The organism is Mesorhizobium sp. M0833 (assembly GCF_040319905.1).
Lineage (GTDB): Bacteria > Pseudomonadota > Alphaproteobacteria > Rhizobiales > Rhizobiaceae > Mesorhizobium.
In genome coordinates, this window is the sequence record NZ_JAMYOQ010000038.1 from 1 (window position 1) to 54,097 (window position 54,097).

The window sequence follows — 54,097 nt, forward strand, 5'->3', positions numbered from 1 at the left end:
GCGTCTCCCCAAAGAAAGCTTGACCCCAGCACTCCGGTGCTCAGGTTCTCCTGGCTGCCGGATGCGCACGTCTGCGGTCTTCACCGGATGCGTACCGTGAACACGGCAGCGTAAGAGGTGAATCATGATCGTCAGGGATTTCAATAAGGAGAATCTGACAGCCCGGCGGGTTCAGACGACGAGCTGGGAAAGCGTGCAGTTGGGGGGCGCGAGGTGCCCAGCATGATCTGCTTGCTGCGCGCCAGCAGGCGACGTGATCGCGTCGACCGGCGACCTGTCGCGCTGGGGTGTTTTTGTTTCGCTGCGTCTTACGGGCGCAGTGCGGCCGTGTTCTGGTGTCCGCGCCGGTGCGCAAACGTATTGCAGTTTTTGCGGAACAGCAGTCAGCATCGTCGACGATATCGCCGTTCGAGCTGGCGGCATTGCCATGTCGTGCTGCAGTCCTGCTGATGCCGGAGAAGAGCGAGCATGTTCTTCTTCGCCATGCGGAGCGCAGCTTCCAACTCGCCGTCTCGGGAGCGGATATCCTGCAACTGTTTACCTGCGTGCCTAGGCGATCTGGCGCAGCACTTTCGATGCATCGCCTGTGGGCGACATGCAGTTCGTCAGCAAATTCGTCGTAGCAGTCAGGCGCAATAAGCTGGATCATCAAGGGCCTCCTCGCCGGGAAAATTTCCCCGCCATTGGAGGCGAACATTCACGCAATGGCAGCCTGTGCAGTTGCACAGGTGAGCTGACTTGTTAGTGAACCGAAAGACTTGAAGCGGCGAGACGCGCAATTGCCTGTTTGGTGGTGCTGACGCCGAGCTTCTTGCGGGCATTGCCGAGATGAAACGTGGCCGTGCGCCGCGTGATCCGCACGATGCAGCCGATCTCCCATTCGGACTTGCTCTTGCTGCTCATTGCAGGCACTCGTATTCGCGCGGCGTCAGCGAGATACCGTCCACCATTCGCGCGCCCGAAAGTTTGCGGCGCACGAACATATGAAAACCGGACGCGATGAACGGAAGACCTTGTTGTAGCGTTCCGCCACGCGGATAAATACAGGATCGGGCTTGTCGGCGGCAAAGTCATCGCCGCAAAATTTCCTCGAAGATCGATAATCGGGATCGTTACGTTACGCCGCAGCAGATGCCAAACTGGGCTGCTTCCTCGAAAAACCTAAGCTGAGGCCCCGATAGATCAAAAACTCTTTAGGTCAAATCCCCATCGAAATGGGGGTTTGCGATAGCTTGCACGTACAATGACCGGGTCGACATTCTGATACCGGTTCTCAAGATAGCGCGCTGTCCAGAGCGCCGGATAATTGGAGATCAGCATGGGCTTGCCATCAGACCCCGGCGGCAAGGAGAGGTAGGCAAAGGCGAGTAGATCGAGACCTGTGGCGACATCGGCCATGGCTTCCCGGAAATCGCCCTCATCGACACTTACCGACAGCCTTTGCAGAAATGTCTCGAAGAGAAGCGGCATGTTCTTCGTCATTATCCTGACTCAATCCCTCCATCCGTCTGCTGCGCGCCAGGCTTACCTGGAGACCCCGCCATAAGCCGGCCGCATAACTGCGGCCGGGTTTTGCAGGCAGTGGCCGGCTTGCATGATCTTGCACCGGTCGTCGCCTACCGCAGCTGCGCTGGACTGTTCGAACGGCCATCTCCGAGAAGCTACAGCATCTTCCCAACGCAATAGTGCAATCAGAGAGTCTTCTTGGGGCGAAATGAAATCATCGCCGCCCCCGCATCATGCAATCATGAGAAGTCATCCTGCGCCACCATGGTCGGGGCGGCATCAAAGCCGTCATCAATCCAATGATTGCCGCTGTCGACGAAGAGAACAACGGATAAGCGCATCTCGCCGCTTTGAGCGCTATGATCCGGACGTATCGTTGCGCTGCTTTCCGATTGTTGGTGGGCAGATCGACTCCAAACATTGGCATGGATAGGGGTGCCGCTATTCTCCGCTAAATTCAATACCAAGCTATCATCTTAAGCCGGACCCAACCCAGGCCGGCACTATCGCTCGACACTGCTGCGGCGACATTCCATTGAAGGCTCTGAAGCACTTCGCGAAGTGCGAGGCAGACGTAAACCCGCAGGCCATGGCAATGTCGATGATGGGCATCCGCGTGCCTTCGATCAGGCGCTTCGCATGGTCTGTGCGGATCCGGAGATAGTGGCGCACCGGCGGAAGTCGGACATGGGAAGCGAACAAGCGTTCCAGCTGGCGCCGCGATACTCCGGCCCGTTGCGCAACCTCTTCCATTGTCAGCGGGAACTCCACATTTTCTTCCATGATCCGCATTGCCATCAGGAGCTTGTCACTCACACCGGCAAAGGCTAGACCTGACGGCCCGGTCTGGCGGTTTGATCCTGAGCGCTGACCTTGGATAGTCGCGTGGCGGCAGACCTCCTGTGCAATATACCCGCCGGCATGGCTGCCGATCAGATCGACCGCCAGGTCAAAAGCTGCCAGTTCTCCTGCGCAGGTTGAATACTGGCCGTCCTTGACAAACAAGGAATCGCTTATGCGCGGTTGATTGAACACTTCGGCGAAAGCAGCGAGCCGTGACCAGTGTATCGTGCAGCGTGTGCCTGCCAGAAGGCCCGTCCGAGCAAGCAGCCATGTCGCTGTCCCAACCGCAGATATCGGCACCGCGCGACGCGCCATCGTTCGCAGAAATCCGTTGAGTTCAGGCGTCAGTTGCTGTTCTACCGGCTCGCCCGTCACGATAGCGAGCTGGTTCGGTCTGCGATCGTCCGAGCCGGAAGCCAGCTCGTCTATCGCGACATCAACGGCAACCGAAAGGCCGCTGGCGCCCTCGATTGGCCGAGCGTCAAGCCCCGCGATTCGCCACCGGAACAGCGGCAGCCTGGATACCGTGTTTGCGATGCGAAAAGGTTCAATATAGGCGTGAAGCGCCAGGTGCGAGAACCCGGGTAACAAAAGAACCACTAGGTCAAACGGTCGATTGGCCGCCGCCGAAATTTTCGGCGTGGCCAACGGCGTCATTGCGATGATGTTGGCGGGCGCGTTCACTAGGATCCGTGCGTGGCTACCGGCTCACCGAACATGCCGGGTTCCGGTTTGACACCGAGTCCTGGCAGTTGCGGTACGGCGATGTGACCATTTTCGATGACAATTGGATTCTTCGCGTCGAAATGTCCTTCGATATATTCCTGCGCGATCCAGGCGCCCTCGAAACGGCGCGGCTCCACAGTGGAAGCTAAATGCACGCAAGCCGCCGCGATTATGTCGCCACCCCATGCGTCATCACAGCTGTGCGGCAACGAGCGGATGGCGCAAAGGTCGCGCATTGTCGCCATTTTGGTGAGGCCGCCGAGACGGGTGACCTTGAAGCCGAAGCCATCCGCGATGCCGAGGGAGATCGCCCGAAGCACTGCATTCTGATCTTCGGTGTTCTCATCCAGATAGATCGGATGCGTGACCCTGCCCTTCAGAGTGGCGACCTCATCCATAGTGTTGCAGGGTTGCTCGAAAACGAATGGGATCGCCTGGCAAAGCCGGTCCAGATGGATCGCTGCAGCGACAGTGAGGCCCCTATTGCCATCCACTGCGATACGCGCTTTGTAGCCGACCGCCTCCCAAACCTTGTGAACGATGGCCACATCCTCTTCGAGATTTTGCCCCGAGATTTTGACCTGCAGCCGTGGATAACCTGCCTTCACCTTGTCGGTGGCAATCCTGGCCGTTTCGTCCGGTGAGCCAACAATCAGCGAATAGTAGGACGGGACGCGATCGGCCAGGGCGCCGCCCAAAAGCGTTGAAACCGGCACGCCCAGCCGTTGGCTGAGGAGATCTAGAAAGGCGATATCGAACACGGCCTTGGCATAGCCATGCCCGTTCAAGCGCTCGTCCATGCGTTTGGCGAGAAGCCTGATCGAGGCAATCTCGGCGCCCATAAGACCTGGCGCGATTTCGGCAATCGCCGCGCGTGCGCCGAGTGCATGATGCGGCTGATAAACCGGTCCGACCGGGCAGGTTTCGCCCCAGCCAGTCAGCCCGTCATCGGTCACAACCTCGACAAGGGTGCTGTCAAGCGCGTCAACGTCGGTGCTTGCCATTCGATAGGTGCCACCTTTAACAGGCAGCTTGCTACTATAGACGTTGATCCGGTCAATGCGCATGATGCTCAGTATTCCTCGTTGAGTGCGTCGACGGCGGGGATTTCCCTCGAGCGACGATCGATATAAGCGCGCAATTCCTCGTCCTTCGCGACGTCGAGCTTAGGTTCTTCATATTCGGCCAGAAGGCGGCGCGCATGATCGAGGGCACGTTGCTTGATATCCTTGGAGCCATCAGCGTACCACTGCTCGATCGAGTTATTGTCGAAGAGTTTTGGGATAAAGAAGGCCTTCTCGAAGTTGGCCTGTGTATGCGGATGGCCAAAGTAATGGCCGCCCGGCCCAACGTCGCGGACCGCAGCCAAGGCTTCATCAAAATCGTCCCACTGGATGCCTTGCGTCATGCGATAGCCCATGGCGCAGACTTCGGCGTCGACAACGAACTTTGCGATCGAGCAGTGCATGCCGGCTTCATTCCAGCCAGCCGAATGCCAAATGTAGTTTGCGCCTGACATCAGCACTGCCATCATCGTCATCGCACTTTCATAGCCAGCTTGCGCATCGAAGACCTTGGCCCCGCCAAGTAAGTTCGAAGTGCGCCAGGGCACGTTATAGCGACGAGCCATCTGGCCGATCATGAAATTCATGAGCGATATCTCTGGCGTTCCCGCCATCGGCGCTCCCGATTGCATCGACACGGTCGACAGATAATGCCCATAAATGGCAGGGCAGCCCTTGCGCACCACCTGCGTGTAGGCGAGTGCCGAAAGCGCCTCCGCATTTAGCTGCGCCACTGCCGCCGCGGTGGAGGCTGGCGTGTTCGCGCCGCCGAGAACGAAGGGCGAGCACAAGACGGGCTGGTTGCGCCGGCAGAAAGCACGCATGCCGCCCAGCATGACCTGGTCCCACACCAGCGGCGAATTGCCATTGCAGTTTCCGGTAGTGACTGCATGCTTCTCGAGGAAGCCTTCGCCGAAAAGGATCTCGCACATGTCGAGCACGTCCTCGGCATTCTTGGGCGAGGTGGTCATGCCCATGAAAATCTTGTCGGAGTGCTTTATTGACGAATAGGTGATGTGCAGGTGCCGATGCGCGACGACAATATCCATTGGCTCGACGATGTGGTGAGCCGACGAATGTAGTGCCGGCATCATGTGGGCGAGTTTATGAAACGTCCCCAGGTCCGCAATTGTCGGGCCACGCCTCACATCATCGAGATCCCGCATGTACGGTGCGCCTGTCATCGGCACGAAGATTGATTTATCGCCTCCGAGCTCGACATTCTTCGCTGGGTCGCGCGCGAAATATTCGACGTTGGGGGGGATGGTCTTGATGAGCTCCATGACCAGGCCGCGGTCGAGATGAACGCGGTCATCCGCGCGCAAGTCCGCTCCGGCTCTCTTCCAGTCCTCAATCGCGATCGGATCGCGAAACACCACGCCTACTTCTTCCAGGATGGCGAGAGAAGCCTCGTGAATGCGTTCAACCTGCTCGGCATCCATCGGCTCGACCACGGGCAGGCCGCGCTTGAGCGTCGGCAACATGTCGACCTTTGGCGCGGTGCGGATCGTCCGCCGCGCTTCCCGCCCTCCTCTACGAGAGAGCTGTAGTTGAGCAGTCATGCCGGCCTCCAGGCAAATAAGTCGCGACACCGAAACCGGACCGCGCTCAACTATTGCCGGAGCTTTGAGCTTTAACCTACTGCAAAAGTCTCACGAGCGTGTTGACTAAAGGGCCGCACCGCCGGCTCGCTCACCCGCACGCTCGAGAGATGGTTCGGGTCGAGCAGCGGCGGAGCCGTTCCACGTCGCAGCCCAGCCTTTACGGATAACGCGTCGCGCTCAACAACATCAATATGACGATTGAGACTGGGAAATCTTCGTCATAATGGGTCTCTCAGGCAGCGGGAAGTCGACCCTTCTTCGCTGCATCAACCGACTTATCGACCCCACTGCCGGCCAGATCGTGGCCAATGGGCAGGACGTCACGAAAGCTGGCAAAAAGGAACTCCGCCAGATCCGCTCCAGCATGATCGGAATGGTGTTTCAGCATTTTGCGCTGCTGCCGCACATGTCGGTCATCGACAATGTTGGGTTCGGGCTCCGTGTCGCCGGGGTCGGACGCAAGGAGCGACGCGAGCGCGCAGGCAAGGCACTCAAGCTCGTAGGGCTCAGCGGATGGGACGACCGCAAGCCGTCCAACCTTAGCGGCGGCATGCGCCAGCGCGTCCGCCTGGCGCGTGCCCTGGTGATGGACACGCCGGTGCTGCTGATGGACGAGCCGTTCAGCGCGCTCGACCCGCTTATTCGCGAGGAGATGCAACAGGAGTTGCTCCGGCTTCAGAGCACCCTGAATAAGACGATTGTCTTTGTGACACACGACCCAAACGAAGCGGCAACGATCGGTGACCGCATCGCCATTCTCCTCAAGGGACAGGTCGTCCAGGAAGGCCGGCCGATCGATATCGTGCTCTCCCCCGCCAGCGGCTACGTCAGGGACTTCGTGCGGGGCATCGATGTCTTCAAGGTGCTGTCGGCTGGCCAAATCATGGATGCCGTCTGCCCGCCGGCGGAACTGGCGAACAAGCCGATCCCGGAATGGACGAAACATCTGTCGAAAGATTTCGTAAAGCTCGCGCCCGACGATCTGATCGCCCCCTATCTCGATGAACTGGCGAAAGAGCAGCGTGCTTTGATCGTGGTTCAAAACGACGGAACGCCGGTCGGGACGGTCACCACTAAGTCCGTTCTCAGAGCGCTCGCCGCCCATTCCTCGTTAGCCGGCGCGGCGCCGAGGGTCGAGAAACCGAAACCTGCCGAAACGACGAGGGCAAACGCCGCGGCAGAACGGGCGATACAATAACGAACGTCAAACTCAAACGACTCTAGCTGCGGATTCATGACGATGGATTTTTCGGAGTTTGCAGGCACGGTTGCCGCGTCAATCGACGACTTCACGACCTACCTCTCAGCGCATTTCGGATTCGTCTTCGATTTCATCTCGACGGTGATCCTGGGCATCCAACAGCCCTTGGCCAGGGTTCTGACGAGCGCGCCGGCCTGGCTGATCATCGCGATCGTTATGGTCGGTGGTGTCCTACTTGGGCGCCTCTCGCTGGCTATCCTCAGTGGATGTGGGCTGGCCTTCATCTTCGTCATGAATCTCTGGGCGCCGGCGATGGTGACACTCTCCCTGGTGCTTACGGCGGCCGTCGTCGCCCTGGCCATCGGGATACCAATCGGTACTCTCATTGCTGAATCGAAGCGCCTGAACGCGGTGGCTGAGCCGATACTCGACTTCATGCAGACGATGCCCCCCTTCGTGCTCCTCGTCCCAGCGGTGTTTTTCTTCGGTGTCGGAACCGTTCCGGGCATCGTTGCGACGATCTTCTTCGCCATGCCGCTGCCGATCAGGCTCACGGCCCATGGTCTCAACATGGTCGGGCCGGAAATGGTCGAAGCCGGAGAAGCCTTTGGCGCAAGTCGCCAAGCCGTGCTGTTCCTAATCAAATTGCCGCTGGCGTTTCGTTCGATTATGGCGGGCGTCAATCAGTGCGTGATGATGTCGTTATCGATGGTCATCATCGCATCCATGATCGGGGCCGGCGGCCTGGGCGACGAAATCATTCGGTCGATCTCTCGTCTCCAGGTTGGGAGGGGCATCGAAGCTGGCCTGGCGGTCGTTGTTCTAGCAATCCTGATCGATCGCATCACCAGGCGAATTAGCGAGAAAGTTGATCCGACGGCCTGACAAACATGAAGCCCGGTCAATGGCCGGGCTTCTCCTCTTCACGCAATCGGCAGCGGCAGCTTCTTGGTGCGTCCGCCGTCGATGACGTAGACCTGCCCGGTCACGAAGGCGCTCTCTTCCGAGGCAAGCCAAACGGCAAGGTTGCCGACATCAGTCGGCTCACCAAGACGTCCAACAGGATGCATGGCGAGCAGTTCCCTGCGGACACGCGAACGGTCATCCATGCTGTCGATGTAGATCTCACTGAGGTCAGAATTGACAGTCGCTCGACGACAGTCTTAACGGCCGAAGCGATGTTCTCGGAGTTCGCAAGGTCCGCCTTGACGTAAATGGTGCGATCGTTGAGGATCTCGTCGGGTGGCGGGTTTCTCTGTACAATGGCAACCTTGGCTCCCTCCTCCACGAAACGTTGCGTGATACCGGCACCGATGCCTCGGCCGCCGCCCGTGATGATAGCGATTTTTCCTGCAAGTCTGTCGGCCATGGGATGTCCTCAATAGACCGGTTTGGCGCCGTTCACTTCAACCGTCGTGCCGGCGATGTAGCGGGCGGCATCGGAACTCAAGAAATACACCGCATCGGCGATGTCTTCCGGCTCGGCAATGCGCCCGAGCGGAACCGTCTTGTTGAGCTCCTCTATGGCAGTGTCGGGATTGAAACCGCGCTTGGCGAAGCCGGTGCGCAGCATCGGCGTGTTGACCTCATTCGGACACACCGCGTTGACCCGTATCCCGTCACCGGCATGGTCGCGGCCGAGGCACTTCGAAAACGCCGCCACGGCCGCCTTGCTGGTGCAGTAGGCGGCATGCCCGGGTCCGGGATAGAGTCCCCAGCAGGATGCGATGTTCACGATCGCGCCGCCGCCGTGGCCCTTCATATGGCCGATAGCCCTCCGGCAAGTGTAGAATATCGACGTCAGGTTGGTGTCGAACGTCCGTTCCCAATCCTCATCGGTCGTCTCGAGGATATTGCCCCTCGTGATGATCCCGGCATTGTTGACGAGCACGTCCAGCCTGCCTGTGATCTGGATGGAAAAGTCGATCAAATCTTCGCAATAAGCCTTGTTCCTGAGGTCGCCGGCCTTGCTCCAGACATTCTGTCCGATTCGGTTGAGTTCGGCATCGAGCCGGTCCAGGCCAGCCTGGTCGGCGTCGCCGGCAATCACATGAAAGCCGTTCGCGACGAACTGCTTGGAGATCGCTTGCCCGATACCTCCCGCCGCGCCTGTTATCACCGCAGTTTTCTTTTCAATGCCAGTCATAGCTCAAGCCATCTTTGAGAGTAGGAGTTCAGCTCATAATCACTGAACAGCTATCTAAGACTAGTGGGGCAGCCCTGCAAAAGTCTCACCCCCTTGTTGAGTTGCCCGAGCGCAGACATAACCCGAGCATGCTACGCTGCAGCGGCGTCGGACATGGGATTGGGCAGCGTCGCAGATCGCGCAGCATGGTGCGTACAGTTTTCCTATGTTGTGGCCATAGTCAATCGCAACGCGGGCCATCGCGTCGTATTATAAATGGTTTCCCGATATCGTGGGCTTCGCTTGCCCAATCTGTCGCGCCGGGCGAATATCGAAGTGTTTGGAGCTTGAGATGGTTCGCCGCTATTACGACCTGCCGTCCCTGACTGCTTTGGCTGTTTTCGAGGCGTCTGCCCGGCACTTGTCATTCAAATTGGCTGCTGCGGAACTGAACGTCACTCCCGGCGCCGTGAGCCGGCAGATCAAGGCGATCGAGGACGAACTCGGGGTTCCGCTGTTTACCCGATTGGGAACCGGTGTGGCGCTGACAAGCGCCGGCGAAGACCTTTATGGCGTGTTGGCTACCGGCTTTTCGCGGGCCGCAGACATCGTCCGAAATGTGAAACGCGGCGACCGTTCCAAGAACGTCACCCTGGCGTGCACGGATGCCTTCGCGTCGACGTGGCTGATCCCGCGGATGCCGGACTTTTGGACGAGGTACCAGGATATCGCGGTTGACCACCTTATCTCGGACAATCCCCGCGATTACCGCCGCGCCGAGGTCGAATTGCGCATCCGCTACGGGTTCGGATCGTGGTCGAATGAAGATGCTGAGCTCCTTTTCAATGAGACGATCTATCCGGTATGCGGGCCAGGGTTTGCAAGCAAGCATCGCGATGCAACGGCGGAGTCGTTGGCCGACCTCCCCTTGCTGCATGTCGATTGGGTGGATCCCGACTGGGCTGGCTGGGACGAGGTCTTACGGCGCGCGGGCGTCTCGCACGGGCCGACCCGCGGTCGGCGCTTCGGCAAGTTCTTCGTGGCGCTTCAGGCCGCTCAAGCCGATCAAGGTGTTGCCGTTGGCTGGCACCGCCTTGTCAAAGCGCAGATAGACGAAGGGAAACTCGTCAGAGTGACGGATCTCGAGCTCCCAGCCCCTGGCAGCTACTATCTCACCTGGTATCAAAACCGCACGCTTTCCCCTGCCGCCCTGAGCCTCCGTAGCTGGATCCGGGAAGTGGCGGCGCAAGAACGAGAAAACTAGAGCTCTCTGCCGGCGCGCTTCTGCATCGCCCACAACTTCAGCGGCGCTCCGATCGACATCAGCGGTTCTGGATAAAGCTGAATCGGGGCTGGCTCTTTCAGGGCGTGTGCAACCATTGGCTCGTTGCTGCCAACGGCAAGATCGGCAGCCAGCATCCCGTAGAGGGTGCCCTGCACCGTTCCCAGGCCATTGCAGCATCCGGCTACGAAGACTCTGTCTTCAATTTCGCCGAATGCAGGCGCGGAATTGAGCGAGAGACACAAGTGGCCTCCCCAGCGAAATTCCATCGGTGTTTGACCCAGCATCGGGAAGCGCGCCTGGAATGATCGATCGTGCACGGCGCCGATCCGACGGATCTGCTTCTCGCTGGTGGACATGTCCGGATTATAGGTGAAGGTGTTGCGGACGACGATCCGATCGCCGATCCTCCGGATGGTTGATCCCATCGGGTCGGCCGGGATCAAGCCCCAATGCGCCTCACCTCCCACCGCTGTCTGTTCGCTCTTGGAAAGCGGCCTCGTCATGCTGGCGTAGGTGAACACGTGCAGCAGGCGTTTCTTGAAGTAACCAAAACTTTCGAGATGACCGTTGACTGTCAGTATCAACCGCGGCGCGGTGATCTCGCCCTCAGCCGTCTTGGCAGTGTGCAGTTTGCCGGTCTGCAAAGATGTGACCGGGGAATTCTCGAATAGCTGCACACGCCTCGACAAGCCTTCGGCAAGCCCACGGATGAAACCGGCCGGCTGTGCCATTACTGTTCCCGGCGTGAAGGTGCCGCTGACGAAGAAGTCGGTTCCAGTGATTTTGTTCAACTGTGGCCCGTCGAGCCGCTCGAATGGCTCGCCTAGCCCTGTCAGGTGCTTTTCGAATTCGCGCAGGACCGCAGCACCGTGATCAGTTGCAGCTCCATGGTACTTGCCGGCTCGAACGAAGTATTTCTGCAACCCGTATTCGTCCGCTGCCGAAGCAGAGAATTCGATCGCGGCCCGGTTCATGCGAATGCGCTTGCGATCGTGGTCCTGGGTTCCCCCGTAATGCTCCCCACCGAGCTCGTGCGGAAGATCGATCATGAAGCCGGAGTTGCGCCCGGCAGCACCCCAGCCGACCTGCTGAGCGTCGACCACCACTATGCGCTCGTTCGGCACCAATTGTGATAGGCGCCGCGCGGCCGCCAATCCAGCAAACCCAGCTCCTACAATGAGCCAGTCCGCCTTGTGACGGCCGCGCAGCACCTCAGGTGCCTTGGGAGGCGGCAGAATACCGTACCAGCCGGGCATGGATGTGTCTGCAGGCGTGCGGACAGCCTGAAATTCGCTCATCGGTGCGGCCAGGCTAGTCTACCGAACGCGAGACTTTAGGATCGGAGATGTCGGCCCAGATGGTCTTGAGTTCAGTATATTGGTCGTGGGCATGCAATGACTTGTCTCGTCCCCCGAAGCCCGAAAGCTTGAAGCCGCCGAAGGGAGTCGAGACGTCTCCTTCGCCGTAGCAATTGATGGTCACCGTCCCGGCGCGAATGTCCCTTGCCATGCGATGCGCCTTGCCGAGATTGGCGGTAAAGATCGACGCTGCAAGTCCGTATTGCGTATCGTTGGCGACCCGAAGAGCCTCGTCAGCGTTGGCCACCTTGATAACCGACAGCACCGGTCCGAAGATCTCCTCACGGGCGATCGTCATGCCAGGCGTGACATCGTCGAAGACAGTGGGCTCGATAAAGTAGCCCTTGCGGTGTTTGTTGGCATTACCGCCTGTCACGATCCTGGCGCCTTCCGCCAGCCCTTTCTTGATGTAGCCCATGATGCGGTCGAACTGTTCCTTCGACACGATGGCACCCAGCCGGTTGCCCGGGTCCAACGGCTCACCCAAGGGCCATTCCTTGAGCTTGTGGAGGACCGTTTCGACCAGGCGATCCTTGATCTTCTCATGCACGATTAGCCGGGAATTGGAGGAACAGTTCTCGCCCATGTTCCAGAAGACAGCCTGGGTGACATGCTGTGCGACAACGTCGAGGTTCTCGGCGTCGTCCAGGACGATGCAAGGGTTCTTTCCGCCGCATTCGAGCACGATGCGCTTGAGGTTGGACTTGGCGGAATATTCTAGGAATTTCCGGCCGACATCGGTCGAACCGGTGAAGGCGACCATGTCGACATCCGGATGCATGCCAAGCGCCTTGCCGGTGATTTCGCCGGGGCCGGTCACGATCTGCAGGACGCCTCGCGGCAACCCGGCCTCATGCGCCAGTTCGGCAATCCGCAACGTCGACATGTTGGTCTGTTCGGCCGGCTTGACGATGACCGAATTGCCGGTCGCGAGCGCCGGGCCGATCTTCCAGGCCAGCATTAGGATCGGGAAATTCCAGGGCAAAACGCAGGCGACCACGCCCAGCGGCTGGCGCACGATCAGCGACACGACGTCCTTGCCCGAGGGCGACGTCTGGCCGTAGAGCTTGTCGGTGGCTTCCGCGTGCCATTCCAGGCAATGCAGCGCCTCGGGAATGTCTATGGTTTCGACGTCGTAGATCGGCTTGCCGCTTTCGAGGGTCTCGAGTACGGCAAGCTCATGGGAATTTCGCTCAATCAGCTTGACGAGGCGCCGCAGCACGCGCTTGCGCTCACTTGGATGCGCACGCGACCAGACGCCCGATTCAAACGCCAGTCGTGCCTTCTCGACGGCGAGACCGACGTCAGCCTCGCCGCAGGATGCGATCCTGGCGATGACCTGCCCTGTCGCGGGATTGATGGTCTCGAACGTATCGCCGGACTGTGCCGCCCGCGCATTGCCGTCGATCACTGCGTTGGTTGGCAGCGGCAGACTGTCCGCCAGATTCTGGTACTCATCACGCGTTAGTAGCAACGACATTCTCGGAAGCCCTCTTCTGGGATTTTGCTGTGACTGACGCGATGACTGCCTTAAGGGTGCGGATCGTCATCTCGAGTTCCCGCTTCTGTTCGTCGTCGATCGCCCGGATTGGCCGGCGCACGGGCCCAGCCGGCAATCCAGCCAATTCGCAGCCGAATTTGATGCTCTGGACGAACTTGCCGCCCTGCTCAAGAAGCCGCATCAGAGGCAGAAGCGCCGACATGATCTGCCGGCCCTTGGTGAAGTCCTTCTCGATCACGCAGGCTTCGTACAGCGCGAGGTGCTCTGCCGGCAGGCAGTTGCCGGCGCCGCAGACCCACCCTTTTGCGCCCCACGCGAAGAATTCGAGGGCCTGATCATCCATGCCGCAAAACAGATCAATGTGCGGATAGTCACGAGCCAGTGCGTGCAGCTGGTTCATGCTGCCGCTCGACTCCTTGATGGCGCAAAAATTGGAACTGCGACCGACCCGGTTGAGGAACTCGAGGTCCATCATCGTGCCGGTGCGTCCCGGATAGTTGTAGAGCATCACTGGTAGATTGGCGGCCTTGTCGATCGCAAGCGCATGATTGGCAAGTTCGAGCTGTGTGGGAACAGCGTAGTACGGCGAGCCGATCAGAATGCCGTCGTACTTCAGGTCCTTTGCAATTAGCGCATATTCGATGCAGTCCTCGGTGCGAATGGCACCGACGCCGGCTATCAGGGGCATCTTACCCTTCACCACGCTCCTGGCAAGCTTAAGCAGACCGACACGCTCGTCGCGTGACTGGGCATAGTACTCGCCTGTCGTACCACCGACAATGATACCGTGGACGCCAGTCGCGACCAGGTGCTCGACCATGACGCAGAAGCCGTCACGGTCAATCGATCCGTCCGCGTGAAAGGGCGTTGTGACGGGCGGAATAACGCCTTTGAACGACATCTGCTTCGCTCCAATTTGGCTACAGGTCAGTTTTATATGCAAGCTGAGGAGCGGGAGCAGCCGAAATAAAATCACTTGGCAGACAACTTTTTTGCGGTTCGCACTATGATTGAGAAAATCAACTAAAATCGGCGTATCGCCGGGCCCTGACGCAAGCAAGTCGGTCATTGGACGGGCTAGTACGCGTTGCTCTCCTTGGCCAATCGGGGTCATGAAGGTACATCGCTTCAACGTCGAGACCTCTTGAGAAACTCCAAAAGGTCGCGCTGAATGGCGAGGTTCTCGAGCCTCACCGACGATCTCGTTTGCGCCATCGCGGCCCGACACCTACGGACGGTCTCCTTTGGCCGCGATCGATTCCCACCCGGGTGCGCGCTGCTAACCTGCGTCATATCCTGGTCCTGCACCCAAGTGGAGTTGGCCGGCGGAAGCGTGATGCCAGGGTCTTGAACTCCGACCAGCCCATGTGCCGGCTTTCTGGCTAACGCCTCAGACACCGTAGCTTTATCCGGCGCATTTGCCGATGGAATCCGTTGAGCGCTGGGTAGTTGTGCGGCCTGCCCTAGTAGCGTCTGTCCGAGCAGAACGGCGGCGAACCATTCGTGCTGCGTGGCCAGTGGGGCGTGCATGAGTCGCCAGGATGGCGCAGCGCCCACCTTGCGGGTCAGGCATGTCCGTTTCGCCTTGTGCTTCACGATGAACCGGCCATCCGGGGTCCGCCCGCAATAGTTGGTGAGGCCCAGAAAGGCGAAGGTCTCGGGTCGCCGCTCGCCATGCCGCTGTCATGAGAGGGCCGCGAACCGCCCAAACTCAATCAACCGCGTCTTGCCCTCATGGAGCATCAGGCCGAAGCCGGCCAGCCGCACTTTGAGGGGCCAACAGCATCTCCTCTGCATCAGCCTTGTTCTCAAAGCCCATGACGAAGTCGTCAGCGTAACGCACGACCAACGCAACCATGTGCACGCGACGACGCCATTGGTAGGCCCAGAGATCGAGGATGCAGTGCAGGAAATATTGGCGAGGAGCGGGCTGATAGCGCAGCATGCGCGGCATCAACCACATCGACGCGAACGCATCGCTGGAGGTATCGTGACGTTCCGGGAACGATCGCGTTTGATGGTCCTGACGACATCAGACGCCTTGGAAAGGCTGCTTGCCAGCACGCTGTAGATGTCTTTGCCAGCGCTGGTAAGCATCACGCCGGTTCCTCGCTTCACAAACAGCGGAACACCAAGGTCCTCCTCAATGGCTTTGATCTGCCGACTGATTTCTCCCGATGTCACGCCCAGCTCGGAAGCCGCAAGCTTGAATGAGAGATGGCGTGCCGAGGCCTCGAATGCCGTGAGGGCAGTCAATGACGGGAGATCGTAATACTGAGCAACCATTGAAGAATCCGATCAGATCTGGAGTCGCGAACCAAAAAACAGGTTCTCCGCTCGTCCTCTGGCCCATAAAGGACCGCCATTTTGATCAAACATACCAGCCTCCTTAACGGAGTGCGGCCGTCCGCCGTGACCCGAGCAAGTTGCGTGCCGTTTCAGTTGCACGACTTCCCCATACCGACGGCCCGCCCTGGCGACCCTTGGGTCAGGTTTCCGACATTGTTGTCTAGCTCCCGACACAAGGTTTGTGGATAGACAGGCGCGGGACTGTCACATTGAAGATCCGATCCCGCCACCGTGTGAGGAGTATGAAGAAGCCCGTACGGTCGTTTCCCTGCGGAGGTGGTGCAGCGTGGGGGCAGCCACGACGCGGTTCCCCGTATCGCGAAGTTCGGATATAGGCCTAGCTGAGGCCGGCATCGACCCTGCCGCTCGCCAGAATCGGCACGGTGGTGCCCGTCAGCGTGCAGATGCTTGGCAGCAAGCACATGCACCTCGATCAGCGCGTGCACCGGCTTCAGCACCGCGGCACAGGCGCCGATCTAGTTCGCCAGCCTGGAGAGGCTCAGATCGGTGGCCCCTGCGGTGACAGCGCGCTCCGCCGGTTCAACGGCTAATGCTGGGGAACCTCTCAAACAGGATCATCGCCAACAGGTTCGGCCCGGCAAAGCCGCGCGAGGCCCCATGGAGGGGTGCAGCCGGCTGCGTGACGCATCGCATTCTTGACAGCTGAACTTCTCGCGCTTGGTCTGGATCACTTTCCACTGACCCGGGATGACCTTCATTCTGGGTGACGTCCTTGCCAAGCTCCGCCAGTCTGGCCCTCAAAGTGCGGCAGGCAGTGTCACGTGAGTAATTGCCTCATCACGCTTTGGCCAAGTGAGCGTAACTTGCTGCGAAACGCGCGAATTTGTGCTCGCCGCACATCACCGGGTTGTAGCGAGGCGGGTTGCTGTCCGTGACACATGAGGGCAGTGGTTCGATAATCGCGTTGAAATCAGCGTCGATAAAGAAGGGGATTGAGTATCGCTCGCGTCCCGAGGTATTCACCACGCGGTGCATGTTCGCCAGGTAGACATCATTGGTGAGCCGCTGAATCAGATCGCCAATGTTGATTACGAATGTGCCGTGGATGGGAATGCCCTCGATCCAATCGCCATCTCGGTTCATGACCTGAAGACCACCAACGTCGTCCTGCGCCAGGATGGTCAGATTGCCGTAATCCGTGTGGGCGCCAATACCGATAATCTCTTCGTCAATATTGCCACTCTGTGGCGGGTAGTGAAGCAGGCGCTGAATGCTGATCGGTTGCCGCATGAGGCTCTCGAAATAGCTTTCAGACAGGTCCAGACTGAGCGCAATACCCTGCAAGAGTTTTTTCGCGAGCTCCACCATTTTTTGATGATACCCGTACGTCAGTTTCCGAAACCCGGTCAGGTTTGAGGGCCATTGGTTGGGGCCAAAAAACGGACCTTGCAACGTGGAGCGTTCAGGACCGATGTCAAAGCACTCCTTGAGGTCTCTCGTCTTGCCCGGATCTGTGTTCTCCCCGAACGGCTCGATATACCCGCGGAGGGCTACATCCGCTTTGCTTACATGCAATTTCATCTTCTGCGACATGGGCAAATCAAAGAACCGCCGGCTCACGTCGAATACCGAATCCACAAAATCCTGCGGAATCCCGTGGTTCTTCACATACATGAACCCAGTGTTGGACAATGCCCAACGTATCTCCTTGGCCACCAACTGCTTATTGCTGCCATCGAGAAGCGGCGCGATGTCAATCACCGGGATCTTGTCGAATCTTTCGCGTTTCGCGCGCAGCTTGTCGTCCAGTTTGGCAACGATATCCTTGGACATGAGTACACCTTTGTTTGGCAACGGGAGCAGGCGCGACGATTGGCGCATTTTCTCATCGAACTCGTTGCGTGAAGAACCGTCGGGAAGCGTTGGATAGCTTGTGCGGTGCTTCTTTGGGGGAGCCGTGCTCAACAAGCAAGAGCCCGAACTCCTGGCAGGCATACGCAGGGGGCTCGCTTGTCTTGTCGCGTTGCATCGGCTGCCAGCTTTTGGTAGCGAGCTTTGCGGCAACGCTGTCATGACCGGTTCTCCGTTGGCGCACTGGCGTTCTCGGGTACCTCGAAAACCCAATAGTGTGCGCCCTCCTCCGCAACGTATCTGCCGTCCTTTAGACGCTGTGTCGGCGCAAGTATGCCCTCATGCTGCAGACGCCGCACCTCCTCGCCGAAGCATGCTGTCTCGGCATAGCTCTTGCGAGTGCTTGCGATGACGAAACCGTTCGGGCGCGTGACGCGAGCCAGTTCGCGCAGTGCATCCGGTCGGACATGCCCGAGCGTGAAGACGCCGCAGCAGACCGTGATGTCATAGCTCGCGCTGGAGTAATCGGAGAGCGGCGCGTTAAGGTCGACATCGCCTCGGACGTGGCGGTAGACGTGGGTTTGCCGGGCCTTTTCGGCCATCTCCTCGGAGAGATCGAACCCGTCGATCAACCGGAACCCGAGGCGTTCCAGTTGCACGCCGAGCAGGCCTGTTCCGCAGCCGGCGTCCAGAATTGCGATGGCTGCTCGCTGCTTGGCCAAATAGGCCGTCTGCACGGCGCCCGCCAGCTCCGCCACGATCATCGGCCCGCAGTATCCATCGCGGCTCACATCCAACTCGTAGGAACTGGCCCATTCGCGATAAAATTGGGCCAAGCGACCGGCGTCGCCGTCGAGTGCGTGGGAATCCTTGATGCGCTTTCGTGCGGCTAGCTCCAGAGCAGTCTGCTGATCGAGGGTGTCCATGATAGTTCCTCCGTGTATGAGTGATGCGGTACAGTTGTCATTGGAGCGAGTGGCCGCGGCTTGACCCATGAGCTTCGTTCCGCATGCCTAGCTGTCGCGGACGCTTTCAGCGAAATGCACCCCAACTGCTGCCGCCGGGGACGGGCGATCTAGTCTTCAGTGGGGATGTGTCGACCTGAGCGCAGTCCGGCCCATCCCGGCCAAGGCGCCCTATTCGCCTGCTAACTTATCGAAGATGTTGGGGGCAGCGGCACCGTAGATAACAACAGATCCCTAGTCGCAAGACGCATCGCGATGCGTCCCGTCGGCAGGCTTCCTTTTCAAGCAAGTCGTTCGTGGACGCGGGATTGACATCTTGTTTACCTGATAGCCGGCGCCCAAGAGAGTGGCGGCCGGGCCGTACACAACGCTTCCGTTACCAATAAATCCGATTCATTGTGGAAACAAGTGGGGCACACCGCGTGGCCTCCATCCTCAACAGTACACATGGGGCTTCCTTTCGCATGTCAATCGGACAAATTGTGGCACGTCGACAGAAATATCATCAGACTTCCGCATCAGCAAGCCATTAAATGCTAATAATACATTTTATACTCTTAATGTAACTTTGCCTCTACTTTAATTTTCTGTCGGAGCGTATTCACAATGAATTCGCCAAGGTGATCCGGATCGTTCGCGTGGGAACGGTGGGCAAGGCGATCTCGCTAGCAGGCACGGTCCTGGGACGAACTCTCCCAAGGTCGTTCAACAGGTTGAGTGGCGCCTAGCTCCAACCCGTCATGCGGCGGCCTGCGCCTGCCGCGAAGAGAAGCGAGTGACCCACGGAGCGACATCGTCCGGAAAGAAAGCAGGTGGAGCTTGACCTCAATACCAATCAGAGAAGCCTGATCGGTAAAGGGGGCGGGGTGCAGGTTTCGGACGAGGCACTTTGCTTCCTAAGCCTGGCCCGATACTCCTCGTCCAAGATGGACGGCAGGGATAGCTTCTTGGTTCGCGCGCCATCGACAGCGATCATTTCACCACTAACGAAGCTGGATTCGTCACTCGCCAGCCAAAGGACCGTATTTGCTATCTCCTTAGGGGAACCGATCCTTCCAACCGGGTGAAGTTGTGCCAATTCCCTCTCGACCAGGCTTCGGTCCGGGTAGAGCTCGACATAGACGCGATTCAAGTCGGTGTCGATCCAACCTGGGCACACGGTATTGCAGCGTATTCCATCGGGTCCAAGGTCCACCGCTAGTCCCAGCGTGAGACCGTGCACGCCGGCCTTGGTGGCGGCATAGGCTGTATGCCAGGGTTTACCACAAAGCCCTCGACCGACCCGATGTTGACGATCGCGCCCGAACCAATCCGTCTCATTTCTGCGGCCACATACTTGGCCATTAGAAACGGACCACGGAGATTGACCGCCATAAGTCGATCCCAATCCTCGACAGTCTGTTCGTCGATCGACTTATGAATCACGACACCAGCATTGTTGACCAATATGTCGATCCTGCCGAACTTCTGAAGGACCTCTTCAACGAATGTACGGACTGACGCTTCCTTTGTGACGTCAAGAGGCGCAAATGCGAGCCTCTCGACGCTGCTGACAGGGGCGGGGCGCTCATCAAATAAATCGCCGACGAAAACCGTCGCCTCTTCATCACGAGTCTCTCGGCAATGGCCCGCCCTATGCCTGGATTGCCACCGGTGACAATGGCACCTTTGCCTGATAGCCGATTACCCAAAACTTCCTCCTATCCTGCGGTGAAGCCGCCATCTATTGGAACAGCTACGCCCGTGATGTGCCTGGCTTCCTCGCTGGCGAGGAACAGCGTCAAGCTTGCGATTTCTTTCGGAGTAGCCACGCGACCTTGGGGTATCGCATCAACATTCCTTTGAAGGACCTCTTCGAGGCTAACCGGCTTACTATGGGCTGACACAAGCATGGGCGTATCAACGGCGCCAGGACAGACGGCATTGATGCTGATTTGCTCTTTGGCGTGATCGAGGGCCATGGCGCGTGTCAACAGAACGAGCGCGCCCTTCGACGCACAATAGGCAGCCAGCCCGGAACAGCCAACCAGCCCAACATTCGAGGCTATGTTGACAATGCTGCCGCCGCCGGTCCTCCTCATAGCCTTCACGGCGGCGCGGCTAAAGTAGAACACCCCATTGACATTAACGTCGAATGTCTGACGCCAGTCATCATCAGTTGTCTCAGGGGCGCTTCCACGCCGTATGATACCTGCGCTGTTGATTAAGCCGCTGACCTTTCCGAACCGCTCTACGGCGGAATTAATCACCTGGTCCGCGAAGGCTGAGTCAGTCACATCACCCAGCATCAATTCGGCCGGACAATTGAGTTTCTTAACCGACTCTAGGGCTCGTCGGCCCCGTTCTCGATCGCGGCCGACCAATACGATTGACGCCTCTGTCGCGGCGAAGGCCTGTACGACGGTCTCCCCTATCCCCGACCTTGCGCCAGCAACGATAACCACCTTCTTGGAAGGCGTCATGGTAGTGATTGCCCAGCCGCAGTGATTAGGCCTGGAGTATTGTTGACGGTCTGCCTAGTGATCAAAGCTCGCATATTGCTAGTTCCTCCTTTTTCGTAAGCGACCAAAATAGTGCGAGTGACAACCTGAAATCGTAGCTGTGACGGCCTCGTGGTGAACCAGGACTAAGATCTCGCGTTATTGAACGCTCCCATGCCATACAAGTAATTTACTCAAGTTCACTTAATATCATGCACACCCGCAAATTCTTCATACGGTTTTAGTAAAATTTTTCAATTTTCTTTAAAAGAATTATTTCGCCTATGAATAGCGGCGAATGGAAGCCATTGCACAACGTTTGGATACACCCGAGATGCTCGACCATGGTCGGCGAGCTACTCGTCGGCTTACCCTGAGCGGAGGCCGTCGGCCTCGGCCTCACAGTTCCGATGGCAGCACGGAAGCGGAATTCCGGCGATACTGCTACGATTTTGTTACGGCCCTCGCGTGGGGACGAGTTCTAATACTGGCGCATCCGGGATAGAAGTGGGTCGAGCGATCGGCGTCGCCGTCGAGGGGCGTGGGAATCCTTGATGCGCTTTCGTGTGGCTTGCTCCAGTTCCGTCTGCTGATCGAGAGTGTTCATGGTTGTTCCTCTATGTAGGGGTAGATGATCCTCGGCAGCGCGCTCGCCCTGCACCTGCTGCCGTCTCGAAAACGAGGGCATCAAAACTCGTGCCAATTGGCCGAACGAGGCATAGATACAATTTTTGGTTACTGCCCGAACCCGGGAGCCCCGTGCACATTCCAACCGCGGTGTTCAAGGCGGAATCAAGCGGTCGTCGCAACAGGTATGTTCCATCCTGTGCCAGCCAATGGTCAAGCGCTTGGGCGGGGGTCTTCCAGCCGAGGTTTTCCGTGGCCTCGCGTTTTAGGGTCGCGGCAATGGCGGTGAGTGTCTCGGCGCTATGCACGCTCAGGTCCCTGCCTTCGGAAAGTATTGGCGCAGCAGCCCATTGGTGTTCTCGTTGGTGCCACGCTGCCAAGGGCTTTGGGGATCGCAGAAGCAGACCTGGATACCCGTCTCGATCTTGGAGCGCAGCGTGTTGGGCCATCTCGGCGCCTTGGTCCCAAGTCAACGAGCGACGCAGTTCCTGAGGCAAGGTACGATGGTGCGCGTAATAGCGTCCCGAACAGCCTCGGCACCATGTCCCGCGAGAGCCGGTCCATTCTTGGCTCGCGGCACCTAGCCATGACCGTCCAGTCGCGGCAGATGCAACAGCATCGTGAAGCGCGTCGTGCGCTTGACGAGTGTGCCGATTGCCGAACTGCCAAGGCCCAGAATGAGATCGCCCTCCCAGTGCCCCGGAATCGCACGGTCAGCCGCCTCGGCCGGGCGCTGGCTGATCATGATCTCGGATGACACGAATCCCTTGCCGCGCTGACCAACGCGCGCCCGCGGCGTCCGCAATGGGCACCCGGTCCTCAGGCATGCTGTCAGTTCTCGCCGCAGTGCTCCTCGGCCTTGGATGAAGAGTGCTTGATAGATGGCTTCATGGCTGATCCTCATCGTCTCCGGGCGATCTGCTCCGGGCTCCATGCCTTGCCCCATCGCCGATCCTTTCTTTGCCCATGCCGGCGTCCGTTCCAGGGGACCGCAGGACTAGGAATGACAACATCGCGAGCAGCCGCGACTGTTCCGGCAAGCCTTTCCTCGATATAGAGGCGTAGAGCTGGGTTCAGCGCAAGCTTGGCGACTTCTGGACGGCGGCCTGATCGCTCGGCGTGCCATCGGGCTTTCGATGCACGATACTCCAGGCCGCCGCTGCGCGTCGCGGCGTTTCGTCGGAGTTCACGGGAAAGATGGTCGAGGCAGATCGACCGAGACGACGTCCGAGCTCGCGTCTCGAAAGACCCTGAACGCGAAGAAGTGCGATCTCCTCACGTTCCGCAAACGAGACATACCACCCGGACGCGGCTTGGCCGAGGGACTGAACATCGCTGGTGGCATGCTGCCTGCCTCTCGGAACAATCTGGTTCCGACGGGTTGCGACATGCCAGCCGTCAGCGCAGCATCCTCGCTGGTCATTCCCTGCGCAATCCCCAACCAGAATCGCTGGAGTTCAGATCGCGCCGCCACTGGTGGCCGTCCCGGCGACGGCAATGGCGCCCGCCCAGACCGGTGGATCTTCGCTTTCGAATGACCATCGCAATCTCCTTCGCTCGGGTGTTGCGACGACCGCTTGAATCCGCCCAATTTGCCTGCGGAGCCTACTCCGAACTTTCGCATCTTCACGGTATCCAGCGAGCATGAGCCCTGTCGGCAATTCTTACGACAACGCGCAGGAAGAGGTGCAAGGTCTAGCCTATCGGTGCCTTCATCGATACCGTTTACAACACGCAACGCCTGCATTCGGCGCTCGACTACCTCACGGCGGAGGAATACGCATTCACGCGGACGACAGATGGAAAAGGCCGCATAAGCTAAACACGGGAGGTGTCCGCGATTTTCTGTGTCTCAGTCTTGGGATGCACTCCATCATTGTCCGGGATTTAGCGAAAAAGGTGTCCGGGAATTTAACGAAACACGCAGTTGCTCATTATGGGCGCCATGGCTGTGGTTCGATAGCATCTCGGAGGGGCGCGCCCGACGGCTCCTGACTGTCCGCTTGATGGTGAAGAAATCGTGCAAGCTGGTGGCAATCGCGCTGGCCAACAAGATGGCGCGTGGCATCTGGGCCATGCTGACGATACGGGAGAACTACCGGGATCCGGCGACGGTACCTGCGAGATCCCCCGCAACGCACTCGATACCGGGACGTCGGGGACGTGAGGAAGGCATGAACTGCATGGGCAATTGGTCGATCGGGGTCAGGAAAACCCGAGTCAAGCTGAGAGCCCAGGCAAGCCCGCTTTGCTGATTTGGACCTGATCCGCGCATCACCATACCGGCGCGCGGCATAGGGCCGCAAATCAAGGCCTGACACATGACCGCACTCGATCACATGTCCAATGCTTCAGGTTCTTTCTTGTAAAACGGCTGGCATCCACACATGAACTTGGACGCACAGTACCTATTTCTGAATGAACGCAGTAGTGGGCAGGGCGCATCAAGTGACGCTTTGGCACATGCTCGGCCGCAAGTCATTTGCGAGTGTCGCCGCGACATAAAGCGATTCTGAGATGATTCATGTCACACAAAATGTAATGGCGAGGATTCGCTTCGATCTTACTTGCCTTTGCGCCAGATTTATTCGGCCGTTGCAACAAAATCTTCAAATAACTTCAAAGACTCTTTACAGTCGCAAATTGCTGATATGCTACATTCCCGACGAAGTCTGAAATCAGGCATGACAAAAAGCTAATGCCTTGCACACCGCAACGTAACGTAGGAGTCAAAAGCCATGGCAAAAAGAGCGCTCATCCTGCTCGAGGGTTATACATCGGGTGTTGGTCTGCTATATATCCAAGCGGCGCAGCATCTTGGTCTTCATCCAATTATCCTGTCGGCTGATCGAGCTCGTTGCGACCGTCTTGTGGCGGAAGGAATTGGCGCAATCAATATCGATACAGAAAATCTCGATGCGCTACTCCGCGAATGTTCCCGACTCCGCGCAACCTATGACATTGCTGGCATTACATCCACCAGAGAGGAGGTCTATGCGACAGTTGGCAAGCTCTGCCGGCATTTCGACCTACCGGGCCCGAACCCCACATCGATTGAACAATGTTGCGACAAATTCGCTCAGCGTCAGCTCCTCGCCGAGGCAGGGGTTCCAATACCGGCTTTTCGCTTGGCAGCGAGTACGATGGACATAGAAAGCGCTGCCGCGGAGATTGGCCTGCCGGTGGTCCTTAAGCCAGCCGTGGGCATCAGCAGCATTGGTGTCCGATTGTGCCGCAACGCCGATGAGTTAGTGGAGCATGCAACCTATTTGTTGGGCGGCAAGCACATATGGCGGTCTTCACCGAGGGTACTGGTGGAAGAATTCGCACAAGGCCCTCATTATATCGCCGAGACGATGGAAAATGAGGTCGTTGGGATTACCGCAGCTGACTTCGGCCCGCCGCCGCATTTCGTCTTTCGTGAGTTCAGCTTTCCGGCCCCGCTGACTGAGCAAGAGCATGAGCGTATCGCAGACGTTTCGCTAAGCTCTTTGACAGCTCTCGGCCTTGGCTGGGGACCAACGAACATTGAACTTCGGTGGACGAAGCGTGGCCCAGTCGTCATTGAAGTCAATCCGCGTCTTCCTGGCACGCCAGATCCTCAAATGGTTAAGTTGGCTTATGGCGTCGATCTCGTCGCCGAGCACATCAAGATTGTCATCGGCGACGAATCGAATTTGCGCAGAAGGCATTCGCATGCTGCGGCCGCGCGAATCCTGGTTGCTGATCGCGATGGCATGCTGGATTGGATCGGAGACGACAGTCAGGCGGCTGCTCTAGAAGGTGTCGCCGAGGTCAAATTGTATCTTGGACCCAAGACGCCGATCGTTAGGAACGGCGATGAGCGAGATTGGATCGGACATATCATCGCCGCTTCGCCCAGCCGCGCTCGGACCGATGCGATACTTCAGGCTGCGGTCGCCTCAATCACTTGGTCAATCACGCCATTTCCGAACACGGGAAATCTGCGGCCTTAACCTCCCCACGCAGGTGCACGGGGCTGGACGCCCCGGGCTGGCGCTCGGCACGGCGCTGACCCAGCGACAGTCCGTTGATCTCCCGCTCGATATCGAACAGGGTATCAATGCGTGCAGGGCTTCCACCGCCAAGGGGTAGACCAGGTTGGGCTTCTCGCCGCGTGCCTTCTTACGCCCCCTTCGATATCGGCGAGATCGAACACCTTGCGCCGGCTGTGGGCCCAGCAACTCGATTCTAGGATGGCTGGAGCGGAGCGAGCAGTGCAGCAGCGCGTCACTGCGGGCCGCATTCTGCCGCGGTGCAGCCAGATAAGTTGAAGCGGGATACTATTTCGAATTGCCCAAGACATTCTCAAATTGAAGATCCACTGTTACGATCGATTTTCGGGAATTCTGTTCTCTTTTTTTAGCCTCTCTGAATCCAATGAGAATTACATATGAGCTTGAACGCCAATTCGAATGGACCGTTGGATCGCGCATTTGCAATCCTTGATTTTGGGGCAACTCAACACAAAGCGGTAACCGCGGCGGAGATTGCCAAAAATCTCGACCTGCCCTTGGCAACAGCACACAGATTGATCAACAATCTCGAGTCCCGCGGATTGCTGCAGCGCGCGCCGGGCACTAAACATCTCGTTGTCGGGAACAACCTAGTCGTACTTGCTGGCAAGACGATTGGCTCAGCCTTTCGAACGGCGCGACGGCACGCTGTTCTCCAGAATGTCGCAGCAGAAATCGGCGAGCAATGCGAGATTGGCATCGCGCGAAACAATGCCGTCGTCTATGTCGACAGCGTACGAGTAAAGCCCGCCCAAGGACTACAATTTGATCCTGGGTATAGTGCGCCCCTCTATTGTACGTCCACTGGCAAAATTTACTTGAGCATCCTTCCTTTGAAGCCGCGTGAAAAGCTAATTCGGTCTCTGCAGATGGAGCAGCATACTGACAGGACGATAACTAATCCTGATGCCCTTCTCGCCGTTCTAGAAGCAACTCGCAGGGAAGGATGGGCTCGGACCAACGAAGAGTTCGTCAAAGGTGTGGTTGGATGCGCCGTTCCCATTCTCGCCCCGGGCGGAACTTTGATTGCTTGTCTCGGCGTCTCCGTTCCAGTTGCCCGCATCAGCTTTGAAGAGCTTCAAAGCTTCCGTGAGCCCTTAGGCCGAGCAGCGAAATTGCTATCTGAGAGCCTTCTCTATTCGGCGTGTTGAGGTCAAGCGCTTTCGAGCTTTCAATGTGTCCGGAGCTTTGGCGTCTTCCGCAGGGCCTCGCTTCTCTTCGGGATCGGCGTTTCGCCCTCCCAGCATGGGACCAGGAGAATGAGGTGGCCCAATCTGAATCGCGTCCTGACCGCACGATGCAATCGGCACGAGGCACTAAGCGAACTCACCTCATCCATCGTCCCGCGAAGGACGTGTTTCCACCGGTTGGCGGAACTTTGTTTCCCTCCTTTGCGGCGTTCCGAGTCAGACGGCGGCCAGTGAGGCTTCTCGCGTCCAGCGGAATTCGGTGCCATCCAGCCACATGCGATGCATGATCACCGCCAGGCGACGTGCGAGTGCGACGATTGCCTTACACAAGCCACGCCGCTTGGCGACGTCATCGCCCAGGCATTCAGCCATGACCATCTCGTCACGCGCGTCAGCAACACTTGGGCGGCTTCATAAAGCAATGTTCGCAACATGCCGGCCCCACGCGCCGACTTTCGCCCGATTCATTGAGGGCCGGCGTCAGCCCCAGAACCGGCCCCACCGCCTTGGACCTGTGGAAGCGGGCCGGAATATCGATGGTGCTGGTGAAGGCCAGCGCAGTGATGCAGCCGACGCCGGGGATAGTTGTTAAGCGGTTGCAGGTCGTATCGTCCTTGGTGATCGTCAATACTTTTCGGTGCAGGTGAGAGAATTCCTCACGCAGCTTCCGCCGAGCGGCAAGCAATGGTGCCATGATCTCTTCGAGATCGGGCATGCCTGCGACGAGATCGCGAATACGCTCCTCCAACTTCACTGTTCCCACAATACCGACGTTGAGACCGAAGTTGCTTAGAAGACCGCGAATGTCGTTCTCGAGGCGATCGCCTTCCCCTGCAGCAGCTTGCGGGCAGTCAACAGTGCCCGCCGCTTCTGGCTCGTGAGCGTCTTAACATGCACCGGGCGGTACAGGTTGACCCGCATCATCTGCGCAATGCCGAGTGCGTCATTGCGATCCGTCTTGTTTGGCTGCGCCTTCAGGACGCTTTCACATGGCGCGTCTCGATGCAGATGACCGGCAACCCGGCGCTTGCCAGCCCCTCGAAAAGCCATTGCGATTAGAGCCCGGCCTCGAGGCCGACCCGTTCAACGTTCAAGGCAGGATCCGTCAGGACGTGAAGGGATCGTCAGGGTGACTGACCACCCTCACTTCCCGGCAGATCCTGCCAGTGTCTTCGACAATGCAAACGGCGGTCTCTTTCACCGAAACATCGAGCCCGATATAGTGCTTCATGCTGCGCTTCCTTTCCTGATGCTTGTGGCTGTGGCTCACAGACCACGTTCTATCATCAGCTCGAAGCGCAGCACCTTGATGGCATCACCGCCAAAGGATGAGGCTTAAGCCGAATACATGGCGTGATCACGGAGCATGCAGCACTCAGCTAAACTGCTGACGTTTGATCTCGCCATGTGGAGAAATAGAATGGATGAAGCACTTTGTTGGTCTGGATGTTTCCATCGACCTGACATCGGCATGCGTTATAGCGCGACCATCTGGGAGAGAATCTCATCCTGATCGGCGCGCCGCAATGCGCTCTTGACGAAGCCGGCGCCATGGTGTGGCGTGGCAAGGTTGCCTCAACACCGATAGTGTTGAAGAAGTCGGCGATGAAGCCGTGGATCCACTCGCACCGAAGCGTCTTGATTAAGGTCGACGCGACCTCCTCGCCTTAAGTGGCTCGGACGTTTGTTCCGAGGGTGCAAATCTTGGCCAATTTCCTGAGGTTCTGGGCGATGGCTGCAAGGTGGAACTCATCGCGGGCACCACAGGGGCCGCGCAATCGCAATCGATCGAGCTTCAGGATGCGCTTGAGGTGCGCGAACAGCATCTCCACCTTCTTCCGCTGATAGCGTGAGGTCTGGTAGGCGTCTGTCTTTGCGATGTCGCGGGCCATGTCGCGCGCGCCCTCATAGATCGAGCGCAGCACCTTGCGCGCCGGCTCCTTCGGGCAACAGCTGGGCTTCAGGGCACAGGCGTCGCAATCCAGCTTGCTGGCGCGATAGCGCATCATGCCATTCTCGTCGACGAGAGGGTGTGGCATCCGATAGGTCTTCTGGCGCTGCCTGAGCGTCTTCCCGCCAGGACAGATGTATGTATCGGCCTTATGGTCGTAGGTGAAGTCGTCGCGCGAGAAGGTGCCATCCTTGCGCCTAGACTTGTCGAAGACCGGGATATGCGGCTCGATCCCACGCTCATGCACCAACCAGTTCAGCATTTCGGCCGAGCCGTAGCCGGTGTCGGCAATCAGCCGCTCCGGCCAGAGGCCGAGCTCGTCGTGCGCCCGCTCGATCATAGTCTTGGCGGCCGTCACCTCGGCCTGGCGCACCGCGGTCGAGGGCTCCACGTCCACGATGATGGCGTGCTCCACGTCGATCAAATAGTTCGTGCAATAGGCATAGACGGCTGGGCCACCCCAAGCGGCAGTCCAGCGCGCGGCGGGATCAACAGGGGAGACGAACTTGGGCTCCACCGGCGTGGCGGCCCCGAAGGCGGCGTCATCCAGAGTGGCGAGATACTCAGCCACGGCCCGCTTGGCTTTGGGATTGAGGTCCTCGGCCGTTTCGATCCCGCGCTGACGATGGGCGTCGGCGACGATCATGCTGGCATCGACCGCAAAGCCTTCGCCGCCGACGAGCCCTTCAGCTATGCAGCGCCGGACGACGGTCTCGAACAGTTCGCGCAGCAGGTCGGCATCGCGGAAGCGGCCGTGGCGGGTCTTGGAGAAGGTTGAGTGGTCAGGCACATCACCCTCGAGACCAAGCCGGCAGAACCACCGATAGGCCAGGTTCAGATGTACCTCCTCGCACAGCCGGCGCTCCGAGCGGATGCCGAAGCAATAGCCGACGATCAGCATGCGGATCAGCAGCTCAGGGTCGATCGAGGGACGGCCGATCGAGCTGTAGAAGGGCGCCAGATGCTGGCGGATGGCGGACAGGTCGACGAAGTGGTCGATCGCTCTGAGCAGGTGATCCGCCGGCACATGCCGCTCCAGGCTGAAGCCGTAGAACAGCTCCTCCTGCATCACACTTTGCTCGCCCATCATCGACTCAATCTCCTCTTACGACGAAGATTGAATCAGATGGGATATTCGGCTTGAGCCCCATCTTTGACGGTGATGGACGGAGGTGCTGCGCTCCGAGCTGATGATAGAACGTGGTCTGCAGCTACAGCCACAAGCATCAGGAAAGGAAACGCAGCATGAAGCATTATGCCGGATTGGATATCTCGGTAAAAGAGACCGCCGTTTGCATTGTCGATGAAACTGGCAAGATCTGCCGCGAGGTCAAGATGGTCAGCCACCCCGACGACCTCACCGCGGTTCTGAAAGATCCCGCCTTGCGCATCGAGCGGATCGGGCTCGAGGCCGGACCGTTGTCGCAATGGCTGTTCGAAGGCCTGGCCAGGGCCGGTTTGCCGGCAATCTGCATCGAGACCCGACACACCAAGGCATTCCTCAAGGCGCGGCCGAACAAGACGGATCGCAATGATGCGCGCGGCATCGCACAGATGATGCGCGTCAACCTGTTCCGCCCGGTGCATGTCAAGACGCTGACGAGCCAGAAGCGCCGCGCGCTGCTGACGGCGCGCAAGCTGCTGCAGGAAAAGGCCCTCGCCATCGAGAACGACCTGCGCGGCCTGTTGCGCAATTTTGGGCTCAAGGTTGGCGTCGTCGGGACCGTCAAGTTTGAGGATCGGATTCGCGAGCTCGTCGAAGGACGCTGTGAACTGGCCGAAATTGTCACGCCGCTGCTGGAGGCGCGCTGCAAGCTGCGAGAACAGTTTACAGTTCTACATCGCAGACTTCTGAGAATCGTGCGGGACGATGAGGTCTGTCGGCGCTTGATGACGATCTCCGGCGTCGGTCCTGTGGTGGCGCTGGCTTATACCGCGACGATCGACATTCCACAGCGATTCAGAAACTCCAAAACGGTGGGGTTCATCCTGGGACTGACGCCGGTGCTCAACCAATCAGGTGAAAGTCACCGCGTGGGTCGCGTCTCGCTGTGCGGCGACGGGATGATGCGCACCTTGCTCTACGAAGCCGCCCAAGTGATGCTAACGCGCGTCAAGAAGTGGTCATGGCTGAAGGCGTGGGCGATGAATGTCGCCAAGCGGTGCGGTCTGCGAAAAGCGATCGTCGCACTAGCCCGCCGGCTGGCGGTCATCATGCACCGCATGTGGGTGGACGGCACCGAATTCCGCTGGACGCGGGAGGCCTCGCCAGCCGCTATCTGACCGGGAAGGCCGTAAGGAGAGAGACAAGTTCCGCCACCGGCGGAAGCACGTCCTTCGCGGGACGATGGATGAGGCGAGTTCGTTGAAGCACTCGGACCGGTCGCTCACTGCAGCCGATCAGGCCGCGAATCAGATTGTGCCGCTTCATTCTCCTGATCCCATGCTGGGAGGGCTAAAGCCGATCCGGTAGAGAAGCGAGGCCCCGCGAAAGACGTCAAACGCCGGAGAAGCCGCAAGCTCGAAAGCGCTTGACCTCAACATGCCGAATAGAGAAGTGCTTCAGGACTGCTGCAACCCGGACTTTTTCAACACTATCCACCGGAAGCTGCCATTCGCAAGCATGCACCATCGGTTGTGAAGATTGGTCTGGAAACAGGACCGTTGTGCCGCTGGTCAAGGAGGAGGCGACCGCGTGATCACCAGCTAAGCATTAAGCAAGATCCGCCCTTTCGGCGGGGAATGTCCCTGCCAGGACGTGACTCGGTGATCTCGTAGATGGGGAGGCAGCCCTAACTTAAGGTACTGCGTCGATTACATTGAGGCACCCACGTCTCGAACGCTAACATGCGGCCACCCAGTGTTAACCGCGAAGAGAACCACAGAGCCGGCAGGAACATGGATACGCCGAAAAGGAGCTTGCAATCAGCTCCGCGATCAAGGAACCCCATCTATCGGTCACGGCGGCCGTGGGACTGGCTTCGCGCCCCGCTCGCGATCCAGCATCAGCGCCACGTCGTGGATGGTTTGGAACAGAAAGCGCACGCGCCAACTCGCGGAGGCAGCCGTAGACCGTCTGCCACGGCCCGAAGTGGCTCGGCAGGATCCGCCAGCCGCAACCGGAACTGACAGGTAGCGCACGGCGTTGATCACCTCGCGGAAATCGACCTCGAGCGGACCACTCCGACGCCCGGGCTTGGGCATCAGCGGAGCTGATCTGGTCTCATTCCTCGTCCGTCAAATCAGACGGGTAACGCTTCGTCTCCTTGGCGATCTGGGCCATCCGGCCACGGTTCTGTTTGGTCCACATCCACAGCTTGAACGTATGGCCCGCCTCGTCTGCAAGGGTGTTTTGAAGATTGCTCTGTTCAGTCTGCGTCAACGTATCCGGTCTCGGGATCCTGTCCCGGCCAAGATGGTGATTCGCGCAGCCTGCTCCTCATAATCACAGCGGTCTCGATGACCGTTCAAGGCTTCAGGTTTCCAAGGCCGTTCGATTGTCAGGCCATCTTCTTCTCATCACTAGCAGATTGTCGCGACCATCGGCACAGGGCCGATGACCGTCACATTCCTATGCTGCCGCGATTGCCGGATCGAAACCGCGCTCTTTCCGCACCGCCCAGACGATGCGAGCGAGCTTAGCCGCCAGCGCTACGACGACGTTTGTGCGCCCTCGCTGACAGGCTTCGTGCCCATCGGCCCAGCGCCGTCTCCTGGACCATGATGCGCGGCAGCACCGCGCGAGCGCCGTGCATCAAGTTCGCTCGCAGGTAGCGGTTGCCGCGCTTGGATATGCCGAGCAGTCTCGGCTTGCCTCCGGTGGTCGCCTGCCGCGGCGTCAGGCCCTCCAGGCGGCAAGGTCACGGCCGCGCCGAAGCTCCGTGCGTCGCCGACAGCAGCCGTCAGTGCGGTGGCGTTGATAACCTCGATGCCAGGGATCGTCGAAAAGCGACGTGCCGCCTCGTCCTCGCGCGCCATGTGCACGAACTCGGCACCCAATGCGGCTATCCGCTCATCAAGGCTGCGCCCTCGGCGCATAAGTCTTCGATCAGAACCCGCATGCGCGGCGACAGACGAGATCGTCCTTATCGGCGAAGACTGAAAGCGCATCCTCCAGCTTGCGCCTCCCCTGCGCCACAACGCTTCCGCGCTCAAGCAAAAGAGCGCGCAGATGGTTGAGCAGCGCTGTTCGCTCCGCCACCAGACGCGAGCGCCCCCGATGCAACGCCTGGATATCCGACTGTGCCTCGCTCTTGACCGGCACGAAGCGCATCGTCGGTCGCGTCGCCGCCTACGCGACGGCCTCGGCATCGGCAGCATCATTCTTCCGGCACTTCACATATGGCCAAACATATTCCGGCGACATCAGCCGGATCGTGTGATAGGAAGCTCCGAGCACTCGGCCAAGATGGTGTGCGCCGCAGCATGCTTCCATAGCCACGACGCAAGGCTCCATCTTCCCGACCAAGTCCGCAACGCCGTCACGGCGTAGGCGGCAGCGCAGAACAACAGCGCCAGTCTCATCCAGCCCGACGAGGCTGCACACGTTCTTGCCAAGATCAATCCCTAGCACAATATAGACATCGGTCCGTTCCTCTCTCCTTCCAAACAATGCAATCCTAACGGATCGCTCCAGAGAGGGGCGGGCCATCCCATAATCACAAATAGCCTCACCACAACACCCCAACCCTCGATTTTCCAAACGGCCTCTTAACTTAGGCCCTACTTGATTTGGTGGCTCCCCAAGGGAGGAAGGCCATGGTTTATTTGGTTGTAGGGGATCAATCGAGCTCACCCTTAAGGGACAATGACAGACGCGGTAAGGAGATAGACCTATGAAACTTGCTTCGGGCTATAAGGCTTTTTGCGAAGCCGCCCTCAAGAACTACCCGGACCAAATAAAGCCGGGTGGATATTTTGATTGGGCAATCGCACTAAGCAGCGCTATGAATGCTGAGTGTTCCGACCGCTTTGCAAAGCCATCGGCACGAGGATGGAACTCGTCTTTTCACGCAAAGCTTTTTCCTAACCAATACACGAAAGTTGGGGCCTTGGCGCAAACGTACAAAGGGTTAATCAATCTCAAGACCCCTTTTGATCTATATTTGTACACGAGGCTTATCTGGGAACTTCAGCCAAAGACAATTCTGGAACTCGGTTCTCTTCAGGGTGGAAGCGGACTGTGGTTCGCCGATCAGATGTCTGTGCTCTGCGACGATAAAGGTGAAGTTCATTCTTTCGATATCAATACGGAATGCATCCATGAACATGCAAAGCATCCGATGATTACATTTCATCAAATTGATCTTTCAAACACTTCCAATTTCGACGAAGGTCTACTGATGAGGTTACCTCATCCTTGGCTTGTAATCGACGACGCGCACGTACAAATATTTTCTATATTTTCTTACTTGGAAAAATTTCTTGTATCTGGTGATTACTATGTAATAGAAGATAACCCAATGCGAGCAAATAAAGAGATTATTGAAGGCTTACAGTTGATCGAGCAATTTGGATTTTTAATCGATACTTATTACACGGACGCGTTCGGTACGAATTTTACCTGTGCTCCAAATGCATGGCTTCGAAAGTCGTAAGTGTCAGTTCGAAAAAGAGTTGAGGGATTTCAGCAGGTTGTGATTCCGTCGGATCTGGGAGATTCGATGGAAATCACGATGGCCTAGCTTGTGTGGATGCCAGCCGCCTTGCAAGGAAAATTTGAACTGTTGAGCGCGTAATCGAGTGCGGACTTGTGTCAGGCCTTGGATTGCGGCCTTATCGGATGACGGGCCACCTCAGGCTCAGGAATCTGTGAATCGACGTGCAAAATTGGCCCCAATCTGGAGTGCGCCCCTCGGACCGGGCAGGATGAACAAGCAGAATTGACTTGGAAGCCGGGCTTTCGAAGGATGGAAGCCCATGGTGACTTATCGCACGCACAGCATCGAGTTCAAACGTCAGGTAGTGCAGGAGTTCCTGTCCGGCGAGACGCTGCATGGTCTCGCCAAGCGGCACGAACTGCCGCGTAACCTGCCGGCTCCTTCGACGAAGACGTGGCGGCGGCCGACACGATGCAGACCTATGAGGCGCGGATCGCAGCGCTGGAGCGGCTGGTAGGCCAGCAAGCCTTGGAAATTGAGTTTCTAAAGGGGGCTCTGAAAAGCGCACCACGTCCGAGAAGCGGGACTACATCCGTGATCACCGGCCCGGCGGTGTCTCCATCGCTGAAGGATGCCGGCTGGGGATCGCGCGATCAACCTACTACGATCAGCCCGAAACCGCCGTGGATGACACAGCGCTCGTCGAGACGATGGGTGAGATCTCCGACAGCTTCGAAGCTTACGGCTATCGCCGCATGCAGGCGGCGCTGCGGCAGCGCGGCATCGTCGTCAACCACAAGAAGGTCAGACGGTTGATGCGCGAGCACGATCTGCAGCCCAGGATCAGGCGGCGCTTCATCGCCACTACGGACAGCGATCACGAGTTGCCGATCTTCCCGAACCTGGGGAAGAACGTGACACCCGACGGCCCGAACCAGCTCTGGGTGAGCGACACAACATACGTGACGATTGGGGCGGGCTTCGTCTACGTCGCGGTCATTTTGGATGCCTGGTCACGCAAGGTCGTTGGTTACGCCATCGGTCGGTCGATCGACGCGCGCTTGACCATTGCAGCATTGAAGGCCATCGAACGACGAAAACCCCCGCCGGGCTGCGTCCATCACTCGGACCGAGGGTCGCAATATGCCGCACTCCTCTACCGCAACGTTCTCGCCGAGCACGATCTTATTGGATCGATGGGCCGGCGCGGCAATCCCTACGATAATGCGAAAGCGGAAAGCTTCATGAAGAAGCCGAGGAGATCACAGCGAACTTTAGTGGCAGTCCCGGTCTCAAGGAGCGTAAAGATGGCGTTCCCGGACAGTATGTCGGCGCATCCCATCACAGGAAGATGCAGCCACGTATTTCGCAGAGGCGGAAACTGCGCGACCGTACGTCGACGCCCTTTTTACATAGCAATTTGGTTGATCCGCCGCGCGGATTATTCGACGCGTTGAAGCGCGAGCTGCATGACCAAGGCATTGAATTGCGGCTGGCCCGTTCGGCGCAGGGTCAGGTTAATATTTGTAGCGCTCTCACTTGATCCGCCGGTGGCACATTTTCCTTTGAGCCGCACGACGATGTCGCTCAAGTCCTATGTGCCGGGAACGAATACGAGCTTTCTGCGGTGGCCAACAACACCGTCGCAGCACTCAACTTCTATCCCAGCATCGCCGAGGAAGGTGGCAATCTGCGGCTCTGGAGCCATAAGCCGACAGTCGCGGACCGAGAGTCGCAGGGTGTGGAGACCACGGGCGTATCCCTACTCGGCAGCTTATCTCGATGCTGTTCCTTGTCGCGACTTCCAGCTCAAGGCCGGGGATATCGCCCTAATTCATTCACAGCGCCAGTCAATCAGGAAAGCGGCGCGTGCTGTTGAACAGCTTTTTCAGGTTGCGCGGCCGGATCTTGTTCTCTGGTGGACCTATGCTGATTTGATAAGCGAAGCGGACCCGCCCCATTGGGCGGAAATACCCGCAATCGACGCATACTGAACGGTTTGTCGAGTCTGCGACACAGGGGCTGTTCGGCCAGCTTCCTGCGGACCTTAGCCAATAGATTGATAAATCGGAACAAAATCTTTGGTGCCAAGCTGGTACGAATTTTGAAGGTCCCTCGTCAGGTGCCGGTGGGAGCTCCGACCCGATGGCATATTCAAGTCTGCGTCTGACAGGCGCATTTGCGATGCTGGCCTGCCGACGGCGGCGTATAGAGCCACAGGGCTCATACGGCCGTCTGCTTGCGACAACGCAAGGAAGGGGAAACGATGGGACTCCCGCGGATTGGGGTCGAGTTAGGCCGATTTCTCGACGAGACTGATGGTATAGCTCAATCCAAACAGTTGTTCGACCTGTTGTCTGCTTTTGCGTTGAATTTTGATTGCCCCTGGATCGCCTACGGTCCTCTTGCACCCGACCAAAAGGTTTTGAAGCCGGCCCAACCAGATTCGGCGGTCATGTTGAATTACCCTGACGAATGGAAAGAACGCTACTTCAAAATGGGTTATGACAAAATAGACCCGATCATCAAGAAAAGTCGAAACAGGGTAGGCGCCATTCAATGGAGCGAGGTGTATAAAGATGCAAGCACGACTGAAAATGAACGGCGCGTTTTAGACGAAGCCGCGACGTTCGGCTTAAAGTCAGGCGTTACTGTTCCATTGCACGGCCCCGCCGGCAGCTTTACCATCATGAGCTTTGCTCAACCTTGGGACCGCGAATTCCAAAATAGAACAATTACATACTTGCAACTAGCCGCGCTACATTTCCATGTAAGGGTTACGAAGTTCGGCAATTCGAACGCATTTAATCAAGTTAATAACTTATCTTTTAGAGAGAAAGAGTGCATTCTGTGGACAGCGAGAGGTAAATCGTCATGGGAAATGGGCAAGATTTTAGGAATATCAGTGAACACGGTAAATTTCCATTTAAAAAACGCGATGCGGAAGCTGGATACCGCCAGCAGAACTGTCGCTGCCATTAAAGCAACAAACCTTGGAATTATCGAAGCATGAAAAGTGTGTGATATTAGTGCCTTTTCTGATTGGAGTCGCTGTGGTCGAGGTGCTCCTGCACTATTCTCCGTCCGTTCCGTGGTCACTCGCTTCTCTTTGCGGTCGGCGCTCTGGCCGCCGCATGATGGGGTCAGGAGAGCGAGGCGTCTCAATCGATTTCCACGACCTTGCCGAGTTTGGCCGGCAGGTTCGGGACTCTTAACGAGATCGCCTCGCCCATCGTTCCGCGGAAGATCCGGGCATCGCCCGGTCGGGCGAAAGCTCTGCTTTTTGCTCCTTCGGTGCTCGTCGCGGCTTAGGCCGCCAGCGCGGCAGGCCAATTTCCGAAGCGGAACTCGGTCGCGTCAGTCCATGTGCGGTGCAGGACGACGGCGAACTTGCGGGCTACCGCCACGCGGGCCCGCGCCATGCCGCAGCGTTGGCGATATTCATGCCCCCAGCCGCGCAAGCTCGACCATTTCTGCGAATGCGCTGCCTCGTGGAGGGCGGTGCGGGCGAGTTCGTCGCGGCAGCGGCTAACCTTGCCCTGGATCTCGGTCTCGCCGGACTGGTAGCGCGCCGGCGTCAGCCCCAGATGCGCCCCCACCGCCCGCGAGGAGCCGAACCGCTCCGGCCGGTCGATGGTGGCGCGGAAGGCGAGCGCCGTGATCGGCCCGACGCCCGGTGCGCTCATCAGCCGCCGACGGACTTCCTCCTTGCGCCGGATGTCGAGAACCTTTTTGGTCAGGCGGGCGAACTCCTTCAGCATGACGCTGAGGATCGCAAGCAGCGGCTCGACCATCGTCACCACTCGGCGTGGGCGCGGGCCAGCTCGCGCACGCGATCGGCAAAGGCAGTGCGCGACGGCGTGCCGAGCTTGACGCCGGCCCCCCGCAGGATCGCCCGGACCACATTCTCGATCTGGAGGCGCGTCGCCAGCCCTATGTGCTGGCGGTGCGCTCCAACCATCATCTGCGATTCATCGCACAAAAGGGCCTTATCGAGACCGACCCGAAGACCATCGCCGATTATGCGGCCTGTTTTTCCAGTGTTGATTTCATTGCGAACTCGGCCGGTGTCATGTTTCCGAGGGCCGCGTGTGTGGTCGATGGTGGTTGTACAACACGACGAGAGAACGCCCACGGGACCGAGGAACGCAAGTTTCTTTATCCATGGCATCACTGGGCCGGGCGTTGTGTTCACGTTCATGAGGTGATCGAGAAGGCTGACCGGGAGGTTTTCCGCTGCAGTCTCTCTGGCCACGCCTCCGATCGGTGGCTGGAGGTTCCGGCCTGGATGTTTGATCGCGCGGTCTGCACCGCGTGGCGCATTGCCGCTGCCCCACATGTCGATCCCAGAACGCTTGGCGTCTTGGTGACACTGCTGCAGGACGCGACGGCCAATTCCCACACCCCATCGCAATTGGAGGTTTCGGGCGCAGCATCGGATCCTCACGACGCGAATCGGGGAGAGGTCCATGCCGCGCCAGCCCACGACATATCAGTTCGATCTGTTCTCCAACCCGCACGATGCGGAGACCGCGCAGATGCCACCATGGCAGGCGCTGCCGGAAGAGACGCGCCTGACGCTGACAAAGCTGATGGTGCGCCTGATCCTCGACCACGTCGACGGCGAGCGCGCCGTTCCACGGGAGGAGGCACGCCATGATGCATGAGAAGATCCGGCCCCACCATCTGGAGCGAAAGGCGATCCTTTATGTGCGGCAGTCCTCGGCCCATCAGGTTCTGCACAATCGTGAGAGCAGCGCCCTGCAGTATGCGATGCGCGATCGCCTGGTCGCGCTCGGCTGGTCTTGCATCGAGACGGTCGATGACGATCTCGGCCGCTCTGCTGCTGGCGGTGTCGCGCGAGCGGGCTTCGATCGGATGGTCGCAGCAGTCTGTCTCGGCAAGGTTGGGGCGGTTGCGGCGCGGGAGGTATCGCGCTTCGCCCGCAACAGCCGCGACTGGCAGCAGCTCATCGAGATGTGCCGCGTCGTCGATACCGTGCTGATCGACCAGGAGACGGTCTACGCACCGCGCCAGGGCAATGACCGGCTGCTGCTGGGATTGAAGGGCAGTCTCAACGAGTATGAGCTCGATCTTCTGCGTCAGCGCTCCTTGTCGGCCCGCTATGAGAAGGCCCGGCGCGGTGAACTCGTCGTCGCTTCCCCGGTCGGCTTCGTGAAGGTCGGCGACCGGCTGGAGAAGGATCCCGACCGTCGCATGCAGGAGGCCATCACCCTTGTGTTTGACAAGGTGGCGGAACTCGGCAGTGCCCGCCAGGCCCTGCTCTGGTTCCTCGAACATGGGCTGGATTTGCCTGCCAAGCGCAACAATGGCGATGTGGTCTGGCGCAGGCCAAGCTATGCGACCATCCACCGAATGATCGAGAACCCGATCTACGGCGGCGCCTACGCCTATGGTAAGACTCGTGCTGCGTCGGGATATGATGCAACAGCCATTCGTTCGCGCAGCCGCCGTAAGGCGCGTGATGAATGGCTGGCGCTGATCCCGGGTGCACACGAAGGCTACGTCAGCTGGGAAAGGGCGGAAGCGATCCGCAAGATGGTGAGCGACAACGTGCCCACGAGCCGGCATCACGGGGCGCCCAAGCATGGCGACGCTCTGCTCGCCGGCCTTGTCCGCTGCCGGCGCTGCGGCCGCAAGCTGACGGTCCGCTACACGGGAACCAAGCACAACATTCCGCGCTATTCCTGCTGGCGTGGTCTGCTTGACAATGGCGAGCCGCGTTGCATCGCCTTCGGTGGACTACGCGTCGACGACGCCATCGAGGAAGCTCTTCTGCGGGTTGTCGAGCCGGCAGCGATAGCCGCGGCCGTCGAGGCCGAAGCGCAAGCGGCCAGTCGCCGCGATCAGGTCCGCGATGCTCTGATGCGCGATCGCGAGGCGGCACGCTACAACGCCGATCGGGCGTTCCGGCAATACGACGCCATCGATCCGCAGAACCGGCTGGTCGCGGCGGAACTGGAGTTGCGATGGAACCGGGCGCTTACGCGTGTCGGCGAGATCGAGAGCAGGATTGCCGCGCATGATGCCTCGACATCGGAGCCATCACTTCTGTCGCCAATACACGTCACCGCGCTCGCCGCCGATCTCAAGGCTGTATGGGCGGCGCCGACGACGGATGCAAGGCTCAAGAAGCGCATCGTTCGCACCGTCATCCGGGAGGTGGTCGCCGATATCGATGACGAAGCGTCAGAGATCGTTCTTCTGATCCATTGGGTTGGCGGCGTCCATACTGAACTGCGCCTGCCGAAGCGGCGCCGTGGACAGCGCAACAGCACGTCCGGCGATATCATCGCGGCCGTCCGCCAACTGGTGCTCATCGCCAATGATGATCTGATTGCTGGCATCCTCAACCGCAATGGACTGGTGACCGGCCACGGCAATCGATGGACACGCGAACGGGTCACCGCGCACAGGTCGCATCATAAGATCCCTGTCTTCCGGCCAGCGGCGGACGGCAAAGAGCCATGGCTTAACCTGAACAAGGCGGCGCGCCTTCTCGGCGTTGCACCGAAGACCCTCAGGCTCGCCGCCGAGGCGGGCGAGATCGAAGGCGTTCATCCTCTGCCGGATGGTCCATGGGTCTTCAGCCGATCAACGCTTGGCGAACCTGCGGCACAGCGCATCGTTCATCGCGCGCGGCAAAACCCAAAATACCCCACGGGATCGCATCCAGATCAGCAAAACCTATTCACTTCAACGACATAGACAGATGGGTGTTATGAAACAGGATTGTAATCCTCCTTCCATGAGGTGATCGCGCTGCGGGCCGCGGGCAACGTCGAGAATAGTGTGTCATCTAGGCATTCGTCCCTGAAGCGCCCGTTGAAGCTTTCTACGAAGGCATTTTGCATAGGCTTTCCGGGCGCGATGTAGTGCCATTCCACGCGGGTCTGCTGGCACGAGCGCAGGACTGCCATCGAGGTCAGCTCCGTGCCGTAGCACCTACGGAAGATTGAGCGGAGGCAGCTGACACAGCGGTGCGCCCAGCTTTTCACTGCAAGCGCGCACCGCTGAAGGCGGCCATGGCCAGTGTTCTCTAGAACGTGAGCGTTCACAACCCATTCGGAGAGACCGACGATGACCAGCGCAAATATTATACCCGCCGGTGCGGTGTTGGTAGCCGTCGACATTGCCAACATTCGCAATGAAGTTCTGATCGAAGACTCAAGCCATAAACGTCGCCGCCGGCTGCAGGTCCTCAACAATCGTTCGGATCATGATCGGCTGATGGAAGTTCTGCAGACGTATTGCCGACCGGTGGTCTGCGGCGTTGAGGCGACGGGCAATTATCACCGACCCACCGCATGTCGCCTTGGTTTTGAGGTTCGGCTGGTATCATCGCTAGCGCTCGCGCAGACGCGAGAAGCATTGCACAATAGCTGGGACAAGAACGATCCTAAGGATGCGCAGCTGATCCTGCACATGCTGAGAATCCAAGCGACCCAGCTCTATCATGATCCGCTCCGCGCCGGTATCAACGATGTGCAGGAACTGTCGAGACGCATGAGGCGATAGCTAGGGCCAAGACCGAGATCCAGCATCGCATCCTGACGCATTACCTGCCGCTGTATTTTCCCGAGATCGATCGCTTATGGGGGAAACAGCCGCAGCGATTGGTTCTTCGCTCTCCTCGACGCTTTTCCGACGCCGGCAAGCGCTACGGTGCTGACGAAGGAGGAGTTTGTGACAGCAGCTTGGGATGTCGTCAGCCGCAAAGTCAGCAAGACGCAGATTCTGATGGATATTTACGAGACGGCACGCACATCGATCGGGGACTACCGCTACCGCTTGATGCCCTGCCATTCGCATGTTCCCGATGGTCATTGCCGAAGCACGCAGTCTGATCGGGCAACGCAATGAGATCGAAACGCAGGCCGACGAACTGCTGCGGCACAGTCAGGATTACCAGCTCCTGCGACAGATACCCGGCATGGGGCCGATCAACGCGTTGACGATCATTGCCGAGGCCGGAGATCTCCGCCGCTTTCACCATCACCGTCAGTTTCTCAAATTCTGCGGACTGGATCTGTCGACACAGCAGTCCGGCCAATATCGAGGCCAGCCCCGTCTTTTCAAGTTCGGCAATGCTCGTTTGCGCCTCACCCTGTGGGTCGCCGGGCAAGTCGCCATCCGACAGCGTGAGAACGGATTCCGGCACAAGTTCGAACGCTACATCGCGAGAGATCGCGATAATCCAGATCTGCGCCGCAAGGCGATGACCGCAATTACCGCCAAGATGGCGCGCGTCGTACACGCCGTCATTAAGAGCGGTTCCGTCTACCGGCCCTTTGTTGAAGGGCGGGTGCCAGGTGGAAGAACCTCTGTCAGCTAGGGCCGTAAGGGCATCGCTTTCGATGACCCTGTAGATAATGCTTGGGTCTTCTACCTGGATCAGAAGCTCGTGTTGAGGACGGTGAGGGCCGCCATCGTGCGTACCCTGTGTTTGCTATGGACGAGACCTTTTCCTTTGCCGGTGGAAGCCGCCTGGTTCGACTATGCAACTTGACGAGCGTCATGCGGCGAGAGCATGCTGGCGAACAGAGAGACTTTGACCGTCTGCCCCATTTCCTTCCACTCTTAGGACGTTGTCGGAGACGATCGTGTCCGGCCCGGCGCGCCAGCCGGATGATGGCATCCAGCTCGCGCACGACGTGCAGGCCCGACAGCGAGGTGTCGGCGATCAGGGCCAGGCACTCCCGGGTTAAGTCGTCGACCACGGCGAGCACCCGAATGTCGGTGAAGGTGTCGGAGACGAAGTCGAGGCTCCACCTTGCGTCGGCGCGATCGGGCACGAGCATCGGCCTGCGTGTGCCCAGCGCCCGCTTGCAGCGGCGCGCCGGCGCACCTGCAACTTCTCCTCCCGGTATAGGCGCCGCAGCTTCTTCTGGTTCATCACGATGCCCTGCCGCTCCACCATGATGTGGATCCTGCGATACCCGAACCGCCGTCGCTCCGCTGCCACAGCCTTTATCGCCTCACTCAACGGAGCGTCGTCCGGACGGATGCTGTGGTGTAGCGCACCCTCGAACGGTCGATGCTCAGAGCCTGGCACGCCCGACGCTGGTCCATGCGCCTCGCAGGCATGAGCCACCGCCTTCCGCTTCGCATCGGGCGTCACCATTAATGGGATGGTCCGCCCCGTCCTCCTCGCTCATCATGCGGAGGTCAGATCAATGGAGGAAAGTAGCATGGCGCATCGTAATTTGCCGTGACCCGCGGCTGTCTATGGAATCGATATTGGCAAGAACATTTTCCACGTCATTGGCCTGAGCTGCGACGGCACGCCTGTTAAGAAAGCCCGCTTTCGGCGAGAGACCCTTCTGCAGTTCTTTACACGCGCAGATCCGAGCATAGTCGGCGTGGAATCCTGCGCAGGTTCACAGTGGCTCGCCCGGAAATACAGGCACTTGGTCACACAGTGCGCTTGATCCCCGCGCAATTCGTGAAGCCGTACGTGAGGTCGAACAAGAACGATATCATCGACGCTGAGGCGATCGCGGAGGTACGACACGGCCGACAATGCGCTTCATCACCGTGAAGGAAAACTGATCAGGTTGATCTTCAAGCGCTGCACAGGATTCCTGACCAGATGATCGGCTCGAGGACGCGCTTGATCAACCAGATGCGGGCTTTCTGCCTCGAATACGGCGTCCCTTTGCGTCAAGGCTGCCGCACGCCTTGAATGACGAGGAGAACGATTTGTCGCCGGCAATGCGCCGGCTGCTCGGCGATTTAAACGCCGATCTCTCTCGCCTTGAAGAGCGTATCCGCCAGGTGACGAAGGAGATCGAACCGATAGCCGATCGAGAGGACGTCGCACGCCGACCGATGACAATCGCTGGTATCGGCGGATTAGGTGCGACTGCATTGCTCGCCGCTATCGGCAACGGGCAGCAGTTCCGCACAGCCCGCGATCTAGCGGCATGGCTGGGCTTGGTGCCAATACTCGACTGGAGGAAAACAGACGTTGCTGGCCATCAGCAAACGCGGCAACCGCTATGTGAGAAAGCCCCTGGTGCAAGCGCGATCCTGCTTTCGCCATCTGGACCGAACGCGCGATCGCTTGGGAAGCTGGCTCAACGGTTTTCAGTCTCGCATGCATCCGAACAAAGCCATCGTCGCACTTGCCGCCAAGATGGCACGCATTGTCTGGGTGGTTTTAAACAAGCCGGGTGCACTCTACGAACGCAGAGATCCTGCGTTCGCCTGACGCTTGCGGCTCGATTGCAAGGCTCGGGATCGTGACGACGAAACAGTGGATCAGCATGCCGTAAGGCCTGTGCAAAAAAGCGGGCTTCGTGCCCGAACCATTTATTGGGAACGGCATGACATGGCCTGGCTGCAACAGCAGTCCACTCGCGAGAGGCCGGATACATTTATGCAACTGAAATCGTCATTCGTGATGTCGCGACGCCTTGCACGGACGGGGCGGACCATACACTTTTTTGCTGCGACATCCTTCAGGATCGCGTTGTCGAGCATCTGCTCGGCCAGCAGCTTCTTCAGCCGGGCGTTCTCGTCCTCCAAAGCCTTCAGGCGACGGGCGTCGGATACGTCCATTCCGCCGAACTTGGCCTTGAACTTGTAGAAGGTCGCAGCCGAAATACCGTGCTTGCGGCATACGTCCGCCGGCCTCCTGCTTCTTCAGCATCCCGATTATCTGTTCTTCCGTGAACCGTGAGGGTCGCATCGTCCGTCTCCATGATCGACGGACTCTACCCAAATCCGGACGAAGTTCAGGGTCTCAGGTCAGAGGCAACACGACATCCATGAGGCCTAGGCGAACATTCGGGCCATTGGCGCTGTCTCTACCCGGCCATCGATAAGCGACACACGCCCTGTCGGTTTGTCACACCTGCAACATAGTGGCGTGGGCCGAATTTCGCACCGCACTCTGGCTTAAACATCTGGTCTTAATATCAAAAAAGCTTTGTCCAAGGCTCTTTCTGCGAAGTTGGCACAATTTTTGAAGCGTTGATGGCGTGTCAACAAGCTCTGCAAATATAGGCGGATCCGCGTCGTTATAGCTTCAGCGATACCGGGCGCGCCGACGACGGCGGCGGAGCAGCAGGTAGTGAACATGTGGCCATTGAGAACAAGCTGCCTCAGGTGATCGGTGGCCTGAACCTTTAAAAATAGGAATTTTGGATGATCGACGTCTTCCCGCGACATAATTCCCCATCCGGGCCACTCGGGCAACGAAAACCACTCGGAGTGGTCGGCGGAATGGGAAGCTTGGCAACTGCAAAATTCTTGGAGGTTCTGGCTCGAAAAAGCCGAGTTGAAAGAGACCAAGATCACATCCCATTTGTTGCTCTGTCGCTTCCTAGCATCTCGGATCGTTCGCAAGCAATTTCAATCGGAAGTGACGCGCCCTTGCGGCAAATTTTGGAACGCGCGTATTGGTTAGAGAAAGCTGGATGCGGAGCAATCGCCATCCCCTGCAATACTGCTCATCTCTGGGTGTCAGAAATCGAACAAGCGCTCTCAGTAAAATTGATCAACATGGTTGAGATAACAAGACAAGTGATACACGACTTACGTGGCAGCGAAAAACACAATATTCGTTCAATTGCGCTGGGGACAAGCGCATCTATGCACCAGCCCCTTTACGTTCGACCAAGCGAAAACGGGTTCGGCAACGACTTTTGCCACGCCCTCAAAGACATTCAAAGAGAGACCGTAAAAATTATTTCCGACGTCAAGTCAGGTAAAATCAAAGATGCACGAACCCACCTAGCGCAAGTTGTCAAATCCGTAAGATCTTTTGACCCCGATATAATTATTCTGGCCTGCAGCGAATTGTCCGCGATATCCGGGGACTTGGTAGACGATAATGACATTATTGACCCTATTAACATTCTTGCTGATGCTTGTGTCGAGTGGTGGACGACAGAAGGCCAATCACTCTCCAAATATCGGCCGACCTCATAAGGTATAAAACGATGACCGCAGTAGTACTAGGAAACGTCGGGTCCGATGCAATGGCTCCATCAGTTCACCTGTTGTCGGACAGCTGTTTGCAAGCATATGCGGCTACAGCCAAACGAATGATCTGGTTTGCGACGAACAACGACGTAATTATTACACCGACGACAGTAACGCGCCCATTCTTAGACTATGTTAATGAACTAAAAGGTGGAAGCAACATTGTGTCGCTAACGACTTCCTCAATACATACGAAGCGTCCTTTACCGATCTCGAAAAAAGACATCGAGGCTGGCAGTCTTTTGTCCAAGTCCCTGAGCTTGTTGGCTTCGGACCGCGTTTCGTGTCTGGAGCCGTATATCGCCGACGAAATATCTATTTGCATTGCAAAATTTTTGGGGGATGTTCCCGTAGCGTTTTCAAATCAGACCTTACGGGTAAATCCAGAAGCAACTCGTCGTTTTAACGACAAGGCAAAATTTCGTGAGTATGCGCCCGATCTCGGCGTACCGATTGCAAGTGGCAGTGTCTGTTTAGACACCCAGGAAGTGGTGGATGCTGCGTGTAGAGCCCTTACAGTTTCCGATAAGGTTATTCTGAAGGTGGCTCGTCATTCAGGTGGTAGTGGCAACTTCGTCATGTCGAAGAGTATCGAAAGATCGTTCCAGGGCGCGACGCGCGCGGTATGTATTCGCGAGGCTGATGTCAGCTCTATACGCGCGGTGGTTCAAGAAATAGGATTGATTGCGACGGAGAAAGAGCCTGTGATCGTTGAGGAATATAGCGAAAACGAGTCTTCGGTAGGCATACATTTCGACATTAGAAGAGGCAGAGTAGCACTTGTAGGCGTTGCGTCAATCCTGTTCAATCCAGGATACGGAGGCGCATATTGGGATAAATCGCTTGTTGAACAACTGCCAAAAGACGTTCTGGCTTGGTGCCAAAATCTTGCCAATTATGCCCGTGAAGCCGGGTATTGTGGACCGCTCAGCGTCGATATCGTTAAGGCCAAAGATGTCGGTTTCTTTGCATGTGAAGTAAACGGGCGACACGGAGGTTTCTCTTCGGTCAAGGCCGTATTAAATTCTCTAGGATTAGAACCAGATATCAAAGCCGGAGAGCGCGTTGTCTTATCGCGAAACTCTATCCCTATTGACATTCCGTTTCCAGATCTTGTTGACGTGCTTGAAAAAAAACAACTGCACTACAATTCTTCTGTCAAACGTGGAGCAGTTGTGATGGTGGAGGGCTATGGAGATAACGGTCCGTTTGACTTCGTGATCGTCGGAAGCGATCTGAGAGATGTTCAAGGCATAGAATGCGACCTCATTGATTTGGCCGAGAGAGGATATTGAATACCATTTTTCGTCGTGAATTATTAGGGTGGTAATAATGAGTGATATTACAAAGGCGGTGGATGTCGAAGTTGGCAACCTTGTGCGGTTGGAGGAGCATCGGCAGTTATCCCAGATAAGCTTGGTCGCCTCTGAAAATTATTCCTCTCCTGCGATCAAGGCGTTTGAAGGAAGTATATTTGCCGACAAGAATGCGGAGGGTTACCCGGGTAAGCGGTGTGTCTCTGGTTGCGAATACGCTGACCAACTAGAAAATTTAGCCGTCGAGAGGGCAAAAACTGCTTTCGGATGCGAACACGCGAATGTTCAGGCCATGAGTGCTACCATTGCCAATTTCGCGATAATGAATGAGCTTTTTCAGCCACCCGACGGACTGATGGCAATGCGGCTTCAGGACGGCGGTCACTTAAGCCACGGCGCCCCCTTCCATGCAAGCGGCCAAAATTTTCGATGGTGTTTCTACGGAGTTTCAAAGGCCGATGAGCAACTGGATTATGATGAAGTGCGATCAGTTGCGCTGGAAAATCGACCTGCAGCAATCATCTGCGGAGGTTCGTCGTATCCGAGATTGATTGAGTATGAGAAAATGAATCAGATCGCACGAGAGGTTGACGCACTTCTTTGGGTGGATTTATCACATACCGCAGGTCTTGTGGCGGGACGCGCAACCCCCTCTCCTTTCCCTCACGCCGACATAGTGACCACTTCCACACACAAAACCCTGCGAGGACCACGTGGCGGTGGATTGGTATTGTGTAAAAGTGGTTTAGCTAAACAAATAGATAGAGCAATATTTCCAGGCTTGCAGGGCGCGCCCAAAATGGACTTGATTGCGGCGCGAGCGGCGTTACTTTCAGAAGTAACGACTGTTCGGTTTCAGGAGTATGCAAAAGATGTGTTGAGAAATGCGAAGGCGCTGGAGCGAGGCCTGCTCTATGCAGGGGCTACGCTTGTTTCCGGCGGTACTTCCTCGCATCTACTGCTTCTTAATTTGTTGAGGTGTCGCACGACCGGTAATGAAGTTGAAAGCTCGTTGCTAGAAGCTCAAGTCGTCGCGAATAAAAATCCAATCCCCTTTGACACGCTTCCGCCATCTAAGGCAGGCGGGCTGAGAATCGGTAGTGCTGCACTGACAACACGAGGGTTTGATGAACAGCAATTTTTTGAGCTTGGGGTAATGATTGGAACGGTCGTTACGTCTGCATGTAATCATGAGAGAGTGGCGGACCTGAGATCCTTTGTAAAGGAAAGCACGCAGGGACTTCCTTTGTTTAATCAGAAGTGGGTCGGGTAGTTGGCGTAAAACCGTCGAATACAATCGGATGGCATAACGCAGCCCTCCGCCAATACCCGTGCCTCGATTTGACACTTGGCTTTAGTTTAGGGAGCTGGATTGGAAGGAGAAGAGAAAGTGAATTTGCATGCTATCGGGTGGGTCCGCTCAAGGTGCCTCGGTGCCTTACATCTGGCATTCGGCAGGCTGGACCGAGGCCGGGATACACTGCTCGGTCGCAAAATTCGTTGTCGATGCCGAGCAAGGCGCCATGGCCTACCGAATGGCAGAGGGTCCCAAATGGGACGACTTCGATCAGGCACTTTCTGCGATACCGGATGTAGGCCCGGGCGGACACTAACTGGGCCATCCGCATACGCAGGAGAATTTCCAGCCCGCGTGCTTCATGCCCGAGCTCTTCGACAACAACTCGATCGGGCAATGGCAGGCAGAGGGCGGCGGCCTGGACACCACGAAACGCGCGCTGAAATACGCCCCTTTTGTCGGAATACCAGGAACCGAAGCTCGATGAGGCAAAGACGAGGCCCTACGCGACTACATCGCACGGCGTGAGCGGGAAATTCCGGCGGCCGATGAACTCAATCAGAGCTACTGATTTGCTCCCGGATCCGACCGCCAGCACGGCCGGCACTCCCATGTTGCGGCCCGGACTTGACACGCGAGCGGGCGGTCTAGCGGACCACCGCACTTGATATGAAACGAGGAAACGAGATGAAGATGGAAACAGTGCTTCTTACCGGTCATAGCGGCTTCGAGAAGCTCGAATATCGCACTGACGTGCCCGTCCGACGCCACGCCGCGGCGAGGTCCTGATCCGGGTCGGAGCTGCCGGTATCAACAACACCAACATCAACACGCGTTCAGGCTGGTACTCCAAGAGCGCGGCCGCCGAAACGAACACGGGCGCCGCAGACGGGTTCGCCGCGGCCGAAGGCGGCGATGCCAGTTGGTCGGGAACGCCGCTGGCGTTTCCCCGGAACCAGGGAGCGGACGTGTGCGGCCGCATTGTTGCGGTCAGCGACGACGTCGACCCGTCGAGGATCCGCTAGCGCGTGCTCGTTCGCAACATGCTGCCTTTGGCAGCGGGCAGTCTATTACTCTTTACGCGCAGCGAGCCATTGAGTTTCGATCTTCATCGTCGACCGCCATTATCGCCGGCGCTGTTGCCACTCAACGGGGTAAGTCGACACAGCACAGGTCCGCACTGGTTGGAATTCAAGAGGTCGTAGTAATCGAAGCCGAGCTCATACAAGCCCTTCGCGTCTGCTTTGGGAATTTCGGCAATTCCTCCATACTCGATTTGCGAGTATTGTTGATAAATGAGGACGGCTACGCATCAAGAACCAGAAAGCTTGTCTTGGCTCGTGAGACGCAGGGGCAAATCTGGTCATTGGCAGCCTTTTCTCGAGCTGAGAGAAACACGTCGCGATGATCGGGTTCGCCCTGCAGAACACCGGTTGCGCAGGAACCGCAAACACCCTGACGGCATGAAGAGGGTATTTTGACGCCCTGCTTCTCGAGCACTTCGAGAATACTACAGTCGGCGGGTATAAAGAAGTTTCCCCCTGAGCGGGCCAAGCGAACCTCGAAACTCGATTGTGGGCCGACCGATGCCGCCGGATCGGCGGAGAAGCGCTCTATATGGACAGCCGCCTCCTGCCAGCTCGCCTGTGCTGTCGCCTTGGCCAAATCCATAAACCCCTCCGGTCCGCATAGATAGAGATGGCCATCGGCGGGCGGGGCCGCGAGCAGCTGGACGAGGCGGTCCTTTATAGCGGCCCGCTCCAGCCCAAAATGGAAATGTACCTGACGGGAATAGGGTGCCTTGGACAGTTCGTGGCGAAACGGCGCCTGTTCGGACGACCGGGCAAAGTAATGGAGTTCAAAACTTCTCCCTATCTGTGCGAGGCGGTCGGCCATCGATAAGATCGGTGTGATTCCGATTCCTCCCGCTATAAGAAGCGTATGAGCCGCCGCCTCGTTCAGGGGGAAGTTGTTGCGCGGCCGGCCTATTTCCAGCTCGTCGCCTGCCGACAACGCTTCATGCATGAATCGAGATCCACCGCGGGAGGCCCCCTCGAGCTTCACCGCAATTCGGTAATTGGAAGCATCGTGGGGATCGGTGAATATGGAATACGTCCGCGACAGACCAGGTTTCATGTGAACTTCGACATGAGAACCCGGAGCGAAGGGTGGCAGCGTCAACCCACACGCCGGACTGAGCACGAACGAGCGTACATTAACTGCCTCCTCGCTTACGGCAGCGACGCGAACGGTGAGTGTGGTGGGAAGGGAGGCGGTTTTTCGAGCGCCGCCGAACGCGCGTGACCAAATACTCATATCTAAATGCTCACTTACCACTGAGCCGTTTGCGCATTTGCTCGGTGGACTCGGCTGTACCGTCATGGAACGAACCAAACCACTTGTCCCACGGAACGTTCTCTGAGCCGTAATTGCATTCGAAAAAGCGATGATGGAGCTGATGGTAAAAACTTCCTAGCGCCATCTGCCTCTTGTCGCGAGCGAGAAGCTCCTCGAAGCCCGAATGCGAGGCGAGCGGATTCAATACCTGTAAATGCATGTGGAACAGCATCAGAATTGGGTTGGACGGTACCACCACGTGAATGAGACACGAGGACAGGTACAGGACATGCTCTATGGGGTGCATGGAGAACCCCGACCACGGCCCGGTCGTGATATTGCGATGATGGACCGAATGGACAGTTCGGTAGAGCGGTCCCCAATGCAGAAAGCGATGGGCCCAATAAAAGTGGAATGAAAGCCAGAATGGGGTCAACAGGAAAAGAGCCACACCCAAAATTGGGTTTTGGGAAAAATTCAGCTGCGGGATGTAGCCATTGCTGAGCGCCCAGAAATACAGAACCTCGTAGGCGGTCCAGGTCGTAACACCGCTCGCAAGCGACCAGAACATATTGTCCCAGACCTGGTTGCTCAACGCGAACAACTTCTTGTTCTTGGCAAATTCCTGCGCGATGAATTTGCGCTTCTTGCCCTGCACCTTGTAGGTGTGAAGATAAAGGTGCAGTCCGCCGGCGATGATCGTGATCAGCGCAAAGTTGCGCAGATAGATCTGGGCGATCCACCGGAACTCGAAAGTGGCGCAGCGCTCGAGAGCGGGTTGCAGGTAGTTTGCGGTGAGAATGGCGGTGCCCAGGGTGACCGTCGTCATCGACAGTTCGAACCAGGACTTCGCAAGCCACCTGAACATTGCGGTAGGCCGCAGGGGCCATTCGAACAACGGCGAGTTCGGAATCGGCAACTTGGGATGCCAATTCCATTCCTCGTTCATTGGAGCGTCGTCGATAGGCAAATTGGAAGGATCGCGATCCATGACCGTTGCCTTTCCAGAGGAACTGTCTTCTCGGTTTGACATGTCTTTCCACCCAAACTGCTCTCCCAAAGGACGCCGGGCGCGCTGATGGCGTTCGGTATCTGAAGCAAAGGAATGGTCGCACGCAGGCGCAGACCTGTCCAATTTATTCTTACTTTATTGGAATTTTTATTCCGATATTCGAGAAAGGTCTTGTATCGCCGAGCGCCCGACCCTACGGGAAAACACCGATGCCTATTAAACCCACCTAGACCATCAGATGGACACGATCTTACAGGGGGCCAGAGTGATCCGGCCCGCCTCAAAATGTCACTGCAGGATACCGTTTTTCTTTGCCGTCCAAGTCGCCAAGTAGTCCATGAGTGCCGGCGAAAGACAATCATAAGGATCGAGCCCACATCCTTCAGTTTCGCGCGGATGCCATCCATCTCCGAGGGATCGACGCCCGGCTTCAATCACCGAAGACACGAAAGCGGCAAAGCCGGGCTGCGGCCAGTTGCCGTTGTCGAACAGCTCCGGGTGGATGAAGGACAGGCCCTTGAAGGCATGGTCCCGTTCTACCGGACCGTACATATGCGTGCCGCATTCTTTGCATGCGTGGCGTTGGATGAGTGCAGAAGGATCGACGACAGCGAGCTTGTCGCCGTTTTCGGCGACCGAAACGCTTTCGCTTGGCGCCACGGCCACGACGGAGAAGGCCGCGCCATCTGGCTTCCAGCACTTTGTGCAGCCGCAGGCATGGTTGTGGGCGATCCCGGTCGAGACCTTCACCTTAACAGGTCGATCTGTGCATTTGCAGGCAAGAATGCCGCCTGCATGATTGCTGTCGCCCTTGTGAAGCCCGTTCTGGATCAAAGGATGAAGAAGTCGAACGCTCATGGTTTTCTCCTGGGTTTCCCCGCGACATGCGGGTTCTTATCAGCGATCAATAGACGATCACTGAACGGATCGACTTGCCTTCGTGCATCAAGTCGAATGCCGTGTTGATCTCATCAAGCGGCAACTTGTGCGTGATCAGGTCATCGATGTTGATTTTGCCTTCCATGTACCAGTCGACAATTTTGGGAACGTCGGTGCGGCCGCGTGCTCCGCCAAAGGCTGTGCCTTTCCAGACGCGGCCGGTGACGAGGTTGGAATGGACGTGTGGAGATTTCCTTGCCAGCCTCGGCTACCCCGATGATGATGGACTCGCCCCATCCACGATGGCAGCATTCGAGCGCCTGGCGCATGACATTGACGTTGCCGGTGGCGTCGAACGAATAGTCCGCTCCCCCGTCCGTCAGATCTTGAATGGCCTGCACGACCTTGTCATTTCCCACTTCGTTGGGATTGATGAAGTCGGTCATCCCGAACCTGCGAGCCATTTCGACCTTGGCCGGGTTCAGATCGACGCCAATGATCTTTTCGGCGCGCACCATTCGCGCGCCTTGAATGACGTTGAGGCCGATTCCGCCGAGGCCGAAGACGACGACATTTGAACCGGGGCGAACCTTGGCGGTATAGATCACCGCTCCGATGCCCGTTGTCACGCCGCAACCGATGTAGCAAATTTTGTCAAAGGGGGCGTCCTCGCGGACTTTGGCGAGCGCGATTTCGGGCAGGACAGTAAAGTTAGCGAACGTCGAGCAGCCCATGTAGTGGAAGATCTCCCCGCTATCGCAGGAAAAGCGTCTCGTCCTGTCGGGCATCACACCCAGCCCCTGTGTCGATCGGATGGAGGTGCAGAGATTGGAACGCTGCGACAGGCAGGTTTTGCATTGGCGGCATTCCGGAGTGTAGAGCGGAATGACATGATCGCCTGGCCTCAACGTCGTGACGCCGGCTCGTCGACCGTGAACAATCTTGACCGCTAAGCGGCAAGCTGCTTCGGCCGGTTCAGGAACGCGACGATCAAGAGCCACAAAAATTGCTTCAGCCACC

General features: G+C 57.9%; 37 protein-coding genes and 16 pseudogenes. 19 read left to right on the forward strand and 34 right to left on the reverse strand.

All coding sequences use genetic code 11. From position 1 onward, the window contains the following. Positions 1-347: 347 nt before the first annotated feature. On the forward strand, positions 348-623 hold the full coding sequence (locus NKH98_RS28445) for a hypothetical protein (protein ID WP_352903508.1): 276 nt from the start codon (positions 348-350) through the stop codon (positions 621-623). A 118-nt stretch (positions 624-741) separates the two neighbouring features. Here the strand turns inward: NKH98_RS28445 and NKH98_RS28450 are convergent, their stop codons facing one another. From NKH98_RS28450 to NKH98_RS28475, 6 genes are all read right to left on the reverse strand, one after another. After that, positions 742-903, reverse strand: coding sequence for a helix-turn-helix transcriptional regulator (locus NKH98_RS28450; RefSeq protein WP_352903510.1), 162 nt, complete (start codon positions 901-903; stop codon positions 742-744). Positions 904-1,182: 279 nt separating this feature from the next. Beyond that, positions 1,183-1,482 (reverse strand): autoinducer binding domain-containing protein, encoded by a 300-nt coding sequence (locus NKH98_RS28455; RefSeq protein WP_352903512.1) that lies wholly within the window; start codon positions 1,480-1,482, stop codon positions 1,183-1,185. Positions 1,483-1,745: 263 nt separating this feature from the next. Then, positions 1,746-1,973 (reverse strand): hypothetical protein, encoded by a 228-nt coding sequence (locus NKH98_RS28460; protein ID WP_352903513.1) that lies wholly within the window; start codon positions 1,971-1,973, stop codon positions 1,746-1,748. A 4-nt stretch (positions 1,974-1,977) separates the two neighbouring features. After that, positions 1,978-3,033 (reverse strand): GlxA family transcriptional regulator, encoded by a 1,056-nt coding sequence (locus tag NKH98_RS28465; RefSeq protein ID WP_352903514.1) that lies wholly within the window; start codon positions 3,031-3,033, stop codon positions 1,978-1,980. Beyond that, a complete protein-coding gene (locus NKH98_RS28470; RefSeq protein WP_352903516.1) occupies positions 3,033-4,142 on the reverse strand; it encodes a mandelate racemase/muconate lactonizing enzyme family protein in 1,110 nt (369 codons plus the stop codon). The genes NKH98_RS28465 and NKH98_RS28470 overlap by 1 nt, the downstream gene beginning before the upstream one ends. Before the next feature lie 5 nt (positions 4,143-4,147). Then, positions 4,148-5,701 (reverse strand): trimethylamine methyltransferase family protein, encoded by a 1,554-nt coding sequence (locus tag NKH98_RS28475; RefSeq protein ID WP_352903566.1) that lies wholly within the window; start codon positions 5,699-5,701, stop codon positions 4,148-4,150. Positions 5,702-5,963: 262 nt separating this feature from the next. Between NKH98_RS28475 and NKH98_RS28480 the strand changes: the two genes are divergently transcribed. Both NKH98_RS28480 and NKH98_RS28485 read left to right on the forward strand, forming a co-directional pair. After that, positions 5,964-6,941 carry an ATP-binding cassette domain-containing protein gene (locus NKH98_RS28480; protein ID WP_352903568.1) on the forward strand — a complete coding sequence of 326 codons (978 nt, stop codon included), beginning with the start codon at positions 5,964-5,966 and terminating at the stop codon, positions 6,939-6,941. A 36-nt stretch (positions 6,942-6,977) separates the two neighbouring features. Further along, positions 6,978-7,829 carry an ABC transporter permease gene (locus NKH98_RS28485; RefSeq protein WP_352903518.1) on the forward strand — a complete coding sequence of 284 codons (852 nt, stop codon included), beginning with the start codon at positions 6,978-6,980 and terminating at the stop codon, positions 7,827-7,829. Between the two features lie 38 nt (positions 7,830-7,867). Here the strand turns inward: NKH98_RS28485 and NKH98_RS28490 are convergent, their stop codons facing one another. The 3 genes and pseudogenes from NKH98_RS28490 to NKH98_RS28500 form a co-directional block, all read right to left on the reverse strand. Then, positions 7,868-8,053 (reverse strand): SDR family oxidoreductase, encoded by a 186-nt coding sequence (locus NKH98_RS28490; RefSeq protein ID WP_352903520.1) that lies wholly within the window; start codon positions 8,051-8,053, stop codon positions 7,868-7,870. A gap of 92 nt (positions 8,054-8,145) precedes the next feature. Continuing rightward, positions 8,146-8,313, reverse strand: a pseudogene (locus NKH98_RS28495) (SDR family NAD(P)-dependent oxidoreductase); the annotation flags it as partial. Positions 8,314-8,322: 9 nt separating this feature from the next. Next, positions 8,323-9,090 carry an SDR family NAD(P)-dependent oxidoreductase gene (locus NKH98_RS28500; RefSeq protein WP_352903522.1) on the reverse strand — a complete coding sequence of 256 codons (768 nt, stop codon included), beginning with the start codon at positions 9,088-9,090 and terminating at the stop codon, positions 8,323-8,325. Positions 9,091-9,421: 331 nt separating this feature from the next. Here NKH98_RS28500 and NKH98_RS28505 point away from each other — a divergent pair, with 331 nt between their 5' ends. Then, positions 9,422-10,333 carry a LysR substrate-binding domain-containing protein gene (locus NKH98_RS28505; RefSeq protein WP_352903524.1) on the forward strand — a complete coding sequence of 304 codons (912 nt, stop codon included), beginning with the start codon at positions 9,422-9,424 and terminating at the stop codon, positions 10,331-10,333. Here the strand turns inward: NKH98_RS28505 and NKH98_RS28510 are convergent. The 11 genes and pseudogenes from NKH98_RS28510 to NKH98_RS28560 form a co-directional block, all read right to left on the reverse strand. Further along, positions 10,330-11,652, reverse strand: a complete 1,323-nt coding sequence (locus tag NKH98_RS28510) for an NAD(P)/FAD-dependent oxidoreductase (RefSeq protein ID WP_352903526.1) — start codon at positions 11,650-11,652, stop codon at positions 10,330-10,332. The two genes, NKH98_RS28505 and NKH98_RS28510, sit on opposite strands and share 4 nt — an antisense overlap. Before the next feature lie 13 nt (positions 11,653-11,665). Then, the gene (locus NKH98_RS28515) at positions 11,666-13,192 is read right to left on the reverse strand and encodes an aldehyde dehydrogenase (RefSeq protein WP_352903528.1); all 1,527 of its coding nucleotides are present in this window, start codon (positions 13,190-13,192) and stop codon (positions 11,666-11,668) included. Continuing rightward, on the reverse strand, positions 13,170-14,114 hold the full coding sequence (locus tag NKH98_RS28520; protein ID WP_352903570.1) for a dihydrodipicolinate synthase family protein: 945 nt from the start codon (positions 14,112-14,114) through the stop codon (positions 13,170-13,172). The genes NKH98_RS28515 and NKH98_RS28520 overlap by 23 nt, the downstream gene beginning before the upstream one ends. A gap of 831 nt (positions 14,115-14,945) precedes the next feature. Then, complete coding sequence (locus tag NKH98_RS28525; protein WP_352903530.1) at positions 14,946-15,158, reverse strand: hypothetical protein; 213 nt, start codon at positions 15,156-15,158, stop codon at positions 14,946-14,948. Positions 15,159-15,166: 8 nt separating this feature from the next. Then, positions 15,167-15,499: a LysR family transcriptional regulator gene (locus tag NKH98_RS28530; protein WP_352903532.1), complete on the reverse strand. Its 333-nt coding sequence runs from the start codon at positions 15,497-15,499 to the stop codon at positions 15,167-15,169. 409 nt (positions 15,500-15,908) lie between these two features. Continuing rightward, positions 15,909-16,318: pseudogene (locus tag NKH98_RS28535) on the reverse strand (IS66 family transposase); the annotation flags it as partial. Positions 16,319-16,360: 42 nt separating this feature from the next. Then, the gene (locus NKH98_RS28540) at positions 16,361-17,356 is read right to left on the reverse strand and encodes an isopenicillin N synthase family dioxygenase (protein ID WP_352903534.1); all 996 of its coding nucleotides are present in this window, start codon (positions 17,354-17,356) and stop codon (positions 16,361-16,363) included. 236 nt (positions 17,357-17,592) lie between these two features. After that, positions 17,593-18,300, reverse strand: a complete 708-nt coding sequence (locus tag NKH98_RS28545; RefSeq protein WP_352903536.1) for a class I SAM-dependent DNA methyltransferase — start codon at positions 18,298-18,300, stop codon at positions 17,593-17,595. 874 nt (positions 18,301-19,174) lie between these two features. Next, positions 19,175-20,016, reverse strand: a pseudogene (locus NKH98_RS28550) (SDR family NAD(P)-dependent oxidoreductase). Positions 20,017-20,039: 23 nt separating this feature from the next. Then, positions 20,040-20,801, reverse strand: coding sequence for an SDR family NAD(P)-dependent oxidoreductase (locus NKH98_RS28555; RefSeq protein ID WP_352903538.1), 762 nt, complete (start codon positions 20,799-20,801; stop codon positions 20,040-20,042). An 848-nt stretch (positions 20,802-21,649) separates the two neighbouring features. Further along, positions 21,650-22,968, reverse strand: a pseudogene (locus NKH98_RS28560) (IS30 family transposase); the annotation flags it as partial. 1,216 nt (positions 22,969-24,184) lie between these two features. On the opposite strand from NKH98_RS28560, the gene NKH98_RS28565 reads away from it, so the two are divergent. Then, a complete protein-coding gene (locus NKH98_RS28565) occupies positions 24,185-25,423 on the forward strand; it encodes an ATP-grasp domain-containing protein (protein WP_352903540.1) in 1,239 nt (412 codons plus the stop codon). A 37-nt stretch (positions 25,424-25,460) separates the two neighbouring features. Here NKH98_RS28565 and NKH98_RS28570 read toward each other — a convergent pair. Next, positions 25,461-25,680, reverse strand: a pseudogene (locus NKH98_RS28570) (IS66 family transposase); the annotation flags it as partial. A gap of 180 nt (positions 25,681-25,860) precedes the next feature. Here NKH98_RS28570 and NKH98_RS28575 point away from each other — a divergent pair. Then, positions 25,861-26,634 (forward strand): IclR family transcriptional regulator, encoded by a 774-nt coding sequence (locus NKH98_RS28575; protein ID WP_352903541.1) that lies wholly within the window; start codon positions 25,861-25,863, stop codon positions 26,632-26,634. 255 nt (positions 26,635-26,889) lie between these two features. Here the strand turns inward: NKH98_RS28575 and NKH98_RS28580 are convergent. Then, positions 26,890-27,904 (reverse strand): annotated as a pseudogene (locus tag NKH98_RS28580) (IS110 family RNA-guided transposase). Positions 27,905-28,340: 436 nt separating this feature from the next. Further along, positions 28,341-29,714 (reverse strand): transposase, encoded by a 1,374-nt coding sequence (locus NKH98_RS28585; protein ID WP_352903542.1) that lies wholly within the window; start codon positions 29,712-29,714, stop codon positions 28,341-28,343. Positions 29,715-29,869: 155 nt separating this feature from the next. Between NKH98_RS28585 and NKH98_RS28590 the strand changes: the two genes are divergently transcribed. Beyond that, on the forward strand, positions 29,870-30,907 hold the full coding sequence (locus tag NKH98_RS28590) for an IS110 family RNA-guided transposase (protein ID WP_352903544.1): 1,038 nt from the start codon (positions 29,870-29,872) through the stop codon (positions 30,905-30,907). Positions 30,908-31,577: 670 nt separating this feature from the next. Here the strand turns inward: NKH98_RS28590 and NKH98_RS28595 are convergent. Beyond that, positions 31,578-31,934: pseudogene (locus NKH98_RS28595) on the reverse strand (transposase); the annotation flags it as partial. A gap of 261 nt (positions 31,935-32,195) precedes the next feature. After that, positions 32,196-33,200: pseudogene (locus tag NKH98_RS28600) on the reverse strand (IS110 family RNA-guided transposase). Between the two features lie 259 nt (positions 33,201-33,459). On the opposite strand from NKH98_RS28600, the gene NKH98_RS28605 reads away from it, so the two are divergent. From NKH98_RS28605 to NKH98_RS28615, 3 genes are all read left to right on the forward strand, one after another. Next, complete coding sequence (locus tag NKH98_RS28605; protein ID WP_352903546.1) at positions 33,460-34,221, forward strand: CmcI family methyltransferase; 762 nt, start codon at positions 33,460-33,462, stop codon at positions 34,219-34,221. Positions 34,222-34,543: 322 nt separating this feature from the next. Then, positions 34,544-34,741 carry a hypothetical protein gene (locus tag NKH98_RS28610; RefSeq protein ID WP_352903548.1) on the forward strand — a complete coding sequence of 66 codons (198 nt, stop codon included), beginning with the start codon at positions 34,544-34,546 and terminating at the stop codon, positions 34,739-34,741. Between the two features lie 103 nt (positions 34,742-34,844). Beyond that, positions 34,845-35,681: an IS3 family transposase gene (locus NKH98_RS28615; RefSeq protein WP_352903572.1), complete on the forward strand. Its 837-nt coding sequence runs from the start codon at positions 34,845-34,847 to the stop codon at positions 35,679-35,681. Here NKH98_RS28615 and NKH98_RS28620 read toward each other — a convergent pair. Continuing rightward, positions 35,666-35,815 carry a hypothetical protein gene (locus NKH98_RS28620; RefSeq protein WP_352903550.1) on the reverse strand — a complete coding sequence of 50 codons (150 nt, stop codon included), beginning with the start codon at positions 35,813-35,815 and terminating at the stop codon, positions 35,666-35,668. The genes NKH98_RS28615 and NKH98_RS28620 overlap by 16 nt on opposite strands. A 675-nt stretch (positions 35,816-36,490) precedes the next feature. Here NKH98_RS28620 and NKH98_RS28625 point away from each other — a divergent pair. Beyond that, positions 36,491-37,237, forward strand: coding sequence for a LuxR family transcriptional regulator (locus NKH98_RS28625; protein ID WP_352903552.1), 747 nt, complete (start codon positions 36,491-36,493; stop codon positions 37,235-37,237). Positions 37,238-37,532: 295 nt separating this feature from the next. On the opposite strand, the pseudogene NKH98_RS28630 reads toward NKH98_RS28625, so the two are convergent. After that, positions 37,533-38,137 (reverse strand): annotated as a pseudogene (locus tag NKH98_RS28630) (transposase); the annotation flags it as partial. A 556-nt stretch (positions 38,138-38,693) separates the two neighbouring features. On the opposite strand from NKH98_RS28630, the gene NKH98_RS28635 reads away from it, so the two are divergent. Beyond that, on the forward strand, positions 38,694-38,891 hold the full coding sequence (locus tag NKH98_RS28635; protein WP_023722661.1) for a hypothetical protein: 198 nt from the start codon (positions 38,694-38,696) through the stop codon (positions 38,889-38,891). Further along, positions 38,881-40,953, forward strand: a complete 2,073-nt coding sequence (locus NKH98_RS28640; RefSeq protein WP_352778912.1) for a recombinase family protein — start codon at positions 38,881-38,883, stop codon at positions 40,951-40,953. Before NKH98_RS28635 ends, NKH98_RS28640 begins: the two co-directional genes overlap by 11 nt. Positions 40,954-40,976: 23 nt before the next feature. On the opposite strand, the pseudogene NKH98_RS28645 reads toward NKH98_RS28640, so the two are convergent. Beyond that, positions 40,977-41,183 (reverse strand): annotated as a pseudogene (locus tag NKH98_RS28645) (integrase core domain-containing protein); the annotation flags it as partial. Between the two features lie 142 nt (positions 41,184-41,325). Between NKH98_RS28645 and NKH98_RS28650 the strand changes: the two are divergent. Next, positions 41,326-42,614, forward strand: a pseudogene (locus NKH98_RS28650) (IS110 family RNA-guided transposase). A 218-nt stretch (positions 42,615-42,832) separates the two neighbouring features. On the opposite strand, the pseudogene NKH98_RS28655 reads toward NKH98_RS28650, so the two are convergent. Next, a pseudogene (locus NKH98_RS28655) lies at positions 42,833-43,369 on the reverse strand (IS3 family transposase); the annotation flags it as partial. Positions 43,370-43,478: 109 nt separating this feature from the next. On the opposite strand from NKH98_RS28655, the pseudogene NKH98_RS33045 reads away from it, so the two are divergent. Next, positions 43,479-44,458: pseudogene (locus NKH98_RS33045) on the forward strand (IS110 family RNA-guided transposase). A gap of 203 nt (positions 44,459-44,661) precedes the next feature. On the opposite strand, the pseudogene NKH98_RS28670 reads toward NKH98_RS33045, so the two are convergent. Further along, positions 44,662-44,938: pseudogene (locus NKH98_RS28670) on the reverse strand (transposase); the annotation flags it as partial. A gap of 458 nt (positions 44,939-45,396) precedes the next feature. Here NKH98_RS28670 and NKH98_RS28675 point away from each other — a divergent pair. The 4 genes and pseudogenes from NKH98_RS28675 (at position 45,397) to NKH98_RS28690 (ending at position 49,336) form a co-directional block, all read left to right on the forward strand. Further along, on the forward strand, positions 45,397-46,182 hold the full coding sequence (locus NKH98_RS28675) for an aspartate/glutamate racemase family protein (protein ID WP_352903554.1): 786 nt from the start codon (positions 45,397-45,399) through the stop codon (positions 46,180-46,182). Positions 46,183-46,193: 11 nt separating this feature from the next. Beyond that, entirely contained in the window at positions 46,194-47,531 is a 1,338-nt protein-coding gene (locus tag NKH98_RS28680) for a preATP grasp domain-containing protein (RefSeq protein ID WP_352903556.1), read from the forward strand. A 37-nt stretch (positions 47,532-47,568) separates the two neighbouring features. Continuing rightward, positions 47,569-48,825 (forward strand): serine hydroxymethyltransferase, encoded by a 1,257-nt coding sequence (gene glyA / locus NKH98_RS28685; protein WP_352903558.1) that lies wholly within the window; start codon positions 47,569-47,571, stop codon positions 48,823-48,825. A 127-nt stretch (positions 48,826-48,952) separates the two neighbouring features. After that, positions 48,953-49,336: pseudogene (locus NKH98_RS28690) on the forward strand (trimethylamine methyltransferase family protein). Positions 49,337-50,154: 818 nt separating this feature from the next. Here NKH98_RS28690 and NKH98_RS28695 read toward each other — a convergent pair. The 4 genes and pseudogenes from NKH98_RS28695 to NKH98_RS28710 form a co-directional block, all read right to left on the reverse strand. Further along, positions 50,155-50,985, reverse strand: a complete 831-nt coding sequence (locus NKH98_RS28695) for a PDR/VanB family oxidoreductase (protein WP_352903560.1) — start codon at positions 50,983-50,985, stop codon at positions 50,155-50,157. A 190-nt stretch (positions 50,986-51,175) separates the two neighbouring features. Next, entirely contained in the window at positions 51,176-52,177 is a 1,002-nt protein-coding gene (locus tag NKH98_RS28700; RefSeq protein WP_352903562.1) for a sterol desaturase family protein, read from the reverse strand. Positions 52,178-52,486: 309 nt separating this feature from the next. Further along, positions 52,487-53,056 (reverse strand): S-(hydroxymethyl)glutathione synthase, encoded by a 570-nt coding sequence (gfa, locus tag NKH98_RS28705; RefSeq protein WP_352903564.1) that lies wholly within the window; start codon positions 53,054-53,056, stop codon positions 52,487-52,489. A gap of 46 nt (positions 53,057-53,102) precedes the next feature. Further along, positions 53,103-54,000: pseudogene (locus NKH98_RS28710) on the reverse strand (zinc-binding dehydrogenase); the annotation flags it as partial. Positions 54,001-54,097 lie beyond the last annotated feature (97 nt).

Bases quoted from the DNA above. Each gene is read 5' to 3' on its own strand.
- NKH98_RS28695 (WP_352903560.1), bottom strand. From the start codon at position 50,985: ATGAAACCTGGTCTGTCGCGGACGTATTCCATATTCACCGATCCCCAC.
- NKH98_RS28640 (WP_352778912.1), top strand. From the start codon at position 38,881: ATGATGCATGAGAAGATCCGGCCCCACCATCTGGAGCGAAAGGCGATC.
- NKH98_RS28565 (WP_352903540.1), top strand. From the start codon at position 24,185: ATGGCAAAAAGAGCGCTCATCCTGCTCGAGGGTTATACATCGGGTGTT.
- NKH98_RS28475 (WP_352903566.1), bottom strand. From the start codon at position 5,701: ATGACTGCTCAACTACAGCTCTCTCGTAGAGGAGGGCGGGAAGCGCGG.
- NKH98_RS28505 (WP_352903524.1), top strand. From the start codon at position 9,422: ATGGTTCGCCGCTATTACGACCTGCCGTCCCTGACTGCTTTGGCTGTT.
- NKH98_RS28555 (WP_352903538.1), bottom strand. From the start codon at position 20,801: ATGACGCCTTCCAAGAAGGTGGTTATCGTTGCTGGCGCAAGGTCGGGG.
- NKH98_RS28525 (WP_352903530.1), bottom strand. From the start codon at position 15,158: ATGCTGCGCTATCAGCCCGCTCCTCGCCAATATTTCCTGCACTGCATC.
- NKH98_RS28575 (WP_352903541.1), top strand. From the start codon at position 25,861: ATGAGCTTGAACGCCAATTCGAATGGACCGTTGGATCGCGCATTTGCA.
- NKH98_RS28490 (WP_352903520.1), bottom strand. From the start codon at position 8,053: ATGGATGACCGTTCGCGTGTCCGCAGGGAACTGCTCGCCATGCATCCT.
- NKH98_RS28510 (WP_352903526.1), bottom strand. From the start codon at position 11,652: ATGAGCGAATTTCAGGCTGTCCGCACGCCTGCAGACACATCCATGCCC.
- NKH98_RS28545 (WP_352903536.1), bottom strand. From the start codon at position 18,300: ATGGACACCCTCGATCAGCAGACTGCTCTGGAGCTAGCCGCACGAAAG.
- NKH98_RS28675 (WP_352903554.1), top strand. From the start codon at position 45,397: ATGATCGACGTCTTCCCGCGACATAATTCCCCATCCGGGCCACTCGGG.
- NKH98_RS28635 (WP_023722661.1), top strand. From the start codon at position 38,694: ATGCCGCGCCAGCCCACGACATATCAGTTCGATCTGTTCTCCAACCCG.
- NKH98_RS28520 (WP_352903570.1), bottom strand. From the start codon at position 14,114: ATGTCGTTCAAAGGCGTTATTCCGCCCGTCACAACGCCCTTTCACGCG.
- NKH98_RS28590 (WP_352903544.1), top strand. From the start codon at position 29,870: ATGAAGCATTATGCCGGATTGGATATCTCGGTAAAAGAGACCGCCGTT.
- NKH98_RS28625 (WP_352903552.1), top strand. From the start codon at position 36,491: ATGGGACTCCCGCGGATTGGGGTCGAGTTAGGCCGATTTCTCGACGAG.
- NKH98_RS28470 (WP_352903516.1), bottom strand. From the start codon at position 4,142: ATGCGCATTGACCGGATCAACGTCTATAGTAGCAAGCTGCCTGTTAAA.
- NKH98_RS28515 (WP_352903528.1), bottom strand. From the start codon at position 13,192: ATGTCGTTGCTACTAACGCGTGATGAGTACCAGAATCTGGCGGACAGT.
- NKH98_RS28540 (WP_352903534.1), bottom strand. From the start codon at position 17,356: ATGTCCAAGGATATCGTTGCCAAACTGGACGACAAGCTGCGCGCGAAA.
- NKH98_RS28680 (WP_352903556.1), top strand. From the start codon at position 46,194: ATGACCGCAGTAGTACTAGGAAACGTCGGGTCCGATGCAATGGCTCCA.
- NKH98_RS28485 (WP_352903518.1), top strand. From the start codon at position 6,978: ATGACGATGGATTTTTCGGAGTTTGCAGGCACGGTTGCCGCGTCAATC.
- gfa (WP_352903564.1), bottom strand. From the start codon at position 53,056: ATGAGCGTTCGACTTCTTCATCCTTTGATCCAGAACGGGCTTCACAAG.
- NKH98_RS28605 (WP_352903546.1), top strand. From the start codon at position 33,460: ATGAAACTTGCTTCGGGCTATAAGGCTTTTTGCGAAGCCGCCCTCAAG.
- glyA (WP_352903558.1), top strand. From the start codon at position 47,569: ATGAGTGATATTACAAAGGCGGTGGATGTCGAAGTTGGCAACCTTGTG.
- NKH98_RS28455 (WP_352903512.1), bottom strand. From the start codon at position 1,482: ATGACGAAGAACATGCCGCTTCTCTTCGAGACATTTCTGCAAAGGCTG.
- NKH98_RS28585 (WP_352903542.1), bottom strand. From the start codon at position 29,714: ATGATGGGCGAGCAAAGTGTGATGCAGGAGGAGCTGTTCTACGGCTTC.
- NKH98_RS28700 (WP_352903562.1), bottom strand. From the start codon at position 52,177: ATGGATCGCGATCCTTCCAATTTGCCTATCGACGACGCTCCAATGAAC.
- NKH98_RS28530 (WP_352903532.1), bottom strand. From the start codon at position 15,499: ATGGTTGCTCAGTATTACGATCTCCCGTCATTGACTGCCCTCACGGCA.
- NKH98_RS28450 (WP_352903510.1), bottom strand. From the start codon at position 903: ATGAGCAGCAAGAGCAAGTCCGAATGGGAGATCGGCTGCATCGTGCGG.
- NKH98_RS28610 (WP_352903548.1), top strand. From the start codon at position 34,544: ATGGTGACTTATCGCACGCACAGCATCGAGTTCAAACGTCAGGTAGTG.
- NKH98_RS28500 (WP_352903522.1), bottom strand. From the start codon at position 9,090: ATGACTGGCATTGAAAAGAAAACTGCGGTGATAACAGGCGCGGCGGGA.